The sequence below is a fragment of the Mesorhizobium sp. WSM1293 genome (assembly GCF_000513875.1).
In the GTDB taxonomy this organism is placed as follows: Bacteria; Pseudomonadota; Alphaproteobacteria; order Rhizobiales; family Rhizobiaceae; genus Mesorhizobium; species Mesorhizobium ciceri.
The window spans coordinates 1-55,006 of the sequence record NZ_AZUV01000004.1; the positions used below are offsets into that span (position 1 = coordinate 1).

A 55,006-nucleotide genomic window follows, 5' to 3' on the forward strand; every position below is an offset into this window, starting at 1 on the left:
ACATCGGCCGCGCCGATCTGCCGCTGGTGACCAAGCTGCCCGGCAATGTCGAGGTCAAGCGCGGCTCGACATTGCGGCTGAGCGCCAATGGCGAGGACCTGCATATCTTCGACGCGGATGGACGTTCTTTCGCGTTGCATGAAGTGGAAGCAAAGGCGGCTTAACCGCAATTACCGTGTCAGGCACAAAAAAGNGCGGCGGGCCGGGCCCGCCNCNCTTTGACTTGGAGATCGACTTCGGTTGTTAGTTGTTGCCGAAGAGGTTGCGGTCGGCACCTTGCGGAGCAGACTTCTGGGTGGTGTCACCCGACGAGTTCAGCAGCTTGTAAACCGGCGAACCGGTGTTGCGTACCGAAGAGGTGCGCGTGCTGTCGACCGAAGTCGTGGCGGCAGGCTGATTGGCACCATTGGAGCCAAAGTTGTCGCTGCCGGCGAAGGCATTGCCGGTGATGGCCAGAACGGCGGCGGCAGCAATAAGGATCTTGTTCATTTTAGTCTCCTGAATTCTGGATTTCGCCAGGACGGCAGACACAGCTGCCGTCGGTTGCGAAATTGGTTGTTAGCGACCGAAGAGGTTACGGTCGCTGCCCTGAGCGGGCGTCTGGGCAGCCGGTTCCGAGGTCTTGGTGGAAGCCGTGTACGACTGGTCCACAGCGGCGGCAGGCTGGTTGGGGCCGTTCGAACCGTAGTTGTCGCTGCCCGCGAAAGCGCTGCCGGTGATGGCCAGAACGGCGGCGGCAGCAATGAGGATCTTGTTCATCTTGAATACTCCTGAATGTCTGAATTTCGCCACGGCGGCGGGCAAGCCCGCCGTCGACCGGGAAACTGGGAATCGGCTGTTAGTTGTTGCCGAAGAGGTTGCGGTCAGCACCCTGGGCAGGCGCCTGAGCAGCCGGTTCCGACTTCTTGGTCGAAGCGGTGTACGAGCTGTCGACAGCAGTGGCTGCCGCGGCGTTGGAACCGTAGTGGTCGCTACCAGCGAAGGCGCTGCCGGAAATGGCCAGAAGGGCTGCGGCAGTGAGAATGATCTTTTTCATTTTTGGTACTCCAGTATCGTCTTTTTTCCGTCCGTCTAGCGGCGTGTCTTGGAAATGAAATCGCGTCGTTCGGACAGCCCCGATGTGGGAGGGCAAGGTCGTCTTTTCCAATCACGAAGTTGTTCCGTGTGGACCATGAATCCACACCTTGAAATTGTGCCAACGGAATCTAGGGATGCATTTTTCTTCTTCATATCAGTGTGTTAGGTGTAGACACTTGATTGATCACTGACTGTTTCAGAGGCCCAGCGTTCACACCGTCCTGCACGCACCGTCAACAGAAACGAACCGTTCGGTTCGATTTTAGGGCAAGCTAATAGTCACTTTTCGAAACCGTTAACCTTTTTTGACCCCCGCGAAGGGTCGGATTCGGGAAGATCGCAGCCGGCAAATGGCCGCCCGGGAGGTGGGATCTCGGCCCGCGACGAGCTGCAGTAGCGTTTCGCATGCCGTGTCGCGCCGCATGGATACGATGTCGTTTTCATGCCGACGGCGCGCCCGCGATCGTGGTTAGATCATACCATCTCAGGTGCCGCTTCGTGACGACGAGGCGGAGAATTGGGAAGCCGGTCAGAATCCGGCGCTGCCCCCGCAACGGTGGTGGAGTTCAAGTCGCAACGGGAGACCACTGGGCAACCGCCTGGGAAGGTGTCGCGATGGTCCGCAAGGACAACTCCAGAGCCCGGAAACCAGCCCGAGATTTTTAGACTCGACTGATCGCGGTGGGCGGTCAAGAGGTGGATAGCGCATGTCCGGCACACAGCCGGCCTGTGTTTCAATCCTTCCTCCATCACCACCAGTTCAGTCCTTAGAAACGAGGACAGGACATGGATATCCGCAACGACATGCTGAGGCTCCTGAAGGGGCGCCGGCAAGGCTTTTCGCTGGAGCAGCCCTTCTACACCGATCCAGACTACTTCAAGCTCGACATGGAGCTGATCTGGTATCGCGACTGGCTGTTCATCGGCCATGATTGCGAACTGCCTAAGCCGGGCAGCTACATCACCGTGCAGGTCGGCGACTATCCGGTCGTCCTTGTCCGCGACCAGCACGGCAAGATCAACGCCTTCCACAATTCCTGCCGCCATCGCGGCAGCCGCGTGTGCAACACGGAGAAGGGTACCGCGGCAAAGCTCGTCTGCCCGTATCATCAGTGGACCTACGAGCTGGACGGCCGCCTGCTGTTTGCCCGCCAGATGGCCGACGGTTTCGACAAGAGTGATTTCGGCCTGAAGCCGGTCGCCTGCGAGAGCGTCGGCGGCTACATCTTCATCTGCCTGGCCAAGGAACCGGCAGATTTCGCGCCGATGCGGGCGATGATCGAACCCTATCTTTTGCCGCACCGGCTGCGTGAAGCAAAGATCGCCTTCGAGAGCACGATCGTCGAGAAGGGCAACTGGAAGCTGGTCTGGGAAAACAACCGCGAGTGCTACCACTGCGCCGCCAATCATCCCGAGTTGTGCAAGACCTTCCCCGAGGCTCCAACCGTAACCGGCGTCCATGGCGCCGACAGCGACCCTGAAATGGTCGCACACTGGGCCAGATGCGAGGCATCAGGCTTGCCGAGCAAATTCCGCATCGATCCGGCAGGGCAGTACCGCGCCACCCGCGCGCCGCTGCTGCGCGATGCCGTCAGCTACACCATGACGGGAAAACGGGCGGTCCAGAAGAACCTGTCCGACAGCGTTTCAACCGACCGCATCGGCTCCTTGCTGCTCTATCACTATCCGACGACCTGGAACCATATCCTCGGCGACCACGCCGTTACCTTCCGCGTGCTGCCGATCAGTGCCACGGAAACCGCGGTGACCACGAAATGGCTCGTCCACAAGGATGCGGTCGAAGGCGTCGACTACGACCTCGCTGAGCTCACCCATGTCTGGACCGAGACCAACGACCAGGACCGCCGCATCGTCGAGGAAAACGCCTTCGGCATCCTGTCGCCGGCCTATGAACCAGGCCCCTATTCGGAGCTGCATGAGGGCGGCGTGATCCAGTTCGTCGAGTGGTACGCGTCGTTCATCGGGCCGCGCCTTGCCGAAGGCGGCCGGCCGGCCCTGCGCAGCGTCGCCTAGCCCAGGGGACAAGAGGATGAATGCGATGACGGACCTTGGCCTCTATCGCCATCTCGACCAGATGACGCCCTGGAACGACAGGCTGCAGGTGCTGGAAGTGATCGGCGTCAGCGACGAAGCGCCTGACGTGAAGACCTTCACCTTCCGCTCCGACAACCAGACCTGGTTCCGCTACAAACCGGGGCAGTTCGTGACTCTGGAACTGCCGACATCGGACGGGCCGCTGATGCGCACCTACACGCTGTCGTCCTCGCCGTCGCGGCCGTTCTCGATCGCGGTGACGGTCAAGGCGCAGGCGGGCAGCACCGGTACGCGCTGGATGTTCGACCATCTGACGCCCGGTTCGCACGTCAAGGCCTATGGGCCGACCGGCGACTTCTCGCTGCACAGCCACCCGGCCGCCAAATACCTGTTCATTTCGGCCGGTTCCGGCGTGACGCCGATGATGTCGATGCTGCGCTGGCTGAACGACTGCGCGCCATGGACCGATGTCGGCTTCGTCAACTGCGCGCGCCGCCCGGAAGAGATCATTTTCCGCAAGGAGCTCGAACTGCTCGGCAGCCGCATGCCTGGGCTGTCGCTCGGCTTCATGATCGAGGAGCGGTCGAGCCGCGAGGGCTGGTTCGGCCATATGGGCCGCATCGACGCGATCCGGCTGCCATTGCTGGCGCCCGATTTCCGTGAGCGCGAGATTTTCTGCTGCGGCCCCGATCCTTTCATGCGCGCCGTGCGCGGCATGCTGGACGCCGCCGGCTTCGACATGGCGAAATACCATCAGGAAAGCTTTGCCGCGCCTGCCGTGGAGGAGATCCCGGCGCCGTTCTCGCCGCCGGCGGAAGACGGCGCCGCTGCCACCGTGGAGGCCGTGACACCGATCCGGTTCTCGCATTCCGATGTCGATGCCGAATGCGTCGCCGGCCAGACCGTGCTGCAGACGGCACGCGCCTCGGGGGTGCGGATTCCCGCCGCCTGCGAGTTCGGCCTGTGCGGCACCTGCAAGGTGAGGAAGGTCGCGGGCGACGTGGAGATGAGCCACAATGGCGGCATCCTCGATCACGAAATCGAGGACGGCTTTATCCTCGCCTGTTGCTCGAAGCCGCTTTCGGCGCTTGAAATCGAGGCGTGACCGGCAGGCACGGTCAGAGACTGTCCATGCCCGCGCGGCCTGCAGCTGCGCTCGCCCGGGCCTACGCCATCTTGCCAAAAACCCTGCAAATGGTTAGACGCCTGCAACGGTGGGGTTGACCGTAGGGCCCGAAGATCATCTCCGCGGCCTGCTTCGGCGGGGAGCAAACATGCGACAATCCGGCGTATATGCCATTGCCAGCAAGGATATCGTCTTTGAATCCTTCGATGGCGAAGCCGTCGTTCTCGACCTGACCACCGGTAAATATTTCGGCTTCTCTGATTCAGGCAGCAGGCTTTGGGATGCACTGTCGTCCGGCGTGCCTGCCTCCGAACTGGTCGGCGCCGCGACCGGAATTGGCGCCCTCGATGCCGCCGCGATTGACGGCTTTGTTTCACAATTGCTCGAATTCGGTTTGCTGGCGGCCGCAACCGATGGCGTGGCAAGACCGGTTCCCAGCGAATTGCTGGCTCAGCTCGCCGCTGCCGGCGAGCCCCTCAAGGTCGACATCCATGACGACCTTGCCGACCTCATTGTCGTCGATCCCATCCACGAGGTCGAGGAGCCCCTCGGCTGGCCCGCAGTGAAGCAGGCCAACTGAGGCGCCCGCCAGGCTCTCGTTGCCGGACAGCTCCGGAACAGGCAGACCATGCCGAACGTCACTCTCGAAAACCTGACTGACTACGCACGTCATGTTCTGGCGCAAGCGCAGAGCAGCGCCGCGCATTATCCACTGACCTGCAAGGTGGGCTTGCCGCATCTGGAGTTGACCGCTCATGTGAGTGCCGGCGCGTTGGCGGATGCCTTCGCTCATGGCTTTGTCACGGCTCCGGACAACCGAGCGCCTGCCGACATCTGCCGCATCTTCGTCGCACATCCCGGCATTGACGGCATCGCGGCACCGGCCAGATGGGGCCAAGGACCCTTCACGCAGCATGGCTTCGCCACCAGGCTGGCGGAAGCCGGATTGCGCGGCAACCATTTCCATGACCTGGATTTCTGGCAGTTCTATGATCCGCAACGTCGCGTTGGCGTGCAATTGATGGCCTCGGCCGATGCCTTTCCACCGTGGGAGCCGGGAGCGCCGCTGCGCCCCTTCCTCCATTGGGAATATGCGGCACGTGGCATGCGGCTGGCCCATGCGGGGACGCTCGGCACCAAAGGCAGGGGCGTACTGCTGGCCGGCGCGGGCGGCGCCGGGAAATCCGGGACCGTCGCCGCCGGCCTCCTCCACGGGCTGGACAGCGTCGGCGACGATTATGTGCTGGTCGACCTCTCCAACGGCGTGACTGCCCGCCCGTTGTTTTCAACACTCAAGCAGGATCCCCAGGGATTCGCGCGACTTGGGCTGAAGCACCGGCTGAAGGCGCACGGTCCGCTCAACTGGCAAGGCAAGCATGCTTTTCACATTGACGACATTGCGCCACGGCCGGTGCCCGAAACTCTGGACATCGTTGCGCTGCTGGTGCCACATATCGGCGGAGGCGAGGCAAGTTCGATCGTGCCGGTGTCGCGCAGGGATGCCATGATTGCCTTGGCGCCGTCCGGCATAGCGCAGATGCCGGGCGAGCGGGAGAGCGGCTTTCGCTTCTTCAGCGACCTGACCCGCCTGCTGCCGTGCTATCGTCTGTCGCTGGGGACGCAGCGACAGGAGATAGCCGGCACGATTGCGGACTTTCTTGTGCGGGGCGCTTCGTGAAACTGAGCGTGATAATGCCCGTCTACAACCGTGAGCGCTATGTCGTTTCGGCATTGCGCTCGCTGGTGCGGCAGCGGGACGCCGCCGATCTCGACATCATCGTCATCGACGACGGTTCGACCGACGGCTCTGCTGAGGCCGTACGCTCGATGATGCGCGAAAACCCCTGCATCCGACTCTTCCAGCAATCGAACATGGGCGTGGCCAGGGCGCGCAACGCCGGGCTGCGGCAACTGCCGCCGGATGCGGAGTTCGTGTCATTCCTGGATTCTGACGACATCTCGCTGGCCGGACGGTTCAAGGCCGATCTCGCCCGCTTCGAGGCTACCTCCGGGCTTGAGCTAACCTATTCGCTGATGACGCTGGTCGACCGGATCGACGACGAGAAGCTCGAGCCGGAGGCGGACTGCTGTACCATGACGCTTCGCGGAATTTCGCTGAGCACCGCTCTCTTCAGTCGAACGCTTGTCGATCGCATCGGCCATTTCGACGAGGACTTTGAGCAGTCCGAGGACACGGATTATCTGTTGCGAGTCTTCGAAACCGGTCCGCGCTACGAATTGCCGAACACCGTCGCGATCTACTACCGACGCCACGCCGGAAATGTCACCAAGGAACATAGCGGCAGGGTCCGCAACCACTTGCGTGCAATCCACAAGTCTATGCGGCGGCGCAAGGCCGATCCGTCACGGCGAGAGGTCCAGGGCATCTTCGAATTGAAGAGTCCCGCCGATTGGCGGATGCCATGATGCTCGAGACAATCGGCTCGGATCAGCCAAGCCCGCAACGCTGCTGGAGACGCCGATGAGGCTGAGCGTCATCATGCCGGTCTACAATCGCGAACAATTCGTTGGCCTGGCGCTGCGCTCGTTGCTCAGGCAGCGCGAAGACATCGATCTCGACATCATCGTCATCGACGACGGGTCGACCGATGGCTCGGCAGCCGTCGTACGGTCGTTGATCGACGAGGCCCCATGCATTCGTCTTTTCCAGCAGATCAATGGCGGGGTCACCAAGGCGCGCAATGCCGGGCTGAAGCAGTTGCTGCCGCAGACGCGTCTGGTGTCGTTTCTCGATTCGGACGACATCTCCCCGATAGGCCGCTTCAAGGCGGATCTCGCCTGCTTCGAAGAGGATCCTGGCCTCGAGCTGACCTATTCGCGCATGACGCTGGTCGACAAGATAAATGGCGAGACACTGGAACCGGCCGCCGACAGCCACTCCATCACCGTGCGGGGGATCCACCTGTCCGCCGGGATCTTCGCGCGAGACCTCATCGAGCGCACCGGTGGTTTCGACGAGGATTTCAAACAGGCCGAGGACACCGACTATCTGTTGCGTATCTTTGAGAGCCAGGCAAAATACGTTATGCCCGATACGGTGGCTCTCTATTACAGGCGTCATCCCGGCAACATGACCAAGGAAGCCGATGTGCCCTTTCGCGAGTTCATGCGCGCCATTCACAAGTCGATGAAGCGTCGCAAGGCCGATCCCAGCTTGCGCCGGGTGGAGGGGATCTTCGACTTCAAGGATCTCGCGCAGTGGCGGTTCCTTTGATGGCAGGCTATGGCGTCGTCATTCCGGCTTTCAACGCGGCCGCCACCATAGGCGCGGCCCTGAACTCCGTTCTGGCCCAGACGGCAAAGGCGGAGGCCATCGTTGTGGTCGACGACGGTTCGACCGATGATACGGCCGCGGTGATCGATGCGATGAACTTGCCGGTGACGGTGCTGCGACAGGACAATACCGGACCCGGCAGCGCAACGACCCGTGGCATTGCGGCACTCTCGACGCCGCTCATCGCGACGCTCGATGCCGACGATTTGTGGTTGGCGGACAAGATCGAAAAGCAGCTGGCCTATCTCGACCGTCATCCCGGGACAGCGGGCGTCTTTACGCATTGGCGGACGTTTCGCGGCGACAGCCCCGATTTGCCCGATGCGGCCAGTGGAGCGGGCTGGTCGCGCACGACGATGATGATCCGCCAGGAGGTGGTGCAGAGCGTCGGTCCCATCATCGACCCACCAGGCGGTCGCGGCGAGATGATCGACTGGATCGCCCGGGTTCGTGAGGCAGGCTTTGTACTTGCCATGCTCGACGACGTGCTTGCATTGCGCCGCATCCGTCCGGGCAGCCTTTCCTACGGCCGCGATCCGGCACGCGACCGGGGCTATATCCAGGTCGCAAGGCTCGCCATGCAGCGGCGGGCCCAGAACAAGGCGGGCTCCAGTTGAACGCCAGGCCTGTTCGCCGCATCAGCCGCCGCTTCCCGGACTATGGCTGGTCGTGGCCCACCGGCCAGTTGGACCTGTTGCTGAAGGCGGCGCTGCTCTCCGATGAGGACGCAGCCGCTGCCTGCGCCGCGCGCTGGCTCGACGAGAACGACATCGACCTCGTCTCGTTTCGAGAACATCGTCTGCTCGCCGCCATCTCCGACAGGTTCGGCAGAAAACTGGCCGGGCATACCGCGCACCCGCGCCTCGTCGGCCTGCAGAAGATGCTGTGGACGAAGTCGCGTATGGCGATGCGCGAGGCCGAGCCGGCGCTGAAGGCGATGGCCGACGGCGGCGCCGACATCATGCTGATCAAGGGCGCCAGCCGCATTGCCTTGAACGCGTCGGCGCAGCGTGGTCGGGTGGCGCATGACATCGACATACTGGTGCGCCCGCGCGACATGGCTGCCGTCTTCGACATCTTGCGCGACCGCGACTGGCAGATCGCCTCGGGCGTCAGCGCGCAATATCTGCGAACCCGGTTGGCGTCGCTGCGGTCGATGAACTTCTTCAAGGGCCGTTTCGGCGACATCGACCTGCACCAGCTCGGCTATGATGGGTCGCAGACGAGCGCGGAAGACGACCTGGCGATCTGGCAACGGGCGGTCCCGGCACAATTCAGCGGCGTCGCGGTCTTCGTGCCATCGCCGGCCGATCGCATGGCACTGGCCATCGCCCATGGCGGCCTCGACGCCCACACCCACAGCGACTGGCTTGTCGACTGCGCGGTCGCCATCCATGCCGAAGACGTCGATTGGGGGATGTTCCTCGACATCGTCGGAAGACGCGGCCTGGCGGTTCCAGCGGCGGTGGCGTTATCCTATCTGGCGTTCGAGATCGGCATTCCGGTGCCGGAACGGACAATGGCCAGAATCTTCGAGATGGCCGACCGGGCTGGCCTGTCGCGTTGGTCGTCGGTTCTGCAAGCCAAGCCGCGCACGGATTTCGGCGGCCTGGTCTGGCTGTCGCGCGGCCTTGCCAAGCAGTTGCGCCTGAAGCGGAAGAAGGGCCGGTTGCAGCAGGAGCCGCCCGCCAAACCCTGGCGCGGGAGACCGGCCGCGGGCAAGCCGCAAGCCGCATCGGCGCCTCTGGTGTTTTCGCAGGCCATCGCCTGTCCGCAAACGACCGGCGACATGATGCTCGACATCACCGTCAGGATCGGCGTTCCGCCGGTCCGGCGCCGCATCGAAATGGAGATCAATGACGGTGGCGAGCATATCGCTCGCCTGCGTGCCGTGGCTATCAGCCGATCCGGCAGGGAACGCGTGCTGCATTTTCGCGGCAAGGTGACGCTCGACGGCGCGCGAGTTGCCTTGACGCTCGAGGCGCGACCATCGCGACAGTTTCGCGAGTGGAACGACGCGGCCACGGTGGCCGCCTATGGCGCCTTGCCTTTCCAGTTGCTGTCGGCGGGTTTCTTGCCGATCGGCTGAAGGCGAATCCGACGAACCTTTCTCGCAAGGCGGCGTCCGCTCAAACTCCGTAGCGTTCGGTGCGGATAATTTCGGCTGCAACGCCGGCATCGATCAGCGCCTGGGCTGCCGCGGAAACGAAGGCATTGGAGCCGCAGACGAAGGCGAGACCGGGCGGCTCGGGCAGCCGCGCCATGGCTTGCGCCATCATCGCGACGTCCACCCGCCGCGCATAGTCGGCCGGGCGGCGTGCGGCTTCGCGGGTCAGTGTCAGCACCAGCTCGAAGCCGTCCTGACGCTCGTCGAGGGCGATCAGCTCGTCACGAAAGATCACTTCGTCCCAGACCCGGACCGAAAAGACCAGGACGACGGGCACCGCTGAATTCCGTACGGCGCGGTGGCGGATCATCGACATCAAGGGCACGACGCCCGAACCGCCGCCGACCATCACAAGCGGCCCACTCTCATCCTTCGGCCAGACGAAATGCCCGCCAAGCGGCCCGCGCAGTTCGATTTCGTCGCCAATTGCCGCGACTTCGTGGAAGAAGGGCGAAACCTCGCCATCGTCGAGTTTTTCGATCGCCAGTTCGATTGCGCCATTCGTTTCGGGCGCGGAGGCGATGGAATAGGAGCGGCGCGCCTGATAGCCATCCGGCGCCGTAAGCCTGACGTCGACATGCTGCCCGGCGCGATAGGCGAAGGGCCGAGACGGCTGAAAAAAGAAGCTGGTGACACGCGGCGTGCGCTTTTCTATGCGGACGATGCCGGCTGTTTGCCAGGGCGACTGCACTGCCGCCGTATCGCTCATGGATCGTCCGTGTAGCGTTGCTCGCGCCATGGGTCGCCATAGATATGGTAGCCGCGCAATTCCCAGAAACCGGGCTCGTCGCGCGTGGTGAATTGCAGGCCGTTCAGCCATTTGGCCGACTTCCAGAAATAGAGATGCGGCACCAGCAGCCTTGCCGGGCCGCCATGATCCGGCGTGATCGGCTTGCCTTCGTAGAGCAGCGCGACCATGGCCTTGCCGGCGGTGAGATCCTTGACCGGCACATTGGTGGTGTAACCGTCGAACGCGTGCGCCAGCGTGAAGCCGGTCGGCGGCTCCACACCCGCGTCGGCAAGGATATCGTCGACCAGCACGCCCTGCCACGGCGTGTCGAACTTGGTCCATGCGGTCACGCAATGGATATCGCGCGTCATCTTGGTCAACGGCAGCGCGTTGAACTCGGCCCAGTTCCATTTCTTGATCGGCCGTGGCCCATGTTTCAGCGTGAAAAACCAATCCTCGGTGCGCACGCGCGGCGTCGGACCGGCCGACAGCACCGGAAAACCCTGTTCCAGATATTGGCCGGGCGGGATGCGGGCATCGTCATCGGTTGGCGGGCGCCGTCCTGAAGAGAAACCTCGGGTGACCATCGCGGCAATCTCCTGCATCGGGCCGACATCAGCCTGATGCAATGTTCTCGAAGATGTCGTGGCGGGCAACCAAAATCTTGACGGGCGGAGGCCGGAGGGGATCGTCGCCGACGAACCCTGCCGGTCCCGTTCACGTCAAGGCCATTACTCAGCCATTGGCAAAAGGCACCGCGATGTAGATCTGAGCGTCGCCACGCTCGACCAGCAACAGCACCGACTTGCGGCCAGACTTGCCGGCTTGCGCGATTGCCTGGGTTACCTGCCTGGCGTTCTTAACCGGCACCTGATTGACGGCAACGATGATGTCGCCGGCCTGTATTCCGGAAGCGGCGGCGGCTTTGTCGGGATTGACGCTGGCAACCACCGCGCCGTGCTGCTTGCCGGCTAGGTTCATCTGCTGGCGAATGTCGGGCGTTATATCCATCAAGCCGAGCCCTATCGCCGGAGCGCGCCCGGCACTGGGCGTGTCGGACCCGTCATCCAGCGACGCGGTCTTCGCATCGGCGCTGTTCTGGCCGACATCGACGGAAATCCGCATCGGCTTGCCTTTGCGCCAGACATCGACCGTTTCCGTGGCGCCCGGCGCGACATCGGCGACCGCCCGCGACAGGTCCTTGGGGTCCTTTACCTCCTGCCCGGCAAAGCTGGTGATGACGTCACCCGTCTCGATGCCGGCCTTGGCCGCCGGCGAGCCGTCATTGACCTCTGAAACCAGCGCGCCGCCGGGATGGTCGAGCCCGATGGCGCTCGCGACATCCGGTGTCACCTCCTGGATCTGAACGCCGAGATAGCCGTACTGGATGGAGCCGCCCTTCATCAGCTTGGCCACCACCTTCTGGGCCTGGTCCGACGGAATGGCAAAGCCGACGCCGACGCTGCCGCCATTGGGCGAATAGATCGCCGTGTTGATGCCGACGACATTGCCCGCGACATCCACCAGCGGGCCGCCGGAATTGCCGTGGTTGATCGGCGCGTCGATCTGGATGAAATCGTCGAACGGCCCGCTATGCAGGTCACGGCCGCGCGCCGAGACGATACCTGCCGTGACGGTGGTGCCGATGCCGAACGGGTTGCCGAAGGCCAGCACCTGGTCGCCTGGCATAAGCTTGTCGGAATCGCCCCATTTGACGGTCGGCAGGGGTTTGTCCGACTTGATCCTCAGCACGGCGAGATCGTTCTTGGCATCGCGGCCGATGAGCTTGGCCGGAAGTTCGGTGCCGTCGTCGAGCGTCACCTTGATCGAAGAGGCCCCATCGATGACGTGATTGTTGGTGACGATGGTGCCGTCGGAGGCGACGATGAAGCCGGAACCCAGCGCCTCGGCGCGCTGCGGTTGCTGTTGCGGCGGCGTCTTGGGCGTCGGCATGCCCTGGTCACCGAAGAACTGGCGGAAATAGTCGTCGAAAGGCGAGCCGCCGTCGAAAGGAGAGGCATCGCTCATCGTTTCAGGCTGTGCCTTCATGACGGTGGTGACCGTCACCACCGCCGGCTTGTCGGCGGCCACGATGGGTGCGAACGAGCCATTGGGCGCTGTGATGCCGGCGACAGGTGTCTGGGTCGTCGGAACGGTGTTGCCCGCGCTTTGGGCGAAAGACATGACGAAGGGGGATATGATCAGCGCAGCGCCCAGCAAGGCCGCGACGCGATGCCTACGAAGGATATCTGACATGGTCGTTTGTCCGGGCGAGAGTTGATCCAGCGCCGTGGCCTCCCATGCGGGAAATCGGTCATCGGCGTGTCGAGGTTGCAATTGCCCGTCTCGCCTACATGGCAGCCAACCGGATCGACGGCCTTGCATCTAGGGCGCGGATTGGCCCGATTTAGGGTTTTCGGGCGACCTTACGAAGATTTAATATCCGCACGGCGGCAGGGTCACAAAGTCGTCGGGTCACGCCTTGCTGCCTCGCTGGAGCCTCAGCCACCGGCGGTTCGTCCGAGATAGGCCGTAGCAATCTCGCGCATGCGCTTGCCGTCGAAGCTCGGTCCGTGTCCTCCATGACCGATACGGATCGGCAGGTCGAGCAGGCGCCGCATCGTACTGATATAGGCGGCCCGGTCGGAATCCGGCAGGTCGTCTATCAGCATGGCGTCGTAGATGGCATCGCCGCTGAAGAACAGTCCGTCGGCCTCGTCGAACAGCGCGATCGAATCCGGTGAATGGCCCGGCAAATGCAGCACGCGAAATTGCCGGTCGCCAAGATCGACGACATCGCCCTCGTCCAGGGTTCGCGTCAACGGCGCGGGCGGGATCCTGTAGTGGGCCGACTCCCATCCGGGCGCCGGCAGTTTCGAGACGGCACCCTCGAGGTCGTGGAACATGTAGGCGTAAGTCGCGGCCTCATCCATGGTCTCGAACCGAGCCGCGCTCATTCTTGGCCCGGCCCGCAACGGGAATTCATGCAGCGAGCCGACGTGGTCGAGATGGATGTGGGTGGCAACGACCAGCAACGGCTTGCCCTGCGGCGTCTCGATCTGCGGCGCCAGCGGACAGATGCCCATACCGGTGTCGACGAGCAGGTCGGCATCGCGACCGCGCAGATGCCAGATATTGGCCCGAACATAGGCATGCACGAAGGGCTCGGTCAGCATCGTCGTCTTGCCGTCGACCACGCTCCTGCTGAACCAGCTCGGCATCAAGTGTGAGTCCGGCATACGAAGTGAGCCGGGCATCAGGTGTGAGCCCGGCATCAGACGAAGGGCTTCCCGACCTTGTACTTTTCCGGCACCAGCCGCTTGAGATAGGCCATGCCGGCATCCGACAGCTGATTGACGTCGGGCTTCATGAAATGGTCAGGCATGTGGCGGGTCTTGCCGGCGACGTTCTTGAGCGGCACTTTCTTCAGCACCGTTCTGGTGCCGTCATATTGCAGCGCCACCGAGCCGCCGCCCTGTTCGGCGACGGTGACGGCGAAAGCGCCAGCATCGAAAGCCTCCTGCGCGTCGACCGCGCTGATGGCGCCGATATAGCCGCGCGGCATGTAGCCGAGCGCGTCGACGCGGGCACGCTTGCCGGGCAGGCCTTCCGCCAACGCGCGCTCGAGTGCGGCCGGCAGATCGCTGCCCGACAGCTTGACGTTGCCATGCGCGTCGCGCTCAAGCTTGTCCGGCGGCACCAGGCTTTCGACCAATGCCTTGCCGTCGGCGGTGCTGACGCCTTCCGAAACGGCGACGATGCAGCGCTTGTGGCGATCGAGCGTGGCACGCACGTCGTCGATGAAGCCAGCGGCCGAGAACGGCCGCTCGGGCACGTAGACGAGATGAGGGCCGCTGTCGGGGTCGAGCTGCCAGGCAGCGGCAGCCGCGGTCAGGAAGCCCGCATGCCGGCCCATGACGATGCCGACATAGATGCCGGGCAGCGCGCGAAAATCGAGATCGACGGACAGGAAGGCGCCGGCGACGAACTCGGCCGCCGAAATGAAGCCCGGCGTGTGGTCGTTTTCCTCGAGATCATTGTCGATGGTTTTTGGCGCATGAACAAAGGCAATTGAGCCGCCGGCGGCGTCGGTCAGGATCTGCTGGGTACCCGACGTGTCGTTGCCGCCGATATAGATGAAGGCGTCGGCGCCGGCCTTCTTCAGGCCGTTGAGGATGACATCGCAATAGGTGGCGTCGGGCTTGTCGCGCGTCGAGCCGAGGGCGGCGCTCGGCGTGCCGGCAATCAGCCGCAGGCGGTCTTCCGGAATGGCGGAAAGGTCGACATAATTGCCGTCACGGATGCCGCGCACGCCATGGATCGAGCCCAGCACCTTGGCACCGGGATGCCGCTTGCGGATCTCCAGCGTCGCCCCGACAACCGTCTGGTTGATGACGGCGGTTGGGCCGCCGCCCTGCGCGATGACAAACGTTCCAGCCATGCTTGATTTCTCCCGGCGCGATGGTTTTCAAGGCACCTTGGCCTGTCTTGCCGCATCGCGCAACGGGAGTTTCGAGCGGCGCCAACACGCCGCATAAGCGTCAGACGACGACGACCGGATTTTTCTTGGAGACGCGGCTGTAGAGGTCGATGATGTCCTGGTTGATCAGGCGCACGCAGCCCGACGACATCGCTTGCCCGATGCTCCACCATTCGGGCGAGCCGTGGATGCGATAGCCGGTGTCCTTGCCGTCCTGGTAGATGTAGAGGGCACGCGCGCCGAGCGGATTGGTGAGGCCGCCGGGCTGTCCGGCCTGCCATTTCACCAGTTCAGGCTTGCGGGCGATCATCTCCGGCGGCGGCGTCCAGGTCGGCCATTCCCTGCCGTACTGGATGTTGGCGCGGCCGGACCAGCGGAAACCGTCCTTGCCGATGCCGACGCCGTAGCGAATGGCATCGCCACCCGGCTGGACCAGATAGAGCATGCGCTCCTTGAGATGGACGACGATGGTGCCGGGCGCCTCGCCTGTCGTGTCGACGACGATCTGGCGGCGGAATTCCGGCTTGACCTTCAGATATGGCACTTCCGGCACGTTGAAGCCGCCGTCGGTCAGCCCGGCATACATGACCCCGGGGCTGGTGACGTTCTTGTCGACGCTGATGCTTGGCCGGATCGGCCGCACGGAACCCGTGGTGACGTCGTCGAGCTCGAGCGCCGGCAGGCCGCCGCCCGAGGTCGAGCAACCGGCGGCGCTCAGCAGCGCAAGCGCCCCTGCCCCGGACAGGATGGCGCGGCGGGAAAGATGATGATCGGTTTCGATTGCGTCGCCATTTCGCGGCGGCGTCAGACCTTGCGGCAACTCACGCATATACCCAGACCCTACGCTGTCGGCGGGAAGCACGGTCCGGCCGGATAGCGGGCATTTTCCTCATTCATGGTTGATAAAGCGTGAAGACCTTGCACAGCCTGCATTTGCGCATGGCCTTGACGATGTTCGACCTTCTTGCCTGAACTTGAGCGCAGGCTGCTGCACAAAAAGACCTCGGTCGAGTCATATTCCCGGCGCCGGCGTCTCCTACTCCTCGAACCATCAGCGAGGGGCCTCCATGTGCAAGACCTTAAAAACCGACATCAAGCTTTTTGCCGCTGCCATTGTCGCGGCGGCTACCGTTCTCGGTGCCAATGTCAGCCTGGCCGATATCGTGAGCACGCTGAGCGGCGCGAACTGACACCGATCTGCCGCAGGCGCAGTTAGGGAAATCGCCTCTTTACATTCTCCCGGGCCTAAGGATTTATCCTCTTCTTTAAGCTCAAAGGAGACGAGCATGTCCTTCGAAAACTGGGCCGCCTTCGCTGCCGCATCGACGATCCTTCTCATCATTCCGGGACCGACCATCCTTCTCGTCGTGTCCTATGCGCTGGGCCAGGGCTGGCGTACCGCTCTGCCGATGGCCGTCGGCGTGGCGTTGGGGGATTTCACTGCGATGACGTTGTCGATGCTGGGTATCGGCGCGCTGCTGGCGGCTTCGGCGACCGTCTTCACCATCCTGAAGCTGATCGGCGCCGGTTATCTGATCTATCTTGGCGTGAAACTGTTTCGCGCCGGCGGCGCGTTGAAGGCCGAACCGCGCACCGACGCGGTCTCCTCGGCCAAGATGATGGCGCACGCCTGGCTCGTCACCGCGCTCAACCCGAAAAGCATCACGTTCTTCGTTGCCTTCCTGCCGCAGTTCCTCGACCGGCACGCCGATTTCTGGACGCAGATGCTGATCTTCGAGACGACCTTCCTGGCGCTCGCCTTCGCCAATGCCTTCGGCTATGCGCTGATCGCGGCACGCGCACGCAACGTGGTGCGCAATCCCAAGGCGATCCGCATCTTCAACCGCACCGGCGGTACGCTGCTGGTCGGCGCCGGCATCGCCACGGTGGCGATGCGTTCCAGCAATTAAGCTGTCTTTTTGATCATGATCCCGAAACTGGTTTTCGGGATCATGACCGGCCTTACCATTTGACGCTGAAGCCCAGATTGCCTTCGAGGATCCGACGCTTGTCGCCACCGAGATTGGTGGTGTAGTCGCCGGTGGCGAAGATGCTGACCTTGTCCGTCACCTTGGCAATCACGCCGCCGCCGAACTCGAACGAGGTCGATCTGCCCTCGGTCGAGATGTCGGTGGTGTCGAAATTGACATGGCTGGTGCCGCCGAAATCGTGCCAGATGTTGGCCTTGAGATACGGCTGCAGCGCCATGCCATTGATCGCTGTTTCGCCTTGCAGCCGTGCGCCGAGCCGGCCGGTCACGCTGCCGTCCGTATCGAAGGAAACCGAAGCAAAGCGGTCCGACGCATCGTCGAGCGACAATTGCTGCCAGACCAGTTGCGCCTGCGGTTCAAGCGTCCAGCCTTGCGCCAGCGCGATGGGATAGCCGCCTTCCAGCGAAGCGGTGACGCCGGTCCCGCCGACGTCGATGCCAATGTCGCGCGACGATGTTGCGTTGCCGCCGAAGAAGGTGGCCATGAGGACGCCGTCCAGGTACCAGCCACCCTGACCGATCCGGGTCCAGTAGCCGCCGACACTGGTGCCGTTGATATCCATGCTGCCGACGGACAGATTGTCCCTGCCCAGCGCCTGGCCGCGCACGTCGCCATTCATGCTGGCATAGGCGACGAACAGGCCGGCGCGATCGGTCTGGCCCGACGCGGTTTCGCGGCCGAACAGATCGAAGCCCGCCTGGAGGCCGAACAGGGTGCCGTCAAAGGACGGCGATACCGTTCCTGAATAGGCCATCTTGCTGTCCTGACCGAAGATGCGGCCCCAGACCGGCGACAGCTCGGTGTTCGACAACAGGCTCTGCTCGCCGCGCCGTTCGTGGAAGGTGCCGAGCGTCGTCATCGCCAGATGTTCGGCGACCGGCGGCAAGGCCGAATAGACCGGAACCTCGATGCGATAGAGCAGGATTTCCTCGCCCGCCGCCGGTGTCGGCAGGTCGGGCACCTCAGTTGGCACCACCGGCGGTGGCGGGGGCGGATCCGCCACTGGTGCCGGTGGTGGTGCCGGTGGTGTCGCGGGCGGCGGATCGGTCGGCACGACCGGCGGCGCCGTATCAACCGGATCGGGATCGCCGGGGGTGGATTCCGGCGGAGGCGGTGGCGCAGGGTCGATGGGCGGCGGCGGCGGCGGTTCGGCCGCCGGCGGCTCAGGTGCCGGCGGCGGAGCAGGTTCCAGCGCCGGCGGGGCTGCGGCCGGCGGGGCCGGCGTGTTCAGCGTCGAGCGCAGGTACCAGTTCTCCTCGCTGCCGGCGCTGACGCCGCCCTTGAACAGATAATATTCAAAGGCACCGGCAGCGACCGGGGCGTCGAGCGCGAATGTCGTGGCGCCCGAGGTGGCGCCGTTGATTGCCTGGATGACCATGATGCCGTCCTGCGTGGTCGCAGCCCCCGCGCCGCCGAGATTGACCACGGAGATGCCGGTCGAACCGGAAGCCGTTCCGCTCGACAGGACCAACTTGTCGGATGCGGAGGAATCGTCACCGAGCTCGGTCTGGATAAGCAGCAGGCCACCCAGGCCGACATAATTGCCCGAAATCGTCAGGCTGTCGGTGGCGCCGGTGCTGCCATTGGTCAGGTCGATGCGGCCGGCATTGGTGACCTGCGCCAGCTGGCCTGCCGTAAACGCCTGGATCGCCGCATTGAAGCCGCCGCCATAGAGCGTGCTTGCGGCATCGACACTGAGCGAACCGGTGCCGGTGCCGCTGTCGCCGAGCACCAGATTGCTGTCCATCGTCAGCTGGGTGTCATTGGTGGCGTCGATGCTTTCCCAGTTCTGGAGCCGGCTGCTGCCATCCAGTTTGACGTTGTCCAGGGTCAGCGCATCGGTGCCGGCACCACCTGATATGGCATCCGTGGCACCGAGATTGGCGTTGGTGAGGTTGCTGAGCCTGGCGGTGTCGTTATCGCCGCCGAGATCGACGGAACCATAGATGATGCCGCCACCGTTCCAGACGAAATTGTCGGCGCCAAAGCTCATCAGTATATCGCCACCGACCGTGCCGCCGGTGACCGTGACGCTGTCATTGCCGCCGCTGACGCTGATGTTGCCGCCGATGGTGCCGCCCGACAGGATGATCGTGTCCTTGTCGAAGCCGGTGACGAGGTTGCGGTCGATGGTGCCGCCTGACATGTTGAAATAGTTCTGATCGAGCTTCATGTTGACCCGGCCGATGCGGCCACCGGTCATCACGGCGTGGTCGCCATCGTCGAAGAAATCGACGATGCGTCCGCCGGTCATGGTGAAGGTGTCGAGGCCGTCGCCCTGGTTGAGCGAGCCGATCTGGCCGCCGCTCATGTTGAAGTCGTCGATGCCGGCGCCCTGCTGGACATTGCCGGCGACGGTGCCCGCGCCAATGGTGAAGAAATCCGTGCCGCCACCCTGATCGACGGCGCCGGTGATGGTTCCGGACTGCATGTCGATGCGGTCCGTGCCGACGCCAAAGGTCACATTGCCTGATATCTGCCCGGTGCCGCCGGCGGGAAAATTCAGCGTGTTGTCGCCGTCGAGATCGGTGAGGCTGCCGGCTGAGTCGCCGCTGTCACAGGTGTAGACGGTGTTTCCGGCGGATGGAGCCAGCACGCATGCGGCAAACGCGGCGGAGTTGGGCAGCAACGCAAAAGCTGTAGTTGAGAGGATGCTAATAAGCCACGGATGTAACGGATGCGGCTTTCGCCGTTGCGAAGCAATTGTCACCTGCGCATCCGCCGAACGACTGTTCGGAAGCGAGTTCTTCACATGCCGCATCGCGTCCCCTCTCGATTCGCGATTTCCAGCCCCCGCCAGCCGCCGCAATGAAGACACAATTCATTCAATTTTACAAAGCCTAATCTGCCCCGCATGGTTGCTAAACTGCAAAGACTACTGAAAGGTCTGGCGTAGCGCACGGTTGGCGTGTCCGTGGCCTATGCTTTAGGATCGCTTTGGGCCGAAGGATCAAGGGCCTGTCACGGGTCGATAAAGGACATCGCATGGCAATCAGGGACGCATTCGGCCTGGCACTTTCGGGCGCGACGGAGGCGGGATTCACGCCTTACAACCAGGCAGTGCGTGAACTGCAGTGCTTCATCGGCGATCCCGTAGCCTCCGTCGACCGGGCCATCGCGGAAGATCCCGGCTTCGTCATGGCCCATGTCTTCAAGGGATATCTCTTCGGCCTCGCCACCGAGCGGGAGGCGACGGCCGTGGCCAAGGCTTGCCATGAGGCCGCACTGCCGCTTGCCGCGACCACGCGCGAGCGGGCGCATGTCTCGGCCCTTGGCCATCTCGCCAGCGGGCGCTGGCATGAGGCCAGCCGCGTTCTCGAGGACATCACCATCGAGACCCCGCGCGACGGGCTGGCGCTGCAGGTCGGCCACCAGATCGATTTCTTCACCGGCAATGCCCGCATGCTGCGCGACCGCATCGCTCGTGCCCTGCCTTCGTGGCAAAGCGGCATGCCCGGCTACCACGCCATGCTCGGCATGCAGGCTTTCGGGCTGGAGGAAATGGGTGACTATGTCAGGGCCGAGCAGCTTGGCCGCGAGGCAGTCGACATCGAGCCGCGCGACGGCTGGGCGCAGCACGCCGTCGCCCATGTCATGGAGATGCAAAGCCGGCAAAGGGATGGCATTGCCTGGATGCGCGCCAATCCGGAAGCGTGGACACGGGAGAGCTTCCTGCAGGTCCACAATTGGTGGCACCTGGCGCTGTTCCACTATGATCTCGGCGAGACCGACGCGGTGCGGGCCCTCTATGACGGCCCTATCTACAGCGTGCAATCGACGATGGCGCTCAACATGGTCGATGCCTCGGCAATCCTGTGGCGGCTCCACCTCGGCGGCGTCGATGTCGGCGACCGCTGGGCGGCGCTCGCCGCCAACTGGGGCAAGGCGGGAGCGGGCCTTTATGCCTTCAACGACGCCCACGCGATGATGGCCTTCGTGGGTGCCGGGTTAGATGCGCCGGCCCTCGCCTTGCTCGAAGCTCAGCGCGAGGCCATGCGTGGCAGCGACGACAATGCGGCTTTCACGCGGGATGTCGGCCATCCGCTGACGCTCGCCATCAAGGCATTCGGTGAGGGCAGCTACGCCGAGACCGCGCGCCTGATCCGGCCGATCCGGGCGATCGCACATCGTTTCGGTGGCAGCCACGCCCAGCGCGACGTCATCGACCTGACGCTGATCGAGGCGGCCTTGCGCGCCGGTGAGGGTGCGCTGGCCAAGGCGCTCACGGCGGAGCGTTCGATGGCGCGGCCCGACAGTCCGCTGTCAGCGCTGTTTGTGCGACGCGCCGCCGATTTGTCGGAGAATTGACCCGAAGCGGATCTTGTTTTAAAAACTGGCCAAGCCAGATTTTTTCGAGACCCGAAAAAATTAACTGGCGTGGGAGGAAGACATGTATCTGGGCCTCGATCTCGGGACGTCGGGCGTCAAGGCGCTGCTGATCGATGCCGGGCAAACCGTCATCGGTTCCGGCCATGGTTCGCTTGATGTTTCACGGCCGCACCCCGGCTGGTCGGAACAGAATCCCGAGCACTGGATCCGGGCCTGCGAAGACGCAATCGCCGAGCTCAAATCCTCCCATCCGCATGAACTCGCGGCAGTCAAGGGCATTGGCCTGTCCGGCCAGATGCATGGCGCCACGCTGCTTGACGCCGCCGACAAGGTGCTGCGCCCCTGCATCCTGTGGAACGACACGCGCAGCCATGCCGAGGCCGCCGTCCTCGATGCCGATCCGCGTTTCCGCGCCCTGACCGGCAACATCGTCTTTCCCGGGTTCACCGCGCCGAAACTGGCCTGGGTGAAGAACAACGAGCCCGCTGTCTTCGCCAAGGTCGCAAAAGTGCTGCTGCCCAAGGATTTCCTGCGGCTCTGGCTTTCGGGCGAGCACATTTCGGAAATGTCGGATTCTGCCGGCACGTCCTGGCTCGATGTCGGCAAGCGGCGCTGGAGTGCGGATTTGCTCGCGGCGACATCGCTCGATGAAAAGCAGATGCCGTCGCTGGTCGAGGGTACGCAGAAGGCAGGCGCATTGCGCAGCGAATTGGCATCGAAGTGGGGCGTCCAGGCCGGCATTCCGATCGCCGGTGGCGCCGGCGACAACGCGGCCTCGGCCTGCGGCATGGGCACGGTTGGCGCCGGCCACGCTTTTGTTTCGCTCGGCACGTCGGGTGTGCTGTTTGCCGCCAACGCTTCCTACCTGCCCAACCCGGCTAGCGCGGTTCACACCTTCTGCCACGCGCTTCCGAACACGTGGCACCAGATGGGGGTCATCCTGTCGGCAACCGATTCGCTCAACTGGCTGTCGGAAATCACCGGGAAGAGCGCCGGCGAGTTGACCACTGAGCTCGGCGACACATTGAAGGCGCCGAGCGGCGTGTCCTTCCTGCCATACCTCTCGGGTGAGCGCACGCCCTACAATGATTCCGCCATTCGCGGCGCGTTCACCGGGCTGGCGCATCAATCGAGCCGTGCCGTGCTGACCCAGGCCGTGCTGGAGGGTGTAGCCTTTGCCTTCCGCGACAGCCTCGAAGCGCTGGCCACGGCCGGCACAGCCTTGACGCGGGTGACGGCGATCGGCGGCGGTTCGCGCTCACGCTACTGGTTGAAGGCGATTGCCACCGCGCTTCAACTGCCTGTCGACATTCCTGCCGACGGCGACTTCGGCGCCGCCTTTGGTGCCGCGCGGCTCGGCCTGATCGCGGCGACGGGCGCCGATCCGCTCGAAATCTGTACGGCCCCGAGGACGGACGCAACTATCGAACCGGATGCGGCGCTCGGCGGCGCCTATGCCGATGCCTATCAGCGCTACCGGGCGCTGTACCCGGCAATCAGGGTCGCCACGGCGTGAGCGGTCTTTCGCCCACGCCGCGGCTGTCCGGCTCACTGCGCCGGCACCTTGTCGAGAAAACCGGTGACGCTCTTGAGGCGGCCGTTCTCGATGATTCCGATGTCGGTACCTTCGATCACCGAAGGCGTCCCCTCAGGTCCGAGATTCCACGAGAAGCGGATCTTGTCGGCAAAACCGTCCGGCGTACCCTTCAGCGAGAACCGGAAACCGGCAAAGCGCTGCTGCACGCCGTCGATCAGAGCCGCGACGCCTTCATGGCCATCACCCTGCATGAGCGGATCGCGGTAGCTGACGTCTTCCGTGAAGGTCGCCTTGAGCAATTCGGCCCGGCGGCCGGCATCGCTTTCGTTCCAGGCGGTGATGTAGTTTTTAGCGATCTTGGTGAGGTCGGTCATGGTCTGTCTCCTTCGTTTGGTGGCTTTGACATGACCCTTTTCAACCAGCGCCGGCGTGAAACCAATTACGCCTGAGGTAATGGCGTCAGAACTTTGTGAGAGGACAGAAATCATGAGCAGTGGATTTTTCGGCGACATCCAGAAGATCAAATATGAAGGGCCGGATTCGACCAATCCGCTGGCCTATAGGTTCTACAATCCCGATGAGGTCGTCGCCGGCAAGCGGCTGGAAGATCATCTGCGCTTCGCCGTTGCCTACTGGCACTCCTTTGCCTGGCCGGGTGGCGATCCGTTCGGCGGCCAGACTTTCGACCGGCCGTGGTTTCCCAAGGCCGGCGGCGTCGACACGATGGAGCTGGCAAAACTGAAAGCAGACGTCGCCTTCGAGATGTTCTCGTTGCTCGGCGCGCCCTACTTCTGCTTCCACGACGCCGATGTACGGCCGGAAGGCAAGGATTTTTCCGAGAGTGCGGCGCGCCTCGATGAGATCGCCGACTACTTCGCGGGCAAGATGAAGCAGACCGGCGTCAAGCTGCTTTGGGGCACCGCCAATCTGTTCTCCAACCGCCGCTTCATGTCGGGCGCGGCCACCAATCCCGATCCGGATGTCTTTGCCTACGCGGCGGCGACGGTAAAAAGCTGTATCGACGTCACCAAGCGGCTGAAGGGCGAAAACTACGTGCTGTGGGGCGGGCGCGAAGGCTATGAGACCCTGCTCAACACCGACCTTGCGCGCGAGCAGGAACAGGCCGGCCGGTTCCTCAGCATGGTCGTCGACTACAAGCACAAGATCGGCTTCAAGGGCACGATCCTGATCGAGCCGAAGCCGCAGGAGCCAACCAAGCATCAGTACGATTACGATGTCGCCACGGTCTACGGCTTCCTCAAGCGCTTCGGGCTGGAGAAGGAGGTCAAGGTCAATATCGAGCAGGGCCACGCCATCCTGGCCGGCCATTCCTTCGAGCACGAACTGGCTCTGGCCAATGCGCTCGGCATTTTCGGTTCGATCGATATGAATCGCAACGACTACCAGTCGGGCTGGGACACCGACCAGTTCCCCAACAACGTGCCGGAAATGGCACTGGCCTACTACCAAGTCCTGCAGGCTGGCGGCTTCAAGACCGGCGGCACCAATTTCGACGCCAAGCTGCGCCGCCAGTCGCTCGATCCGCAGGACCTGCTGATCGGCCATATCGGCGGCATGGACTCTTGCGCTCGCGGCCTGAAAGCTGCGGCGCGCATGGTCGAGGACAAGGCACTGTCGGCGCCGCTGGCCGAACGCTATGCCGGCTGGAACACGGCCGAGGGCAAGGCGATGCTTGCCGGCAAGCGCACGCTTGAGGATATCGCCGAGCGTGTCGTCAAGAAGAAGATCGAGCCGCAGCCGAGGTCCGGCCGCCAGGAACTGCTGGAAAACATCGTCAACCGCTACGTGTAGGGCGAGCGCCGCTTCATCTTTGGACCGACATCCGGCGCCACTGGCTGAAAGCCGCCGCCATCGCCATCTGCTAGTCAGCCCACTTCGCGACAAGCTGCCGAGGATCGCACAGATCTTCGGCAGCCTGCGTGAGACCAGGACGCTACACGTGTCACCGAAAGAGGACCCGTGCGGCGGCATGTCGTCGTCCCAAATCGCTGTGCACTTTGGGCGACATGCATTGGCAGGAGACGGAAATGGCAGAGGATCGAATCATTGTGCGCCCGGCGCAGGCGAGCGATATTCCGGCGCTGAAGCAGGTGCTGCAGGAAACCTTCGAAGGCACCTGGCTGCCGAACATCACCGAAGCAGCCGCGCAACGCTATGTCGAGACGGATATTGGCGGGCGCTATGTCGACCAGAGCTGGCCTGAATTCGCCGTTGCCGAGATCGATGGCGAGGTCGCCGGCTTGATCCATTGGCGCGCGGATTTCATCGAGGCCCTGCACGTGATGGCATCCCGTCAAGGCCAAGGTGTCGGCCGCAAGCTGCTTTCCCATGCCGAACAGGCGGTCAGTGCGGCCGGATTGGCGCAGGCGCGGCTGGAGACCGACACGTTCAACCTGCCCGCACAAGCACTCTACAAAGCGGTCGGCTATATCGAGAAAAGCCGCTATCCCGATGACGAATGGGACAGTGGCTTCACCACGGTGCTGTTCGAAAAGCGGCTTTGAGCAATTCCAGGAAAAGTGGGTAACGGTTTCCCCGGGAAAAGCGTACAGCGCTTTGCCTTGGGAATTGCGCAATCCAACAATAGATTTCTCGTTGACCTGACCTGCCTGGGCGCAGGAACAGCTTTGCGCATGGCCCGGTCCAGCGACATGGTTTTGCCCTTCGACGCCCTTCAATGACCTCGCTCTTGCCTTCAAACTGCCGTCACGAATCTCGTATAAGAGTGGCTCGTGGCGGGAGAGGAAGAAGGAGGCGAACCGATATGCAGAACGAACGTGAAATCGACGCCCTGCTCTCACCTGGCGAGGCTGGATCGATCATCGACCGGCTGATGGCAATGCCGCATCCGAAGGACGGCACGCGCCGCTCGAACGAATGGGATCGCGCTGTGGCCAGCCGTTTCGAGACCCATCTTGCCAAGCAAATGCGCTCGCAGATCGACGGCGGCAGCGACCGTCAGAACGCTGCCTGATTCTATCATAGTCAGCCCCGGCGCAGCCTGACCGGCGCTTCGCCGAAAGCCCTTGAAAACGCTCTTGAAAACGCCGCGGCGGATGAGAATCCGGTCCGCCCGGCAATATCGGCCATGGCGATCCTTGTATCGACCACCAGCCGGCGCGCGGCGCCCAGGCGCAGCCTGAGATAATAGGCGCCCGGTGTCTCGCCGATCGATTTGCGAAAGATGCTCTCCAGCGTCCGTGCCGTCACGCCGGTGCGCTTGGCCACCGCTTCAATGGTCAGCGGCTGGTCTACATGCGCTTCCATCAGCCGGATCGCTTGCGCCAGCCGCGGATCGTAGCCATCGAGCCGGCCGAGCGAGACCAGCGGCTGTGCGTCGGTGGCGGCGCGCGCCTGGTCGTAGATGAAGACGCTGGCGACATCGAGCGCGACGGCCATGCCGAGCCTCGTGCGGATGAGATGCAGCATCAGGTCGAAGGTCGGCGACGCGCCGCCCGAGGTGAACACCGGCCCGTCGATGACATAACGGTCCGGACGCACGTCGACGCCGGGAAAGGCCGAGGAAAAATCCTCCATGTCTTCCCAGTGGGTGGTGGCGCTGCGTCCTTCCAGCAGGCCGGCGCGCGCCACCAGCCAGGTGCCGGCTTCGACACCGCCGCACGCGCGCGCCGTGCGTGCGGCCCGGCGCAGGCCGGACAACAGAGCCGATGTCGCATAGTTCTGGGTGCCGAAGCCGGCGACGACGACAAGAACGTCGGTCGACTCGCCCGCATCGAAGCGGCCGCCGACCGCCACCGGCAGGCCGCAAGTGGTGACTGGAGCCTCGCCGGTCACCGAAACCAGCTTGAAATCGAACAGGGTCTCGCCGGAGATGCGGTTGGCCGCGCGCAGTGGATCGACGGCGGATGCGACGCACATGATCGACGAACCGGAAAATACCAGCAGCGTCACCCTAAGCGGCGAGCGCTCGGCGCGAAAGATCGTTGGTTTTTCGCTTTTCGTCATGGAAGCTTCGTAAAACGCAAAACAGTTTCCGGCAAGTCGGGCATTGTTGAGGTCTATTTCTTTCGGAGGAGAGTTCCATGCCGCTTGCGATGAACCGTGAGGTCTTCATTACCTGTGCCGTGACCGGGTCCGGCGGGTCGCAGGACCGCAGCCCGCATGTGCCGCGCTCGCCCAAGCAGATCGCGGATTCCGCCATCGATGCGGCCAAGGCGGGCGCCGCCATCGTGCATTGCCATGTGCGCGATCCCGAGACCGGCAGGCCGAGGCGCGACGTGCATCTCTACCGCGAAGTGACCGAGCGCATCCGCGCGGCAGAAGTCGACGTCATCCTGAACCTGACCGCCGGCATGGGCGGCGACATGGTGTTCGGATCGCCGGAAGCGCCGCTGCCGCTCAACGAAAAAGGCACCGACATGGGCGGTGCCACCAACCGCATGGAACATGTGCGCCAATGCCTGCCGGAAATCTGCACGCTCGACTGCGGCACCATGAATTTCGCCGAGGCCGACTATGTCATGACCAACACGCCCGGCATGCTGCGCGCCATGGGCGGCATGATGACGGCGCTCGGCGTCAAGCCGGAGATCGAGGCTTTCGACACCGGCCATCTGTGGTTCGCCAAGCAGTTGGTCGAGGAAAAGGTGCTCAACCCGGATGCGCTGGTGCAGCTTTGCATGGGCGTGCCGTGGGGTGCGCCTGATGATCTCAACACCTTCATGGCCATGGTCAACAATGTGCCGTCGACCTGGAACTGGTCGGCCTTCGCCATCGGCCGCAACCAGATGGCCTATGCCGCGGCGGCGGTGCTGGCCGGCGGCAATGTCCGCGTCGGGCTGGAGGACAATCTGTGGCTCGACAAGGGCGTGCTGGCCACCAACGCACAGCTGGTCGAGCGCGCCGCCAGCATCGTCACCAATCTCGGCGCCAGAATCCTTGGACCGGAAGAGGTACGGCAGAAGCTCAACCTCACCAAGCGGGCGCCGATCGCGGCATAGATTATTCGTCGGGAGGGTCGGCATGACTACCGTAAAATTCACCGCGATGAAGGATGGCGACCGGGACGACTACGAGTTCCTGACCGCGCATGAAATCGACTATGCGGCCAGGACCGGCGAGCGGCTGGTCGACGCGCTGGTGCAGCTCGACGCGGGTCTTTCCGGCTACAAGATCACCCGGCTCGGCCATTCGCTGCAGGCAGCGACACGTGCCTGGCGCGACGGCGCAGACACCGACTGGATCGCTTGCGCGCTGCTGCACGACATCGGCGACATCTATGCGCCTTACAATCACGACGAATATGCCGCTTCGATCCTGAAACCTTTCGTGCGCGAGCAATGCACTTGGGTGGTGGAAAAGCATGGCGACTTCCAGCGGCTCTATTATGCCCATCATCTCGGCGGCAACCGCCACGCCCGCGACCGCTTTGCCGGCCATGCTTATTTCGACGATTGCGACCAGTTTTGCGAACGCTGGGACCAGTCCAGCTTCGACCCCGACTATGACACGCTGTCGATGGAATTCTTCCGGCCCTTCGTGCTCGAAGTCTTTGCCCGCAAGGCCTACGATCCCTCGGTGATCCGAGCCGGCGAGCGCGTACCCCTCATCGATCCCGCAACCGCCGCGACAAGAACCGGAGCTTCAGCATGAGCATCATCAACAAGGCAGCTGCCATCGGTGGCGGTGTGATCGGCGCCGGCTGGGTGGCGCGCCTGCTGCTCAACGGCATCGACGTGTCGATCTTCGATCCCGATCCCGAGGCGTCGCGCAAGGTCGGCGAAGTGATGAAGGGCGCGCGCCGCGCCTACAAGCAGATGGTGCCCGGCGGCCTGCCGAAAGAGGGCAAGCTGACCTTCGCCAAGACCATCGCCGAAGCGGTCGCCGATGCCGATTTCATCCAGGAGAGCGTGCCGGAGCGGCTCGACCTGAAACACCGCGTGCTGGCCGAGATCGACGCTCACGCGCCGGCCAACGCGATTGTCGGCTCCTCGACTTCCGGTATCAAGCCGACCGACATGCAGGTGGCGATGAAGAAGCATCCGGAGCGGCTGGTCGTCGGCCATCCGTTCAACCCGGTCTATCTCCTGCCGCTGGTGGAGATCGTCGGTGGCGAGCAGACCTTCCCCGAGGCGATCGAGGTCGCCAAGGAGATGTATGCCTCGATCGGCATGAAGCCTGTCGTCATCCGCAAGGAGATCGAGGCCTTCGTCGGCGACCGCCTGCTCGAAGCGGCATGGCGCGAGGCACTTTGGCTGATCAAGGACGGCATCTGCACGGTCGAGGAACTCGACGACATCATGCGCTATGGCTTCGGCCTGCGCTGGGCGCAGATGGGCATGTTCCAGGTCTATCGCGTCGCCGGCGGCGAGGCCGGCATGCGCCACTTCATGGCGCAGTTCGGGCCGTGCCTGAAATGGCCATGGACCAAGCTGATGGACGTGCCTGAGTTCAACGACGAACTGGTCGACCTGATCGCCACGCAGTCGGACGAACAGGCGCATGGGCTGTCGATCCGCGAGCTGGAAAAGATCCGCGACGACAATCTGGTCGCCATCATGGATGCGCTGTCGAAACAGAACAAAGGCAAGGGCTGGGGCGCCGGCGCGCTGCATAAGGACTATACCAGGCAGCTGGCCAAGCTGGCGGCGAAGAAGCCCATGGCCTCCAAGGCGGCCGAGAAGGCCAAAGCCTTGAAACCGGTCAAGAAAGCCGAAAAGCCGAAGAAAAAGACCGGCAAGAAGAAAGGCTGAGAGCATGGATTTCGGGCTGTCGGAGGAACAGAAGCTCATCGTCGAGACGACGCGCGCGTTCGTCGAGAACGAGCTTTACCCGCATGAGCGCGAGGTCGAGCGCACCGGCGTGCTGCGCCGCGACCTGATCGAGGAGATCAAGGTAAAGGCGATCGAGGCAGGGCTCTATGCCGCCAACATGCCGGCCGATGTCGGCGGAGCGGGCCTCGATACGGTGACCTGGCTGCTCTACGAGAAGGAACTCGGCCGCGCCAATTACGCGCTGCACTGGACCTGCGTGGCGCGCCCCTCCAACATCCTCCTGGCCGGCACGTCCGAGCAGCGCGAGAAATATCTGTTCCCCTGCATCCGTGGTGAGAAATGGGACTGCCTGGCCATGACCGAGCCGGGCGCCGGCTCCGATTTGCGTGGCATGAAGGCAACCGCCGTGCAGGACGGTGACGACTGGGTGCTGAACGGCACCAAGCATTTTATCTCCCACGCCGACCTCGCCGACTTTGCCATCGTTTTCATGGCCTCAGGCGAAGAGGATTCGCCGCGCGGCAAACGCAAGAAGATCACCGCCTTCTTCGTCGATAAGGGCACCAAAGGCTTCACCGTCCGTGACGGCTACCGCAACGTCTCGCATCGCGGCTACACCAACGCCATCCTCGAATTCGACGATTGCCGGCTTCCCGCCGCCCAGGTGTTGGGCGAAGTCCATAAGGGGTTCGACGTCGCCAATTCCTGGCTCGGCGCCACCCGGCTGCAGGTCGGCGCCACCTGCCTCGGTCGCGCCGAGCGTGCGCTTGGCCATGCCGTCGAATACGCCGCGCAACGCCAGCAGTTCGGCCAGCAGATCGGCAAGTTCCAGGGCGTATCGTTCAAGCTTGCCGACATGGCGACCGAATTGAAGGCCGCCGACCTGATGGTGTTCGAAGCCGGCTGGAAGTACGATCAGGGCACCGTCACCGACCAGGACATGGCCATGGCCAAGCTGAAAGCCACCGAAATGCTCGCATACGTCGCCGATGAAGCGATCCAGATCCATGGCGGCATGGGGCTGATGGACGATCTGCCGCTGGAGCGCATCTGGCGCGACGCGCGCGTCGAGCGCATCTGGGAAGGCACATCCGAGATCCAGCGCCACATCATTTCAAGGGCGCTGCTGCGCCCGTTCGGGGCATAACATATGCATAAACTGGAGCGTCTCCTGCGGCCTAAATCGATCGCCGTCTTCGGCGGCGCGCAGGCCGCAGCCGTCGTCGCGCAATCGATCAAGATGGGTTTTGCCGGCGAGATCTGGCCGGTGCATCCGACCAAGGACGAGGTTGCCGGTCGCAAGGCCTATCGTTCGGTGGCTGACCTGCCCGGCGCGCCGGATGCTGCCTTTGTCGGCGTCAACCGGCATTTGACCATCGAGGTGATCAAGGCGCTGGCCGAACGCAGCGCCGGCGGCGCCGTCTGCTTTGCCGCCGGCTTTCTCGAAACCGAGGCCTATGACGATGATGGCGAGCGGCTGCAGGCCGAGCTGGTCGCGGCGGCCGGCCAGATGCCGATCATCGGGCCGAATTGCTACGGCCTGATCAATTATGCCGACGGCGCGCTGCTGTGGCCCGACCAGCATGGCGGCATAAGACTGGCCGAGGGCGGCAAGGGCGTCGCCATCATCACCCAGTCCTCCAACATCGCCATCAACATGACCATGCAGAAGCGCGGCCTGCCGATCGCCTTCCTGATGACCGCCGGCAACCAGGCGCAGACCGGCCTATCCGAAATGGCGCTCGGCCTGATCGAGGATGAGCGCGTCACGTCGCTCGGCCTGCACATCGAGGCCTTCGATTCGGTAGCCGGCTTCGAACGGCTGGCGGCACGAGCCCGCGAGCTGAAGAAGCCGATCATCGCCATGAAGGTCGGCCGTTCCGAACAGGCCAGGCAAGCGACTGTCTCGCATACCGCGTCGCTCGCCGGCTCGGACGCGGCCTCGGGTGCGTTCCTGCGGCGGCTCGGCATTGCGCGTGTCGATTCGATCCCCGCCTTCATCGAGGCGCTGAAGCTGCTGCACATCACCGGACCTTTGCCCGGCTATAGGCTGTCGTCGATGAGCTGCTCCGGCGGCGAGGCCTCCGTCATGGCCGACAGCGCCGAAGGCCGCTGGGTCAATTTCCCTGTGCTGACCGACAGCCATCGCGCCCATGTCAAATCGACGCTCGGGCCGCTGGTCGCGGTCGCCAATCCCTTGGACTATCACACCTTCATCTGGAACAACGAGCCGGCGATGACCGCCACCTTCACCGCCATGGTGTCGGGCGGTTTCGACCTCAACATGCTGGTGCTCGATTTTCCGCGACCCGACCGCTGCTCGGTCACCGACTGGTGGGCGACGTTGCGCGCTTTCGAATCGGCGCTCAAGACCAACAAGGCGCATGGTGCGATCGTCTCCTCGCTGCCGGAGAACCTGCCGGAGGAATACACCGCCGAACTGATGGCGCGCGGCATGGTGCCGTTGTTCGGCATTTCGGAAGCGATGGATGCAGCCGGCGCAGCAGCCTTCATCGGCTGGGCTTGGGCTGAACCGCAGGCGCAGCCGATCGACACGTCGGCCTCCGGCGCCTCTGGCGGGGACCACGTCACGCCCGACGAAGCCGAGGCGAAGTCACGGCTGATCAAAGCCGGCCTGCCGGTGCCGAAGGGCGAGCGCGCCGCCAATGCCGTCGAAGCGGTGATTTCGTCGATGGCGCTCGGCTTTCCCGTCGCGTTGAAGGCGCTCGGCGTCACCCACAAATCCGAAGTTGGCGCTGTCAGGCTCAATCTCAGGGATGCCGAATCCGTCAGCACCGCAGCGCATGACCTGTTGCCGCTCGGCACCGGGCTCTATGTCGAGCGCATGGTGCGCGACGGTGTTGCCGAACTCATCGTCGGCTTCACCCGCGATCCGATGTTCGGCGCGGTGATGACGCTCGGCACTGGTGGCGTGCTGGTCGAGCTGTTGCGCGACAGCGTCACGCTGATGCTGCCGGCGACCCGCGACGATATCGAGGCGGCGCTGCGCGGCCTGAAACTGTTCCCGCTGCTCGAAGGCTATCGCGGCCGGCCGAAGGCCGATGTCGCGGCTGCCATCGATGCTATCTCTGGCATTGCCGCCTTCGTGCAGCAGAATGCCGGTGAGATCGAGGAACTGGACATCAACCCGCTGATCGTCTGTGCAGAGGGCAAGGGCGCCTGGATCGCCGACGCGCTGCTGGTGCTGGGAGAGAACAAGAATGTCTGACGTCATTTCGACCCGCCGCGAGGGCACCATCCTCGAAGTCACCCTCGACCGGCCCAAGGCCAACGCCATCGACCTGAAGACCTCGCGGCTGATGGGCGAGACCTTCAAGGCGTTCCGAGACGATCCGGAATTGCGCGTCGCCATCGTCAAGACCGCTGGCGACAAGTTCTTCTGCGCGGGCTGGGACCTCAAAGCAGCTGCCGGCGGCGATGCGGTCGACGGCGACTATGGCGTCGGCGGCTTTGCCGGCCTGCAGGAGCTGCGCGACCTCAACAAGCCGATCATCGCGTGCGTCAACGGCATGGCGGTCGGCGGCGGCTTCGAGCTGGCGCTGTCCTGCGACCTCATCTACGCCTCCGATCATTCCTCCTTCGCGCTGCCCGAGATCCGAGCCGGCACGCTGGCCGACGCGGCGACGATCAAGCTGCCGAAGCGCATCCCCTACCATGTCGCCATGGACCTTCTGCTCACCGGCCGCTGGATGGATGTCGCTGAAGCGCATCGCTGGGGCTTGGTCAACGAAGTGCTGCCCAAGGAAAAGCTGGAAGATCGCGTCTGGGAGATCGCCCGGCTGCTCGCAGGCGGCCCACCGCTGGTGTTTGCCGCGATCAAGGAGACGGCGCGCGTGGCCGAGGCGCTGACCTTCCAGGACGCCATGAACAAGGTGACCCGCCGGCAATTGCCGACGGTCGATGCGCTCTATGGCTCCGAGGACAATATGGAGGGTTTTCGGGCTTTTGCGGAGAAGCGTGAGCCGGTGTGGAAGGGGAAGTAAGGATTGTTGCCGAAATGACGGCGCTCACCCCCCTCTGTCCTGCCGGACATCTCCCCCTCAAGGGAGGAGATTGGCAGCTTCGATCTCTGCACTCTTCTTGCGACGCAGAAGGTTGGCGAAAGCCTTCGCAACATCCGATCTCCCCCCTTGAGGGGGAGATGTCCGGCAGGACAGAGGGGGGCGCCCAGGCTCAGCCTTGGCCGCCTCTCCAGCACCCATGACCGACTACATCAAGCTCATCGATGCCGAGACCTGGGCCTTCATCGAGCGGACCAATTCCTATTACCCGCCCGATACGATCGACTACACGATCGCGCAGCAGCGCGAGATTTACGACCGCATGTGCCGGGAATTCTTTGCCGGCTACCCCGAGGGCGTCGCTGTCGAAACCTCCGCCATTGCAACGCCGACGCATGACATCCCGATCCGCATCTACCGAAGCACACTTCAGGAAGCCGTGACGGTGCTCTATGTCCATGGCGGTGGCTTCATCCTTGGTGGGCTGGACAGCCACGACGATGTTTGCGCGGAGCTGTGCTCGCGCACAGGCTATGAGGTGGTCTCCGTAGATTACCGGCTGGCGCCGGAACATTTGCATCCAGCCGCCTTTGACGATGCCATGAGCGCCTTCGAATGGGCCGCCGCCAATCGCGATCATCCTATCGTGCTCTGCGGCGACAGCGCCGGCGGCAATCTCTGCGCCGCCGTCAGTCACGCCACGCGCGGCCATTCGAAAAGGCCGGTCGGCCAGGTGCTGATCTATCCCGGCCTCGGCGGAGACCGCTCGAAAGGCTCCTATGTCAAGCACGCCGAAGCGCCGATGCTGACCGTGCGCGATCTCGAATTCTACAAGCACATTCGCACTGGAGGGCAAGACCGTAGCGGCGATGCGACGCTGGCCCCGCTTGCCGACACCGATTTCTCCAACTTGCCGCCGACAGTGCTGATCACCGCCGAATGCGACCCGCTGTCATCGGATGGCGAGACCTATCGCGACCTGATCATCACGGCAGGTGGCCACGCGACGTGGTTCGAGGAGCCGGGATTGGTTCACGGCTATCTCAGAGCCCGGCACACGGTTGGCCGCGCCCGCACCAGCTTCACCCGGATCGTCGATGCGGTGACCGCGCTTGGACGGGGCGGCTGGCGCTGGTGATCGCGGCAAAACTCTGAGGACCAAGTGGCGCCCCTTCACGCCACCGAGGCAGCCGCTGCCCGGCCGGCGCTGCGGCCGGAAAAGATGCAGCCGCCGAGGAAGGTGCCTTCGAGCGCCGCATAGCCATGCACGCCGCCGCCGCCGAAACCGGCGGCTTCGCCGACGGCATAGAGCCCGGCGACCGGCTGCCCATCTGCCCCCAGCACGCGGCTGTCGAGATCGGTCTGCAGGCCGCCCAGCGTCTTGCGGGTCAGGATGTTAAGCCGCACCGCGATCAGCGGGCCATTTGCCGGATCGAGCATCTTGTGCGGCTTGGCCGTGCGGATCAGCCGGTCGCCGAGATAGGCGCGCGCGCCGCGCAGAGCGGTGATCTGCATATCCTTGGAGAACGGGTTGTCGAGCTGCCTATCGCGGGCGCGGATCTCGCGCTCGACTTGAGCCACCTCAAGCAGCGCCTCGCCGCCGGCCAGCGCGTTCATGCGCGCGACCAGCGCCGGCAAATCGGCCTCGACGATGAAGTCCTCGCCCTTTTCCATGAACGCCTTGACGGGGCCCGGAATGCCCGATGTGGCGCGGCCGAGCACCTGGCGCCAGCTCTTGCCGGTCAGATCGGGGTTCTGCTCGGAGCCCGACAGCGCGAACTCCTTCTGGATGATCTTCTTGGTCAGGATGAACCAGGAATAGTCGAAGCCGGTGCTCATGATGTGGGAGAGCGTGCCCAGAGTGTCGAAGCCGGGATAGAGCGGCACCGGCAGGCGCTTGCCGCGCGCATCCAGCCACAGCGATGATGGGCCGGGCAGGATGCGTATCGCATGGTCGGTCCAGATCGGCGCCCAGTTCTTGATGCCCTCGACATAGTGCCACATGCGGTCGCGGTTGATGATCGAACCGCCGGCCTGTTCCGTGATCGCCAGCATGCGGCCGTCGACATGGTCGGGCACGCCGGTGATCATGCGCTTGGGCGCCGCGCCCAGCCGCTGCGGCCAGTTTTCCCGTACAAGCTGATGGTTGGCGCCGATGCCGCCGGAAGCGACGATCACGGCTTGCGCGCGAAGCTCGAAATCTCCTGATATTTCGCGCGAACTCTTGTGGCCGCGCTCGGCGGTGCTCGGTTGCAGGATGTCGCCGCGCACCCCGTCGACAGTCGCACCCGTGCGGGTCAATTCATCGACCCGGTGGCGGAATTTGAAACTGATCAGTCCGCGCTTCTGCGCCTCGCGCACGCGCTGTACGAAAGGTTCGAGAACGCCGGGGCCCGTGCCCCAGGTGATGTGGAAGCGCGGCACCGAATTGCCGTGGCCGATGGCATTGCCGCCGCCACGCTCGGCCCAGCCGACCACGGGAAAGAATTTCAGGCCGCGCTGTATCAGCCAGGAGCGTTTTTCGCCGGCGGCAAAGCCGACATAGGCTTCCGCCCATTTGCGCGGCCAGAAATCCTCGGGCCGATCGAAAGCCGCGGTGCCCAGCCAGTCTTCCAGCGCCAGGTCATGCGAATCGCGGATGCGCATGCGCCGCTGCTCGGGCGAATCGACGAGGAAAAGGCCGCCGAACGACCAGAATGCCTGGCCGCCGAGCGACTGCTCCGGCTCCTGGTCGACGATGATGATTTTTTTGCCGGCCTCGGCGAGCTCGGCGGCGGCAACCAGCCCTGCAAGGCCGGCGCCGACAATGATCACGTCCGCATCGTCAGCCATTTTTCCTCCCAGAATTAGCCGGCTATTTCAATGCAACGAATTCAGACGGTCTCCCAGCCTTCTTTGCCGCCGGCGCGGAAGATGGCGTCGATGACTTTCTGATTGAGCACCGATTCCTCCAGCGTGAAGACGCGCTCCTTGCCGCCCTGTGCCGCACGCGCGAAGGTCTCGACCTCCAGCCGGTACTGCTGCGTGCCGGGAAAGCGGAAAACCTGCGCCTCGGTGTGGTTCTGGTTGTGCAGTTCGACGCGGTGGTGGTCGTAGAGCCCGGCATTGAAAGGCGAGAACAACTCGATGAAACCCTTCTCGCCGTGGAACACCATCACCTGGCGCGCCGCCATCTGCGTCGACAGATAGAACGACAGCTCGAAGTCACCGAAATCGGCACGGATCGAGGAGTAGATGTCGGTGCCGAATGTCTTGTCGCGCTCGATCCTCGCCTGCACGCGCAGCGGCTCCTTGCCGGTGGAAAAGCGCGTCGACACGGTCGGGTAAACGCCGATGTCGGGCAGCGCGCCGCCGCCGAGGTCGAGCTGGTTGCGCATGTTGCTGGGGTCGACGTTGTAGTAGGAGAACGCGCCCTGCACATGGCGCAGCCGGCCGATGGCGCCGCTGGCGATGAGCTCGCGCACCTTGATCCATTGCGGGTGGTAGATGACCATGAAGGCTTCGCAGACCAGCACCTTTTTCTGGTCGCGCAGCTTGATCAGCGGCAGGATGTCCTTGGCGTCGAGCGCCAGCGGCTTTTCGACCAGCACATGCTTGCCGGCTTCGATGGCCTTGGCCGCCCACTCGACATGCTGCGAGGTCGGCAGCGGGATGTAGACGCCGTCGACCTCGTTGGAGGCAAGCAGTTCCTCATAGGAGCCGAAGGCATGCCGCGCACCGAAGCGATCGGCCAGCGCCTTGGCCTTGGACAGGTCGCGGCTGGCGATCGCCGACAGCACGCTATTCTCCGCCTCGACCATCGCCGGCAACAAATGCTCGCGGCCGATCTTGGCCGTCGACAACACACCCCATCGGAACATCAGGCTTCTCCATCACGATTACAGGCGACGAGGTTTGCCCGAAATCGCCGGAAAAGCCAATGACGAGGTCAGCCCCTTTTGCCGGTCAGCGTCATGTCGAAGTCGACGATGTTGGAATAGATCGGCGTGCCGACATCCATGCCGTAGCGCGACCTCAGCACCTTGCCGGTGACATGGAATTTGATCATGCCGGCCTTGAGACCGCCGAGCTCGGCCGTGAATTTTTCCGGGAACGTCTTGCCGCGCGCCGTCAGCCGGCCGCTGACCAGAGCCGTGGTGTCGCTGGTTCGGGTCACGCTGGTAGAGCGGAACTGGATTTCCGGGCTGTTGGCGGCATCAAACACCGCGTCGGAGCGCAGGAAGGCATCGATACGGCCCTGGCCGGTGCCGACGCTTTCGGGAAAAATGGTGAAATTGACAGCTGAGCGCCCGACATCGCTGTTGTCGATGCGGATCGAGCCCTTGAAGCGGGCGAAGGTGCCATTGAGGCCGCCGCCGCCGACCTTGCCGATGGAGAAGCGGATGCTGGAGCTGGCCGGGCTGATCGAATAGCTGCCGGCGGCGTCACCCAGCGCGACGGCCGCAGAAACAGGCATGGCAAGGCAAGCGGCGACCGCCGCAAATCCGAGGATGCGCGTGTACATGGGGATGTTCCTTGTTGGAGGCAGCGCATTTCTTGCGCCCTCACTCCATGAACGAATGAACCGCTCGCTCTATTCCGAATCTGACGAAGGCGTGACCATGCGCGTGAGCACGCCATCCCTGAGCTGGAAATGATGCCGCAGCGCCGCCGCGACGTGGAGAGCCACAAGCGTCATGCCGGCATAGGCGAGATACCAATGTGCCGCCGCCCAGAAGCTCTCGGCACCATCCGATTCGGCCAGCGGCAGGTTCGGCATGACGAACAGGTTGAACGGCAGGCTGGGGATCTCCAGCATCGAGACCGACACCAGCGCCCAGCCGGACAAGGGCAAGGCAAGCTGAAACGCGTAGAGCGCAAGATGGGCCAACGGTGCTGCCCGACGCTCCAGGGTTCCGACCGAGCGCGGCAGCGCCGGCGTTGCATTGCCAAGACGCCAAGCGATGCGCAGCAACACAAGCCCGAGCAGCAGGAAGCCGAAAGATTTGTGCAGTTGGATCAGCTCGAAGGCGGTGCGCTGGCTGGTCAACCGCACCATGACGAAGCCGAGCCCGAACTGGCCGATGAAAATGAGCGCAATCAGCCAGTGGAGAAGGATCGCGCCCCAGCCATAGCGGGTGGCGCTGTTGGTGATCGATGTTTGCATGGGGAGTGAACGAATGTTGGTTCGGCTTTCTTCCAGCGCGCTTCACCCTCCCCCTTGTGGGGAGGGTCGCGCAGCAAATGCCGCGAAGCGGCTTCTGCGAAGCGGGGTGGGGGTCTCGTAGGGCGCTACCCACCCCGTCCCTCAGCCGACCTACCGGGGCGAGCCGCCGATCTCGCCCGTCCTTCGGACTCCCATCAGGGCCCTCCGGAGGGAGACGAAAGGCGCGAGTTCGCCGAGCCTGACTCCCTTCCTCTCCCTCCGGAGGGGGGAGAGGAAGGCGCGAGCTTATCACAGCCGGTGCCCTTCCTCTCCCTCCGGAGGGCCACAAGGGGAGGGGCGAGCCCGCTCTATCCACTCACCTTGAAGAAATCGACAAACGCCCGGAGCGCCGGGCGCATTTGCCGGCGGCTCGGATAATAGACGAAGAAGCCGTCGAAGGAGGGGCACCAGTCCTCCAGCACACGGATCAGCCTGCCGTCGGCGAGCGGCGCGCGGACATAATCCTCAAAGACGAAGGCGAGCCCAGCGCCGTCGACCGCCGCCTGGGCGATCAAGTGGTCCTCGTCGAGGATCAGCGGTCCCTCCACCGCCATCTCGATCGCCTCGCGGCCTTTCTCGAACTCCCAGCGGTAGAGGATGCCGCTGGAGAAGCGGAAGCGGATGCAGCGGTGGTCAGCCAGGTCGCGCGGGTGACGCGGCTTGGGGTTGACCTCGAAATAGACCGGGGCGCCGACCACCGCGCCGCGAAGGTCCGGCCCGATGCGCACCGCGATCATGTCGCGCTGCAGGCTCTCGCCTAACCTGACGCCAGCATCGAAGCCCCCTTCCACCACGTCAGTGAAACGGTCCTCGATGACGATCTCCAGCACGATATCGGGATAGGTCGACGCAAAGGCGCCCAACCGTGGCGTCAGCGCCAAATGGGCTGCGGTGCGCGGCACGGTCAGGCGCAGATTGCCGGCCGGCCGGTCGCGCGTCTCGATTGCCGTCTCCAGCGCCAGATCGATCTCCGACAGCGCCGGTCGCAGCCGTTCCAGCAACTGCGCACCTTCTTCGGTCGGCGCGACGCTGCGTGTGCTGCGCGACAGCAGCCGAACGCCAAGCCGCGCCTCTAGGCTGGACACCGCATGGCTGACCGCCGAAGGCGCGATGGCCAATTCCCTGGCCGCGCCGCGAAAGCTGCCGCATTGGGCAACGGTTGCCAGCACGGCCAGTTGGGAAAGATGCGCGCGATTCATTGATCTATCTTTTAGAACAGCCCGTGCAAATGAGAGCCGATTATCGAACACAAGGCAAGGCGCTATTTCTGCCGCATCGCAACAAGGAGACGCGTTATGCAAACCCGCAAGCTAGGAACTGAATTGAACGTCTATCCCGTCGGCCTCGGCTGCATGGGCATGAGCTTCGCCTATGGCGGCCAGGCGGAAGCCGACGCAATCGCCACGCTGCACCGCGCCATCGATATCGGCGTCAATTTCTTCGACACGGCGGAGGTCTATGGCCCGTTCGAGAACGAGATCCTGCTCGGCAAAGCGCTGAAGTCCGCGCGTGACAAGGTGACGATCGCGACAAAATTCGGCTTCAGGATTTTGGAGGAAGGTACAGGCCTCGACCGCATGGCCGGCGTCGACAGCCGCCCCGAGCACGTCAAGGCGGTCGCCGAGGCGTCGCTGAAGCGGCTCGGCACGGATGTGATCGACCTCTACTACCAGCACCGTGTCGACCCCAACGTGCCGATCGAGGACACGGTCGGTGCCATGGCCGAGTTGGTGCGCGAGGGCAAGGTGCGCGCGCTCGGCCTGTCGGAGGCGAGTGCGGCGACCATCCGCCGGGCCCATGCCGTGCATCCAATTGCTGCCGTGCAGAGCGAATATTCGCTGTGGAGCCGCGACCCGGAAGACGAGGTGTTCGCCGTCTGCCGCGAACTCGGCATCGGTTTTGTTCCCTACAGCCCGCTCGGCCGTGGCCTGCTGACCGGCACGATCGCCAAGCCCGAGGCGCTGAGCGACGACGACTGGCGCCGGACCTTGCCGCGCTTCCAGGCCGAGGCGATGGAAGCCAACGCCGCTGTCATCGCGACGCTGGAAAAGCTGGCAGCTGAAAAGGGGGTAACTTCGGCCCAACTGGCGCTGGCCTGGGTGCTGCACCAGGGCGATTTCATCGTGCCGATCCCCGGCGCGAGAAGGATACGCCATCTGGAGCAGAATGCGGCGGCTGCCGGGATCGCGCTGAGCGCGGTCGAGGTGCAGGCGATTGGTGACGCGCTGTCGCCCGACAAGGTGGTCGGTAGGCGCTATGCGGAGAAGGAGCTGACGCTGGTCAATGGTTGAAAACTGGTGAGTAATCGGAAGGGGCGCCGCGCGCCCCTTTTTCGTACGCAGCGCGGTGCAGAAGGTGGGGACGCTGACGTGAAGCGCCCCCCCTCTGCCCTGCCGACATTTTTACCAAGGCTCGACACTAATCTCCGGCCAATTCTCCCTTGCACGCTTACCCTTCGCCTCATGCGTGCGCTGATTGTCCATCACCCGGTTCGGCGTGATGCGAAACGAGAAAATGTCGTCAAGACCAAACGGTGCCACGATCTCGAGCTGCCCGTCAGCGTCGTATCGAACCCCGACGGCGTGCGTCTTCGAGGCAAAATGGCTGACGGATTCGCTGGCGCTCGAATAGCGCGGGCACGGCCGTCCGAACTTCTGCGGATACCACAGATGCACCCGCGCCTGGTTGCGCACCTCGACCGGCAACGCCAGCCCCTCGAAATGCTTCTCCGCCCGGCGGATCACCGCGTCCTCGGCCTCATAGGACAGGTCGCTGTCATCGAAGTAGAAAAGATCAACATCCTTGATGCCGTAGCCCGACGGTTTGCCGGTCAGGTGGTTCCAGATGCTGTTGTAGAGAGCGCCGGATACCACCAGCCAGTCCGGCAGGTCGAGCGTGCGAGCCCGCGCCACCGCGTCGCATAACAGCGGGTCGGCAGACACGATGGCGAGAAACGCCGCGCGCTGTTCTTCAAGGGGAAGGCCGGAATACCGCAGATGGTCCATCGCCCTTTGGAGGGCGATTCGCCATCTGCTCGCAAGTTTTTTAGCCCCGCAGAACGCCCCCGGTCTGCTTGCCGACATTCTCGATGATGCGCTTGGCCAGTGCCTCGAAATCCTCGTCGGTGAGCGTCTTTTCGACCGGCTGGATCGACACTTCGATGGCAATCGATTTTTTGCCCTCGCCCAGCGAAGCGCCTTCGAAAATATCGAAGACCGAGACGGCGGTGATGAGCTTCTTGTCGGCGGCGAGCGCTGCGCGCACCAGCGTGCCGGCCTCGACCGACTTGTCGACGACGAAAGCGAAATCGCGCTTGACCGCCTGGAAGGGCGACAGTTCCAGTTTCGGCTTGGTTTTCGTCGGCTTGGCCTTCGGTTCAGGCACGCCATCGACGAAGACCTCGAAGCCGCACAGCGGGCCGGAAACATCGAGGCCCTCCAGCGTCTTCGGATGGAATTCACCGAAAGTGCCGAGTACGGTTTTCGGGCCGAGCTTGATCGTGCCGGAACGGCCGGGATGATACCAGGCCGGGCCGCCGGCCTCGATCTGCAGCCGGTCGACAGGCGCACCGCAGGCTTCAAGTGCGGCGATCGCATCGGCCTTGGCGTCGAACACGCCGACTGGACCGGAATTGCCGGCCCAGTTGCGGCCGGAACCGTCGAGCTTGGCGGTGCCGCGGCGCACGCCGGCGGCGACGCGCCGCTGCTGGTCGGCGCCGTCGCCCTCATAAGTGCCCGACACTTCGAACAGCGCCACGTCGCCAATACCCTTGTCGGCGTTGCGCTGGGCAGCCGCGATCAGCCCCGGCAGCAGCGAGGGCCGCATGTCGGACATATCGGCGGCGATCGGGTTGGCAAGCTTCAGCGCGGTCTGGCCGCCGCCGAACAGCTCGGCATGCTTGGCCGGAATGAACGACCAGGTAACGGCTTCCATCATGCCGCGCACGGCAAGCGCGCGCTTGGCCGTGCGGGTACGGACCTGCAGCGTGGTGAGGATCTTTGCATTGACCGCGTCATGCGCACCGAGCGGCTGCGGCGCGATGTTGTCGACACCGTGGATGCGCATGACCTCCTCGACCAGGTCTGCCTTGCCATCGACGTCGGGGCGCCAGGACGGCACGGCGACATCGACGACATCGCCCGAGCCCTCCGGCTTGAAGCCGAGGCGCGACAGGATGTCGAGGCTTTCCGCGCTGGGAACCTCGATGCCGGTCAGCCGCTTCACTTCCGAAAGCGGGAAGGAAACGATCTTCGGCCTGTGACCGGCATAACCGACGACCTCCATTTCGGTCGGCGTGCCGCCGCAGAAATCGAGCACCAGTTTCGTCGCCAGTTCGACGCCCGGAACCATGAATTCGGGGTCGACGCCGCGCTCGAAACGGTAGCGCGCGTCGGTAATGATGCCGAGCGTGCGGCCGGTGCGCGCCGTGGTGATCGGATCCCAAAGCGCGGATTCGATCAGCACATCTGAGGTGTTCTCGTCGCAGCCCGAATGCTCGCCGCCCATGACGCCGGCGATCGACTCGACGCCGTTGTCATCTGCGATGACGCACATTTCCGGCGTCAGCGTGTATTCGCGGCCGTCGAGCGCCTGCACCTTTTCACCATCGCGCGCGCGGCGCACGACGAGATTGCCGGCAACCTTGCTGGCGTCGAACACATGCAGCGGGCGGCCGCGGTCGAAGGTGACGTAGTTGGTGATGTCGACCAGTGCGCTGATGGGTCTCAGCCCAATGGCGATCAGCCGCTGCTGCAGCCATTTTGGCGAGGGTCCATTCTTGACGCCCTTGACCAAGTTGAGCGCGAAGCCGGGGCAAAGCTCCGGCGCTTCGATCGTCACCTTGACCGGACACATGCCATTGCCGACATGCGGCATGATGGCGCCGCCGACGAGGCGGCCAAGCCCGCTCGCCGCCAGATCCCTGGCGATGCCGTAGACGCTGGTGGCATCCGGCCGGTTCGGCGTCAAGTTGATCTCGATGACCGGATCGTCGATGTGCGCATAGGCGGCGAAGCTGGTGCCGACCGGCGCATCCTCAGGCAGGTCGATGATGCCATTGTGTTCGTCGGACAGCTCCAGCTCGCGCTCGGAACACATCATGCCGTGGCTTTCGACGCCCCTGATCTTGCCGACCGTCAGCGTTACGTCGATGCCGGGCACATAGGTGCCGGGCGCGGCAAAGGCGCCGATCAGGCCCGCGCGAGCGTTTGGCGCGCCGCAAACGACCTGCACCGGTGGCTTGCCGTCGCCGGTGTCGACGGTCAGCACGCGCAGCCGGTCGGCATCGGGATGCTGAACCGCCGTCAGCACCCTGGCGATGACGAATGGTTTCAGGCTCGACTTGTCGTCGACATGCTCGACTTCGAGACCGATCGAGGTCAGCCGCTCGACGATCTCGTCGAGCGTGGCGTCGGTCTCGAGGTGGTCCTTGAGCCAGGAGAGGGTGAATTTCATGGGACTGTTCCGTCTGGTCTTTTGACGCTTGATTTCAGATGTCTCGGCAGGTCGTCGGACATATGCAGGAAGGCAAGCTGCTCGCCGATATAGGCATGCAGCGTCGGCTGGAAATCGGCCGGCATGTCCATGGCGCCGAGCATGAAGTAGATGTCTTCTTCCAGCCGCTCGTCGACATAGGCGATGGGTGAGCCGCAGGTGCCGCAGAAAGAGCGCGTCACCGGGCCGTTCTCATACATCTTCAGCGCCTTGCCGGTGAACGCGACCTGATCGACCAGGAAGCCGACAAAGGCCGACACCGGCGCGCCGCTGGCCCGCCGGCAATCGCCGCAATGGCAGTAGCTGACGTGATGCGGTTCGGCAGAGGCCTCGAACCGCACGGCGCCGCAGCGGCAGCCGCCGGCATAGGGCGCTGTCATGCGCTCAGGCCTCCGAACAAAGTCGGCATGTCGAGCGGCCGGAAGCCGTAATGCGACAGCCAGCGCACGTCTGCATCGAAGAAGGCGCGCAGGTCCGGCATGCCGTATTTCAGCATGGCGATGCGGTCGATGCCCATGCCCCAGGCAAAACCCTGATATTCGTCCGGATCGAGACCGCCATGGCGCAGCACGTTGGGATGCACCATGCCACAGCCGAGGATCTCCATCCAATCGGAGCCTTCGCCGAAGCGCACTTCGCCGGGCCGCGAGCGATCGCACTGGATGTCAACCTCGAGGCTTGGCTCGGTGAACGGGAAGAAGGACGGCCGGAAGCGCATCTTGACCTGCGGCACCTCGAAGAAGGCCTTGCAGAACTCCTCCAGCACCCACTTCATGTTGGCGACGTTGGCTGTCTTGTCGATCACCAGCCCCTCGACCTGATGGAACATCGGCGAGTGGGTGGCGTCCGAATCCTGCCGGTACGTCTTGCCAGGAATGACGATGCGGATCGGCGGCTTCTTCGTTTCCATGGTGCGGATCTGCACCGGCGAAGTGTGCGTGCGCAAAAGCTTGCGCTCGCCCTTCTCGTCCGGTTGGAAGAAGAAGGTGTCGTGCATCTCGCGCGCCGGATGGCCTTCGGGGAAATTCAGCGCGGTGAAATTGTAATAGTCGGTCTCGATGTCGGGACCTTCCGCGATGGAAAACCCGAGGTCGCCGAAGATCGCGGCAATCTCGTCGATGACCTGGCTGATCGGATGGATACGGCCGCGCTCGGCCGGCGACTGCCGCACCGGCAACGTCACGTCGACCTTTTCGGCGGCGAGGCGGGCGGTGATCGCCACATCCTTGAGCTCAGCCTTGCGGGCAGTCAGCGCGTCGGTGACGCGGTTCTTGAGGCCGTTGATGGCTGGGCCTTTGATCTGGCGCTCCTCGGCGGTCATGGCGCCAAGTGTCTTCAGCATCTCGGACACGCTGCCCTTCTTACCGAAAGCAGCGATGCGCACGGCCTCGATGGCCGGCTCATCGGCGGCCGAGGCGATCTCGGCCAGAAGTGAGTTTTCAAGCGTATCCAGGCCAGTGGTTGCGTCGTTCACGGTCAAACTCGCTGCGTTGGGAGGTCGGCCTCAAAGTGAAAGTCACTCCTAAAGTGAAATCACTCCAAGGATCAGGCAAAAGAAAAACCCGCGCCAGCCGTACCAGCGCGGGTTCCCCAAATCAGAATTGCGAATGCTTGGGAAGCGCTGGTCTTAGGCGACAGCGCTTTCAAAAGCGTTCGGCGTGGTGTTCTTCAGATATTCGAGCGCCACCTTGGCCTTGGCGACCAGGGCCGCGAAAGCCTGCGGCTCGTGGATGGCCATGTCCGACAGGATCTTGCGATCGATCTCGATGCCCGACTTGTTGAGGCCGTCGATGAAGCGGCCATAGGTCAGGCCATGCTCGTGGGTCGCGGCGTTGATACGCTGGATCCACAGCGCGCGGAAGGAGCGCTTGCGGTTCTTGCGGTCGCGGTAAGCGTATTGCAGCGACTTTTCCACCGCCTGCTTGGCGATGCGGATGGTGTTCTTGCGGCGGCCGTAGAAGCCTTTCGCGGCTTTCAGGACCTTCTTGTGCTTGGCGTGCGAAGTGACGCCTCTTTTTACGCGTGCCATGTCATGATCTCCTTAAAAGCAATTCCAGGAAAAGTGCCTTGCGGTTTTCCGTTCGGAATTGCGTAAAACAAATGCGTGTCCGGACCGAATGCCTTAGAGGCCATTCGGCAGAAAATTCTTGATGACCTTCTTGCCATCCGGTTCAGCCAGAACCATCGTGCCGCGGGCATTTCGAATGAACTTGTTGGAACGCTTGATCATGCCGTGACGCTTGCCGGCCGCAGCCGACAGGACTTTACCCGTACCTGTGATCTTGAACCGCTTCTTGGCGGCCGATTTGGTCTTCATCTTGGGCATTTTGCTACTCCGTATTGTTGGCGCACTATCGCGCTTCTTGTTCGCTTCAGGCCGACCAAAGCCCGAAAAGCAAATGAAACCGCCACGGCATGCCCTGCCGGGCGGTTTTCTTGAACGGCGGTGCTATACGTCAAAGACGGCCCGCGCGCAACACCTGTGGAGATGCGGCGCTGTGTCCTCGTCAGGGCAGCGTGAACCAGACCGGCAACATGCCTGACAGCTGGGCGCCGTCGATCAATTCGAAGGCCGGCAGCGCGATCAGAAACACCAGGCCGTCGAGCAGCGTGGTCAACAGCAGGCGCGGCTTGAAGTTTCCGGTATCGCCCTCCTGGTAGAGCGACAGTTTCGGGAAGAAGCGCGGCACCCGCGCCAGATAGGCCTGATACGGCGCGCCGAGCGCTTCCTTGAGGAACTTCTCCTCGCGCAGGATGACGATATGGAACGCCCCCGCGCACAAAAGCCCGAAGAGGATGATACCGGAGAACGAACCGATCTGCGCGCCGACACCGGCTGCGGCTACGGTCGAGAACACATAGAGCGGGTTGCGGGTGATCGAGTAAGGCCCGCCAGTCACCACCTCGGACGATTTGCGCCCGCCTATGTAGAGTGTCGCCCAAAGGCGGCCCACGATGCCGAGGAAAATCAGCAGCACGCCGAACATTTCGATCGTCTCGTGCACGGCTGTGTCGGGCGGAAACGTCGATTGGCCAAATAGCAATGCTGCAAACAGCACGACCACGAGAACGGCAAGCACTATCCGGCGCATATGCTGGTAATTGCCCAGCCCGTGTTTGAAGTCCACGTCCGAAACCTTGACTTCATCGACCATAGTGAATCCGATCGTCAGGAATTTTGCCGGCGATCGCAGCGTCTGAACAAGAAGAAGGCGTCCCGCCGATCGCCGGGACGCCTTGCGATGTGATTCAGGCGGATTTAAGCGCGATGGCCAAGCCTGACGTCATCGTGATCCTAGATACGCGCCGATGCAGATCTTAGCGCGGCGACAGCACCATCATCATCTGGCGGCCTTCGAGCTTCGGTTCCGCTTCGACCTTGGCAATCGTCGCCACTTCCTCGCGGACCTTGTTCAGAAGCTGCATGCCGAGTTCCATATGCGCCATCTCGCGGCCACGGAAGCGCAGCGTCAGCTTGACCTTGTCGCCTTCCTCGAAGAAGCGGCGAACCGCCTTCATCTTGGTCTCGTAGTCATGGCTGTCGATGTTCGGGCGCATCTTGATCTCCTTGATCTCGATGACCTTCTGGTTCTTGCGCGCCTCGGCCGCCTTCTTCTGGTTGGCGTATTTCAACTTGCCGAGATCAAGGATCTTGACGACGGGGGGCACCGCGTTGGGCGATATCTCGACGAGATCGAGCCCGGCCTCTTCGGCCAGCAGCAATGCGTCGTTGATGGAAACATCGCCGCGGTTCTGGCCTTCGGCGTCGATAAGCTGGACCCGGGGAACCCGGATGTCACGGTTGGAGCGCGGGCCATCCTTGGTCGGCGCCGCTGCTTTGAAAGGTCTGCGAATGGTCGTGGTCTCCTTGGCCGTTTCGTTCAGGATTTGTCAGTGTTGATGCATGGACGCGCCAATGTGGTGAGCGCGCGGGCGGAGTCAATAGCACAGCATTGACAGAAAATCACCCTGATCGCTGTCCTGCACCAAACAAAGAACATAGTGAGCACTTTTCGCCACGCCACCGACCGTGCCACAAGAATCCCGCGCCAGAAGAGGGCCTGAGGAAAAAGCCATGACCGCAACGCCCCCCGTCTTTATGGATGTCGATGGATCGCGCATCGCGGTGCGCCATACTGCTGGCTCTGCGCCCGGCATCGTCTGGCTCGGCGGCTACAAGTCGGACATGCTGGGCGCGAAGGCGCAGACGCTGTCGGACTGGGCGGCAAAAGAAGGCCGCGCCTTTCTGCGCCACGATTATTCCGGCCATGGCGAATCCGGCGGCGCCTTTGCCGACGGCACGATTTCGACATGGCTTGCACAAAGCCTTGCCGTGTTCCGGCATTTCACCAAGGGCAAACAGATCCTGGTCGGCTCCTCGATGGGCGCCTGGATCGCGCTGCGCATGGTGCAGGAATTGCGCAAGGCTGATGACAGCAACGTCGCCGGCCTGGTGCTGCTGGCGCCGGCACCGGATTTTACCGCTGAACTGATCGAACCGGTGCTGACCAAGGCGCAGAAGCGCGATCTCGCCAAAAAAGGTTTCTTCGAAGAGCCGTCGGACTATTCCACGGAACCCTACATCTACACCCGCGCCCTGATCGAGGACGGGCGCGACAACCTGACAATGACAGGCCCGATCGACACCCATTGCCCGGTGCATATCCTGCAGGGCCTGGCCGATGCGGATGTGCCGGCAAGCCATGCACTGAAGCTGGTCAGCCTGCTGCCCGCCGACGACGTGACCCTGTCGCTGATCCCTGACGGCGACCATCGCCTGTCGCGACCGCAGGATCTCGACATGCTGGTGCGGGCCGTCGATGCGATGGCGCAGAGGGGAAACTGATGCGCCTTTCCATTCCGATATCCGCCTTCGTCGCGGCGATCGTCGGCTTCGGCGGCACGCTGGCCATCGTCATCGCCGCCGCCAACGCAGTCGGCGCGACGCAGATCGAGACGGCAAGCTGGGTGACGACGATCTGCCTGGCCATGGCGATCGAGAGCCTGTGGCTGTCATGGCGCACGAAAATGCCAGTCATCACCGCCTGGTCGACGCCGGGCCTGGCGCTGATCGCGGCATCGAGCGGCTTTTCGATGGGTGAGGCCGTCGCCGCCTTCATCGTCACCGGCGTCCTTCTGATCGCCACCGGGCTGTTTCGGCCCCTGACGAAGCTGATCTCGAGAATACCGCCTTCCGTCGCCTCGGGCATGCTGGCCGGTATCGTCGTCACCTTCGCGCTCAATGCGGTGAAGACCATTCCCATCGACCCGTGGCTGATCCTGCCGCTGATTGCAGCCTTCTTCATCATCCGGCTGTTCAACCCGGCGCTGTCGGTGCTGGCGGTGCTGATCGGCGGTGGCCTCGCCGCTTTCCTCACCGGCCGTGTCGGCGGCCTGCCGACACCGGAACTGTCGACGCTGACGCTGATTGCGCCTGATTTCACCGCCAAGGCGGTGATCGGGCTGGCACTGCCGCTCTATCTCGTCACCATGGCTTCGCAGAACCTGTCCGGCCTCGCCGTGCTGCGCGCCGCCGGCTACCATCCGGAGCCCGGCCCGCTGATCGGCGTCACCGGCCTGTTTTCGCTGCTGTCGGCGCCGTTCGGCGGCTCGACCACCAATCTGGCGGCGATCTCGGCGGCGATCTGCACCGGGCCGGACGTCCACCCCGACCCCGCCGAGCGCTGGAAGACCGGGCCGTTCTATGCGCTCGCCTATCTCATCTTTGCGATTTTCGGCGCTTCGCTGGTGGCGATCTTCGCGGTGCTGCCACAGAGCCTGATCGTACTGGTGGCGGGCCTGGCGCTGATGGCGTCGCTCGCCAACGCGCTTTCTATCGCGCTGAAGGAAGAGGCGGATCGCATGGCCGCCACCGTCACCTTTGTCGTCACCGCGTCGGGTCTGACGCTGTTCGGCGTTGGCGCCGCATTCTGGGGCCTGATTGCCGGGCTGGTCGTGCTTTTCCTCGATATGATCAAAAAGCGATAAACATTTCAGATGCTTGTCCGGATTTGGCGGACATTGTCTTGAATCGCCGTTTTTCTCTTCCCATTTCGATTCCACGCAGCCGGGTTTGGCTGTCTCCAACCGAAGGAATGGGAGAAAATGAACACATCCGCATTGATCCGTCCGGCCTGGACGCCGGCAACCATCGCGTTGATGGTTGTGGGTTTCATGGTGTTCTGGCCACTCGGCTTCGCCATGCTCGCCTACATCATCTGGGGCGACCGCCTCGATGGCTTCAAGCGTGACGTCAACCGCGCGACCGACGGCATCTTCGCCGGTTGCCGCCGCGGTTCCGACAAGGCCGCGCGCTGGGGCAATGGTTCCGCCCGCACCGGCAACGTCGCTTTCGACGACTGGCGCGAAAAGGAACTTGAGCGGCTGAACGAAGAGCGCCGCAAGCTCGACGAGATGCTGACCCAGTTCGACGAATACGCCCGCGAATTGCGCCGCGCCAAGGACCAGGACGAGTTCGACCGCTTCATGGCCAACCGCAACAAGTCGAAGGCGCCGACGAAGACCGATCCGGGCACCGGAACGACGACCACCAAGCGTGGCAAGGGTTCGAACCTGCTTGACGACTGAGATCCGGCGACTGGTCACATCGTAAAAAAAACGGCGTCGCGCGAGCGGCGCCGTTTCTTTTTTGTTCTAGTCGTTTTTCTCGAATCGCGTATCGTCCCGCCATGACTCTCGGCTTCTTTCGCAATCTGACAAAGCCCAAGCCCACGCCTGTCGTGGAGCGCGAATATTGCGTCGCCGGTCGCACGCTGCCGCTCAAGATCGTCGAGAGCGCCAGGGCGCGCCGAATGACGCTGCGTATCGATTCAGGCGGCCAGGGTCTGCGCATCACCGTGCCGCCAGGCCTGCGCCGCGGCGAAGTGGACAGGTTCCTCGAGCGGCATCAGGACTGGCTGGAGCAGCGACTGGCCAAGGTGCCGACGCGGCCGCAGGTGCGGCCCGGCATCAGGATCCCGGTGCGCGGCGTGCCGCACCGCATCGTCCATGAACCGTCAAAGCGCGGCACCGTCACCGTGTCGCGCGACGAACGTGGTCCGCTCTTGATCGTGCATGGCGACCGCATACATCTGCCGCGCCGCCTCGCCGATTTCCTCAAGCGCGAGGCCAAGAAGGAAATCGAGAAGCTGGTGGCCAAGCACACCGAGGCGCTTGGCAAGCGCGCCAAGGCGATCCGCTTCAAGGACACGTCAAGCCGCTGGGGGTCATGCACCTCCGAAGGCAATCTGTCCTTTTCCTGGCGCATCATGATGGCGCCGTCGCCGGTCATCAACTATCTCGTCGCGCATGAAGTGGCGCATCTCAAGGAGATGAACCACGGCCCGAAATTCTGGAAACTGTGCGAAAAGCTCTGCCCCGACACCGATCGCTGCAAGGACTGGCTGAAGCGCAATGGCGGTGCGCTGCAGGCGATCATGTTCGAGTAGATCGCTCAATCGTCGTTGGCGGCGTTCAAGTCTTCGGGCCGCAACCCCTCATCGCCATGATGCGGCCACGGCAGGAAATTGCCGTCGAACTCATCGCCGCCGAAATAGTCGAGCGCGCGGTGCGCCTCGGCGCCATTGAAGGCGGCCTTGTCGATCAGGTGCGCGATGACCTCGCGCGCCTGCGCAATCTTCTGCCTGAGTTCGGCTACGGTTCTGTCGGCCATGATCGTGCTCCCGCCTTGCGTCCTGTCCATCCATAGGTAGCGCCTTTGGCCGTGCCGGCAAACAGCATGCTTTTTCTCGACTCTTATCGCTTTTCATGCCAATTCCCGCGCCATGGCACTCGACATCAAAATCTGCGGCTTGAAGACCGACGCGGCAATGGCCGCGGCGCTGGCCGGCGGCGCCAGCCATGTCGGGTTTATCTTCTTCGCCAAAAGCCCGCGCTATGTCGAACCTGCCGAGGCTGGCCGTCTGCGCGAGGCCGCGCGCGGCAAGGCGATGGCGGTTGCCGTCACCGTCGATGCCGGCGACGCCTTCCTGGATGAAATCGTTGCCAAAATGCAGCCCGACATGCTGCAGCTGCACGGCGCGGAAACGCCCGAGCGCGTCGCCGAGGTCAAAGCCCGCTATGGCCTGCCCGTGATGAAGGCGCTGCCGCTCAGCGAGGCCGCCGATCTCGAACGAATGAAGCCATTCATCGGCATAGCCGACCGGTTCCTGTTCGACGCCAAGCCGCCGAAAGGCTCCGAACTGCCGGGCGGCAATGGTGTTGCCTTCGACTGGCGCATTCTCGCCGGCCTTGACGGCGGCGTCGATTACATGCTTTCCGGTGGGCTCAACGCCGCCAATATCGGCGATGCCCTTCGGCTTGCCAACCCGCCTGGGATCGACATTTCTTCAGGCGTGGAAAGCGCGCCGGGCGTCAAGGATCCGGCGCTGATCGAACAGTTTTTCCGGGCCGTCAGGGCCGCGCGGAACACCCGCGCAGCCTAGTGGTGCCTCAAACCAGAGCATGTCCCGGAAAAGTGGGAACCGGTTTTCCGACAAGGACATGCCTCATAGTCAAGATGCCAGGAGATCGGCGATGAACAAGCCGGCGACACCCAATTCCTTCCGCACCGGGCCCGACGAACAGGGCATGTTCGGCATTTTCGGCGGTCGTTTCGTTGCCGAAACGCTGATGCCGCTGATCCTCGATCTGGAGCGGCACTGGAACGAGGTCAAGAACGATGCGGATTTCAGGGCTGAGCTGACTGACCTGTCGACCCACTATGCCGGACGGCCGTCGAAGCTTTATTTCGCCGAAGGCCTCACGAAGCATCTTCGTGAGGTTTCCTCGGCCAGGGGCCTCGCGGGCGGCGCGAAGGTCTACTTCAAGCGGGAGGATTTGAACCACACCGGTTCGCACAAGATCAACAACTGCCTCGGCCAGATCCTGCTGGCCAAGCGCATGGGCAAGAAGCGCATCATCGCCGAGACCGGCGCCGGCCAGCACGGCGTGGCCTCGGCCACGGTTGCGGCCCGCTTCGGCTTTCCCTGCGTCGTCTACATGGGCGCCACAGACGTTGCCCGGCAAAGCCCGAACGTCTTCCGCATGAAGCTGCTCGGCGCCGAAGTGCGCCCGGTGACCGCCGGCCACGGCACGCTGAAGGACGCCATGAACGAGGCGTTGCGCGACTGGGTGACCAATGTCGAGGACACCTATTACCTGATCGGCACCGCCGCCGGCCCGCACCCCTATCCGGAGCTGGTGCGCGACTTCCAGTCGGTGATCGGCATCGAGGCGCGGGCACAGATCCTCGAGCAGGAAGGCCGGCTGCCCGACACCATCATCGCCGCTGTCGGCGGTGGCTCGAACGCCATCGGCCTGTTCCATCCCTTCCTAGACGACAAGGAGGTCCGCATCATCGGCATCGAAGCCGGCGGTCGCGGTCTCGACGGCATCGAGCATTGCGCCTCGATGAATGCCGGCGCGCCCGGCGTGCTGCATGGCAACCGCACCTATCTCCTGCAGAACGCCGACGGCCAGATCATGGACGGCCATTCGATCTCGGCCGGCCTCGACTATCCCGGCGTCGGGCCGGAGCATTCCTGGCTGCGCGATTCAGGCCGGGTCGAATATGTACCCATTCTCGATGACGAGGCGCTGGAGGCTTTCAAGCTGACGACGCGCGTCGAAGGCATCATCCCGGCGCTGGAATCGGCGCACGCCATCGCGCATGCGGTGAAGATCGTGCCTGCCATGGACAAGGATCAGATCGTCATCGTCAACCTGTCCGGCCGTGGCGACAAGGACGTGCACACGGTGGCCAGCATGCTGGGCATGGAGATCTGATCATGGCCACCCGCATCGACCGCCGCATGGCGAAGCTCAGGACCGAAGGCCGCCCGGCGCTCGTCACCTATTTCATGGGCGGCGACCCCGACTACGATACCTCTTTGTCGATCATGAAGGCGTTGCCGGGCGCAGGTTCCGATATCATCGAGCTCGGCATGCCGTTCTCCGATCCGATGGCCGACGGCCCGGCGATCCAGGCGGCGGGCTTGCGGGCGCTGAAAGGCGGCCAGACGCTGGCCAAGACGCTGAAGATGGCGGCCGACTTCCGCGCTGGCGACAATGAAACGCCGATCGTGCTGATGGGCTACTACAATCCGATCTACATCTATGGCGTCGACCGCTTCCTCAAGGACGCGATCGCCAGCGGCATCGACGGGCTGATCGTCGTCGACCTGCCCCCGGAGATGGACGAGGAACTGTGCATTCCGGCATTGAAAGCCGGCATCAACTTCATCCGGCTGGCGACGCCGACGACCGACGACAAACGCCTGCCCAAGGTGCTGCAGAACACGTCGGGCTTCGTCTATTACGTGTCGATGACCGGCATCACCGGCTCGGCGCTGGCCGACACCGGCAAGGTGGCGGCGGCGGTCAAGCGCATCAAGGGCCACACCGACCTGCCGGTCTGCGTCGGCTTCGGCGTCAAGACCGCCGAGCAGGCCCGGGTGATCGGCGCTAATGCCGACGGCGTCGTCGTCGGCACCGCGATCGTCAATGCGGTGGCCAATGTGCTGGGGCCGAAGGGCGAGAAGACCGCCGATCCGGCCGAGGCCGTCGCCACGCTGGTCAGCGGCCTAGCGCAAGGCGTGCGCTCGGCCCGCCTTGCTGCTGCCGAATAGTTTCCCTACGTCAGGTCTTGTGCATGTCGTTATCCCAGAACCGGTTCACACTTTTGGGCGACATGCATTAGCAACTCTTCGTCAGGACAGGAGCCGAAGCGATGAACTGGATCACCAATTACGTTCGCCCGAAGAT

General features: G+C 63.5%; 57 protein-coding genes, 1 pseudogene and 1 riboswitch (1 of these 59 cut by a window edge). Of the genes and pseudogenes, 32 read left to right on the forward strand and 26 right to left on the reverse strand.

Translation table 11 applies throughout. The features are described from left to right. Positions 1-164, forward strand: a pseudogene (locus M729_RS1000000139835) (ABC transporter ATP-binding protein); the annotation flags it as partial. 79 nt (positions 165-243) lie between these two features. Here the strand turns inward: M729_RS1000000139835 and M729_RS0105450 are convergent. The 3 genes from M729_RS0105450 to M729_RS0105460 all read right to left on the reverse strand — a co-directional run bounded on the left by M729_RS0105450 (position 244) and on the right by M729_RS0105460 (position 1,036). After that, a complete protein-coding gene (locus M729_RS0105450; protein WP_027160993.1) occupies positions 244-489 on the reverse strand; it encodes a DUF680 domain-containing protein in 246 nt (81 codons plus the stop codon). A 69-nt stretch (positions 490-558) separates the two neighbouring features. Beyond that, positions 559-759, reverse strand: coding sequence for a DUF680 domain-containing protein (locus M729_RS0105455; RefSeq protein ID WP_013528267.1), 201 nt, complete (start codon positions 757-759; stop codon positions 559-561). 79 nt (positions 760-838) lie between these two features. Then, complete coding sequence (locus tag M729_RS0105460; RefSeq protein ID WP_013528268.1) at positions 839-1,036, reverse strand: DUF680 domain-containing protein; 198 nt, start codon at positions 1,034-1,036, stop codon at positions 839-841. 510 nt (positions 1,037-1,546) lie between these two features. After that, a riboswitch (cobalamin riboswitch) is annotated at positions 1,547-1,749 on the forward strand. 114 nt (positions 1,750-1,863) lie between these two features. On the opposite strand from M729_RS0105460, the gene M729_RS0105465 reads away from it, so the two are divergent. From M729_RS0105465 to M729_RS0105500, 8 genes are all read left to right on the forward strand, one after another. Beyond that, positions 1,864-3,111 (forward strand): aromatic ring-hydroxylating dioxygenase subunit alpha, encoded by a 1,248-nt coding sequence (locus M729_RS0105465; protein WP_013528269.1) that lies wholly within the window; start codon positions 1,864-1,866, stop codon positions 3,109-3,111. A 25-nt stretch (positions 3,112-3,136) separates the two neighbouring features. Beyond that, positions 3,137-4,237, forward strand: a complete 1,101-nt coding sequence (locus tag M729_RS0105470) for a hybrid-cluster NAD(P)-dependent oxidoreductase (protein ID WP_013528270.1) — start codon at positions 3,137-3,139, stop codon at positions 4,235-4,237. Between the two features lie 169 nt (positions 4,238-4,406). Beyond that, a complete protein-coding gene (locus M729_RS0105475; RefSeq protein WP_013528271.1) occupies positions 4,407-4,838 on the forward strand; it encodes a PqqD family protein in 432 nt (143 codons plus the stop codon). A 48-nt stretch (positions 4,839-4,886) separates the two neighbouring features. Further along, positions 4,887-5,936, forward strand: coding sequence for a hypothetical protein (locus tag M729_RS0105480; RefSeq protein WP_027160994.1), 1,050 nt, complete (start codon positions 4,887-4,889; stop codon positions 5,934-5,936). Beyond that, a complete protein-coding gene (locus M729_RS0105485; protein WP_027160995.1) occupies positions 5,933-6,685 on the forward strand; it encodes a glycosyltransferase family A protein in 753 nt (250 codons plus the stop codon). Before M729_RS0105480 ends, M729_RS0105485 begins: the two co-directional genes overlap by 4 nt. 55 nt (positions 6,686-6,740) lie before the next feature. Next, the gene (locus M729_RS0105490; RefSeq protein ID WP_027160996.1) at positions 6,741-7,493 is read left to right on the forward strand and encodes a glycosyltransferase family A protein; all 753 of its coding nucleotides are present in this window, start codon (positions 6,741-6,743) and stop codon (positions 7,491-7,493) included. After that, entirely contained in the window at positions 7,493-8,170 is a 678-nt protein-coding gene (locus M729_RS0105495; RefSeq protein ID WP_013528275.1) for a glycosyltransferase family A protein, read from the forward strand. Before M729_RS0105490 ends, M729_RS0105495 begins: the two co-directional genes overlap by 1 nt. Further along, positions 8,167-9,642 carry a nucleotidyltransferase family protein gene (locus tag M729_RS0105500; RefSeq protein WP_027160997.1) on the forward strand — a complete coding sequence of 492 codons (1,476 nt, stop codon included), beginning with the start codon at positions 8,167-8,169 and terminating at the stop codon, positions 9,640-9,642. The genes M729_RS0105495 and M729_RS0105500 overlap by 4 nt, the downstream gene beginning before the upstream one ends. Before the next feature lie 40 nt (positions 9,643-9,682). Here the strand turns inward: M729_RS0105500 and M729_RS0105505 are convergent, their stop codons facing one another. The 6 genes from M729_RS0105505 to M729_RS0105530 all read right to left on the reverse strand — a co-directional run bounded on the left by M729_RS0105505 (position 9,683) and on the right by M729_RS0105530 (position 15,759). Next, on the reverse strand, positions 9,683-10,429 hold the full coding sequence (locus M729_RS0105505) for an FAD-binding oxidoreductase (RefSeq protein ID WP_027160998.1): 747 nt from the start codon (positions 10,427-10,429) through the stop codon (positions 9,683-9,685). Further along, entirely contained in the window at positions 10,426-11,037 is a 612-nt protein-coding gene (locus tag M729_RS0105510) for a molybdopterin-dependent oxidoreductase (RefSeq protein WP_027160999.1), read from the reverse strand. Before M729_RS0105510 ends, M729_RS0105505 begins: the two co-directional genes overlap by 4 nt. A gap of 148 nt (positions 11,038-11,185) precedes the next feature. Beyond that, entirely contained in the window at positions 11,186-12,706 is a 1,521-nt protein-coding gene (locus M729_RS0105515) for a DegQ family serine endoprotease (RefSeq protein WP_027161000.1), read from the reverse strand. A 245-nt stretch (positions 12,707-12,951) separates the two neighbouring features. Then, a complete protein-coding gene (locus tag M729_RS0105520; protein WP_027161001.1) occupies positions 12,952-13,671 on the reverse strand; it encodes an MBL fold metallo-hydrolase in 720 nt (239 codons plus the stop codon). A 53-nt stretch (positions 13,672-13,724) separates the two neighbouring features. Further along, positions 13,725-14,891 (reverse strand): diphosphate--fructose-6-phosphate 1-phosphotransferase, encoded by a 1,167-nt coding sequence (locus M729_RS0105525; protein WP_027161002.1) that lies wholly within the window; start codon positions 14,889-14,891, stop codon positions 13,725-13,727. 100 nt (positions 14,892-14,991) lie between these two features. Then, complete coding sequence (locus tag M729_RS0105530; protein WP_024501964.1) at positions 14,992-15,759, reverse strand: L,D-transpeptidase; 768 nt, start codon at positions 15,757-15,759, stop codon at positions 14,992-14,994. Between the two features lie 238 nt (positions 15,760-15,997). On the opposite strand from M729_RS0105530, the gene M729_RS1000000139660 reads away from it, so the two are divergent. Continuing rightward, positions 15,998-16,120 (forward strand): hypothetical protein, encoded by a 123-nt coding sequence (locus tag M729_RS1000000139660; protein WP_013528283.1) that lies wholly within the window; start codon positions 15,998-16,000, stop codon positions 16,118-16,120. Between the two features lie 96 nt (positions 16,121-16,216). Continuing rightward, on the forward strand, positions 16,217-16,840 hold the full coding sequence (locus M729_RS0105540; RefSeq protein ID WP_023761181.1) for a LysE family translocator: 624 nt from the start codon (positions 16,217-16,219) through the stop codon (positions 16,838-16,840). Between the two features lie 52 nt (positions 16,841-16,892). On the opposite strand, the gene M729_RS0105545 is transcribed toward M729_RS0105540, so the two are convergent. Next, complete coding sequence (locus M729_RS0105545) at positions 16,893-19,682, reverse strand: autotransporter outer membrane beta-barrel domain-containing protein (RefSeq protein WP_027161003.1); 2,790 nt, start codon at positions 19,680-19,682, stop codon at positions 16,893-16,895. 224 nt (positions 19,683-19,906) lie between these two features. Between M729_RS0105545 and M729_RS0105550 the strand changes: the two genes are divergently transcribed. Further along, complete coding sequence (locus tag M729_RS0105550; protein ID WP_027161004.1) at positions 19,907-21,229, forward strand: tetratricopeptide repeat protein; 1,323 nt, start codon at positions 19,907-19,909, stop codon at positions 21,227-21,229. A gap of 82 nt (positions 21,230-21,311) precedes the next feature. Further along, entirely contained in the window at positions 21,312-22,766 is a 1,455-nt protein-coding gene (gene xylB / locus M729_RS0105555) for a xylulokinase (protein ID WP_027161005.1), read from the forward strand. 32 nt (positions 22,767-22,798) lie between these two features. Here xylB and M729_RS0105560 read toward each other — a convergent pair whose 3' ends face one another. Beyond that, positions 22,799-23,161 (reverse strand): nuclear transport factor 2 family protein, encoded by a 363-nt coding sequence (locus tag M729_RS0105560; RefSeq protein ID WP_013528288.1) that lies wholly within the window; start codon positions 23,159-23,161, stop codon positions 22,799-22,801. Between the two features lie 112 nt (positions 23,162-23,273). Here M729_RS0105560 and xylA point away from each other — a divergent pair, with 112 nt between their 5' ends. The 3 genes from xylA (at position 23,274) to M729_RS0105575 (ending at position 25,782) form a co-directional block, all read left to right on the forward strand. Then, positions 23,274-24,599, forward strand: coding sequence for a xylose isomerase (gene xylA, locus M729_RS0105565; RefSeq protein ID WP_027161006.1), 1,326 nt, complete (start codon positions 23,274-23,276; stop codon positions 24,597-24,599). A 236-nt stretch (positions 24,600-24,835) separates the two neighbouring features. Beyond that, positions 24,836-25,312, forward strand: coding sequence for an N-acetyltransferase (locus tag M729_RS0105570; RefSeq protein WP_013528290.1), 477 nt, complete (start codon positions 24,836-24,838; stop codon positions 25,310-25,312). 260 nt (positions 25,313-25,572) lie between these two features. Then, complete coding sequence (locus tag M729_RS0105575; protein ID WP_013528291.1) at positions 25,573-25,782, forward strand: hypothetical protein; 210 nt, start codon at positions 25,573-25,575, stop codon at positions 25,780-25,782. A gap of 11 nt (positions 25,783-25,793) precedes the next feature. On the opposite strand, the gene M729_RS0105580 is transcribed toward M729_RS0105575, so the two are convergent. Then, the gene (locus M729_RS0105580) at positions 25,794-26,774 is read right to left on the reverse strand and encodes a GlxA family transcriptional regulator (protein ID WP_027161007.1); all 981 of its coding nucleotides are present in this window, start codon (positions 26,772-26,774) and stop codon (positions 25,794-25,796) included. A gap of 77 nt (positions 26,775-26,851) precedes the next feature. On the opposite strand from M729_RS0105580, the gene M729_RS0105585 reads away from it, so the two are divergent. The 7 genes from M729_RS0105585 (at position 26,852) to M729_RS0105615 (ending at position 34,702) form a co-directional block, all read left to right on the forward strand. Then, positions 26,852-27,769, forward strand: coding sequence for a 3-keto-5-aminohexanoate cleavage protein (locus tag M729_RS0105585; RefSeq protein ID WP_013528293.1), 918 nt, complete (start codon positions 26,852-26,854; stop codon positions 27,767-27,769). 22 nt (positions 27,770-27,791) lie between these two features. Continuing rightward, positions 27,792-28,421 carry an HD domain-containing protein gene (locus tag M729_RS0105590; protein WP_027161008.1) on the forward strand — a complete coding sequence of 210 codons (630 nt, stop codon included), beginning with the start codon at positions 27,792-27,794 and terminating at the stop codon, positions 28,419-28,421. Continuing rightward, positions 28,418-29,521, forward strand: coding sequence for a carnitine 3-dehydrogenase (locus M729_RS0105595; RefSeq protein ID WP_024501970.1), 1,104 nt, complete (start codon positions 28,418-28,420; stop codon positions 29,519-29,521). Before M729_RS0105590 ends, M729_RS0105595 begins: the two co-directional genes overlap by 4 nt. Positions 29,522-29,525: 4 nt before the next feature. Beyond that, positions 29,526-30,689 carry an acyl-CoA dehydrogenase gene (locus M729_RS0105600; RefSeq protein ID WP_027161009.1) on the forward strand — a complete coding sequence of 388 codons (1,164 nt, stop codon included), beginning with the start codon at positions 29,526-29,528 and terminating at the stop codon, positions 30,687-30,689. A 3-nt stretch (positions 30,690-30,692) separates the two neighbouring features. Beyond that, on the forward strand, positions 30,693-32,771 hold the full coding sequence (locus M729_RS0105605; RefSeq protein ID WP_027161010.1) for an acetate--CoA ligase family protein: 2,079 nt from the start codon (positions 30,693-30,695) through the stop codon (positions 32,769-32,771). Then, entirely contained in the window at positions 32,764-33,546 is a 783-nt protein-coding gene (locus tag M729_RS0105610; RefSeq protein WP_013528298.1) for a carnitinyl-CoA dehydratase, read from the forward strand. The genes M729_RS0105605 and M729_RS0105610 overlap by 8 nt, the downstream gene beginning before the upstream one ends. Positions 33,547-33,763: 217 nt before the next feature. Continuing rightward, complete coding sequence (locus M729_RS0105615; protein ID WP_027161011.1) at positions 33,764-34,702, forward strand: alpha/beta hydrolase; 939 nt, start codon at positions 33,764-33,766, stop codon at positions 34,700-34,702. Positions 34,703-34,737: 35 nt separating this feature from the next. Here the strand turns inward: M729_RS0105615 and M729_RS0105620 are convergent, their stop codons facing one another. The 5 genes from M729_RS0105620 to M729_RS0105640 all read right to left on the reverse strand — a co-directional run bounded on the left by M729_RS0105620 (position 34,738) and on the right by M729_RS0105640 (position 39,948). Beyond that, complete coding sequence (locus tag M729_RS0105620) at positions 34,738-36,396, reverse strand: FAD-binding dehydrogenase (protein WP_027161012.1); 1,659 nt, start codon at positions 36,394-36,396, stop codon at positions 34,738-34,740. Between the two features lie 41 nt (positions 36,397-36,437). Then, entirely contained in the window at positions 36,438-37,424 is a 987-nt protein-coding gene (locus tag M729_RS0105625; RefSeq protein WP_027161013.1) for a Gfo/Idh/MocA family oxidoreductase, read from the reverse strand. 68 nt (positions 37,425-37,492) lie between these two features. After that, positions 37,493-38,068 (reverse strand): YceI family protein, encoded by a 576-nt coding sequence (locus M729_RS0105630; protein ID WP_013528302.1) that lies wholly within the window; start codon positions 38,066-38,068, stop codon positions 37,493-37,495. A gap of 69 nt (positions 38,069-38,137) precedes the next feature. Beyond that, positions 38,138-38,710: a cytochrome b gene (locus M729_RS0105635; protein WP_013528303.1), complete on the reverse strand. Its 573-nt coding sequence runs from the start codon at positions 38,708-38,710 to the stop codon at positions 38,138-38,140. Between the two features lie 347 nt (positions 38,711-39,057). Continuing rightward, the gene (locus tag M729_RS0105640; RefSeq protein ID WP_027161014.1) at positions 39,058-39,948 is read right to left on the reverse strand and encodes a LysR family transcriptional regulator; all 891 of its coding nucleotides are present in this window, start codon (positions 39,946-39,948) and stop codon (positions 39,058-39,060) included. Positions 39,949-40,044: 96 nt separating this feature from the next. On the opposite strand from M729_RS0105640, the gene M729_RS0105645 reads away from it, so the two are divergent. Continuing rightward, a complete protein-coding gene (locus M729_RS0105645) occupies positions 40,045-41,040 on the forward strand; it encodes an aldo/keto reductase (RefSeq protein WP_027161015.1) in 996 nt (331 codons plus the stop codon). A 111-nt stretch (positions 41,041-41,151) separates the two neighbouring features. Here M729_RS0105645 and M729_RS0105650 read toward each other — a convergent pair whose 3' ends face one another. From M729_RS0105650 to infC, 8 genes are all read right to left on the reverse strand, one after another. Further along, positions 41,152-41,754, reverse strand: a complete 603-nt coding sequence (locus tag M729_RS0105650; RefSeq protein WP_027161016.1) for a nucleotidyltransferase family protein — start codon at positions 41,752-41,754, stop codon at positions 41,152-41,154. 40 nt (positions 41,755-41,794) lie between these two features. Continuing rightward, on the reverse strand, positions 41,795-44,203 hold the full coding sequence (gene pheT / locus M729_RS0105655; protein ID WP_027161017.1) for a phenylalanine--tRNA ligase subunit beta: 2,409 nt from the start codon (positions 44,201-44,203) through the stop codon (positions 41,795-41,797). Further along, positions 44,200-44,622, reverse strand: coding sequence for a GFA family protein (locus tag M729_RS0105660; protein ID WP_013528308.1), 423 nt, complete (start codon positions 44,620-44,622; stop codon positions 44,200-44,202). Before M729_RS0105660 ends, pheT begins: the two co-directional genes overlap by 4 nt. Further along, positions 44,619-45,716 carry a phenylalanine--tRNA ligase subunit alpha gene (pheS, locus tag M729_RS0105665; RefSeq protein WP_013528309.1) on the reverse strand — a complete coding sequence of 366 codons (1,098 nt, stop codon included), beginning with the start codon at positions 45,714-45,716 and terminating at the stop codon, positions 44,619-44,621. The genes M729_RS0105660 and pheS overlap by 4 nt, the downstream gene beginning before the upstream one ends. A gap of 153 nt (positions 45,717-45,869) precedes the next feature. Then, the gene (gene rplT, locus M729_RS0105670; protein ID WP_013528310.1) at positions 45,870-46,271 is read right to left on the reverse strand and encodes a 50S ribosomal protein L20; all 402 of its coding nucleotides are present in this window, start codon (positions 46,269-46,271) and stop codon (positions 45,870-45,872) included. Between the two features lie 93 nt (positions 46,272-46,364). Then, the gene (rpmI, locus tag M729_RS0105675) at positions 46,365-46,568 is read right to left on the reverse strand and encodes a 50S ribosomal protein L35 (RefSeq protein ID WP_006201248.1); all 204 of its coding nucleotides are present in this window, start codon (positions 46,566-46,568) and stop codon (positions 46,365-46,367) included. Positions 46,569-46,749: 181 nt separating this feature from the next. Continuing rightward, on the reverse strand, positions 46,750-47,397 hold the full coding sequence (locus M729_RS0105680) for an isoprenylcysteine carboxylmethyltransferase family protein (protein ID WP_013528311.1): 648 nt from the start codon (positions 47,395-47,397) through the stop codon (positions 46,750-46,752). Positions 47,398-47,560: 163 nt separating this feature from the next. Next, positions 47,561-48,097 (reverse strand): translation initiation factor IF-3, encoded by a 537-nt coding sequence (gene infC / locus M729_RS0105685; RefSeq protein ID WP_013528312.1) that lies wholly within the window; start codon positions 48,095-48,097, stop codon positions 47,561-47,563. A 220-nt stretch (positions 48,098-48,317) separates the two neighbouring features. On the opposite strand from infC, the gene M729_RS0105690 reads away from it, so the two are divergent. The 4 genes from M729_RS0105690 (at position 48,318) to M729_RS0105705 (ending at position 51,690) form a co-directional block, all read left to right on the forward strand. Next, on the forward strand, positions 48,318-49,088 hold the full coding sequence (locus M729_RS0105690; protein ID WP_027161018.1) for an alpha/beta hydrolase: 771 nt from the start codon (positions 48,318-48,320) through the stop codon (positions 49,086-49,088). After that, positions 49,088-50,230, forward strand: coding sequence for a benzoate/H(+) symporter BenE family transporter (locus tag M729_RS0105695; RefSeq protein ID WP_027161019.1), 1,143 nt, complete (start codon positions 49,088-49,090; stop codon positions 50,228-50,230). Before M729_RS0105690 ends, M729_RS0105695 begins: the two co-directional genes overlap by 1 nt. Before the next feature lie 117 nt (positions 50,231-50,347). Beyond that, positions 50,348-50,830 (forward strand): DUF2852 domain-containing protein, encoded by a 483-nt coding sequence (locus tag M729_RS0105700; RefSeq protein ID WP_027161020.1) that lies wholly within the window; start codon positions 50,348-50,350, stop codon positions 50,828-50,830. Between the two features lie 101 nt (positions 50,831-50,931). Next, a complete protein-coding gene (locus tag M729_RS0105705) occupies positions 50,932-51,690 on the forward strand; it encodes a M48 family metallopeptidase (RefSeq protein WP_013528316.1) in 759 nt (252 codons plus the stop codon). Positions 51,691-51,695: 5 nt separating this feature from the next. Here the strand turns inward: M729_RS0105705 and M729_RS0105710 are convergent, their stop codons facing one another. Beyond that, complete coding sequence (locus tag M729_RS0105710; RefSeq protein WP_013528317.1) at positions 51,696-51,914, reverse strand: hypothetical protein; 219 nt, start codon at positions 51,912-51,914, stop codon at positions 51,696-51,698. A gap of 112 nt (positions 51,915-52,026) precedes the next feature. On the opposite strand from M729_RS0105710, the gene M729_RS0105715 reads away from it, so the two are divergent. The 4 genes from M729_RS0105715 to accD form a co-directional block, all read left to right on the forward strand. Continuing rightward, entirely contained in the window at positions 52,027-52,686 is a 660-nt protein-coding gene (locus M729_RS0105715; RefSeq protein WP_024501981.1) for a phosphoribosylanthranilate isomerase, read from the forward strand. Positions 52,687-52,777: 91 nt separating this feature from the next. After that, a complete protein-coding gene (gene trpB / locus M729_RS0105720; RefSeq protein WP_027161021.1) occupies positions 52,778-54,028 on the forward strand; it encodes a tryptophan synthase subunit beta in 1,251 nt (416 codons plus the stop codon). Between the two features lie 2 nt (positions 54,029-54,030). Next, positions 54,031-54,870, forward strand: coding sequence for a tryptophan synthase subunit alpha (trpA, locus tag M729_RS0105725; RefSeq protein ID WP_027161022.1), 840 nt, complete (start codon positions 54,031-54,033; stop codon positions 54,868-54,870). 101 nt (positions 54,871-54,971) lie between these two features. Further along, positions 54,972-55,006: the beginning of an acetyl-CoA carboxylase, carboxyltransferase subunit beta gene (gene accD, locus M729_RS0105730; RefSeq protein ID WP_013528321.1), read on the forward strand. 892 nt of this gene lie beyond the right edge of the window; 35 of the gene's 927 nt are visible here — the first part of the coding sequence; it begins with the start codon at positions 54,972-54,974; its stop codon lies beyond the right edge, outside the window.

What these genes read in the sequence shown, in the direction of transcription:
- M729_RS0105505 (WP_027160998.1), bottom strand. Translation starts at nt 10,429, where the DNA reads ATGAGCGATACGGCGGCAGTGCAGTCGCCCTGGCAAACAGCCGGCATC.
- M729_RS0105545 (WP_027161003.1), bottom strand. Translation starts at nt 19,682, where the DNA reads ATGCGGCATGTGAAGAACTCGCTTCCGAACAGTCGTTCGGCGGATGCG.
- xylB (WP_027161005.1), top strand. Translation starts at nt 21,312, where the DNA reads ATGTATCTGGGCCTCGATCTCGGGACGTCGGGCGTCAAGGCGCTGCTG.
- M729_RS0105635 (WP_013528303.1), bottom strand. Translation starts at nt 38,710, where the DNA reads ATGCAAACATCGATCACCAACAGCGCCACCCGCTATGGCTGGGGCGCG.
- M729_RS0105570 (WP_013528290.1), top strand. Translation starts at nt 24,836, where the DNA reads ATGGCAGAGGATCGAATCATTGTGCGCCCGGCGCAGGCGAGCGATATT.
- M729_RS0105455 (WP_013528267.1), bottom strand. Translation starts at nt 759, where the DNA reads ATGAACAAGATCCTCATTGCTGCCGCCGCCGTTCTGGCCATCACCGGC.
- M729_RS0105525 (WP_027161002.1), bottom strand. Translation starts at nt 14,891, where the DNA reads ATGGCTGGAACGTTTGTCATCGCGCAGGGCGGCGGCCCAACCGCCGTC.
- trpA (WP_027161022.1), top strand. Translation starts at nt 54,031, where the DNA reads ATGGCCACCCGCATCGACCGCCGCATGGCGAAGCTCAGGACCGAAGGC.
- M729_RS0105575 (WP_013528291.1), top strand. Translation starts at nt 25,573, where the DNA reads ATGCAGAACGAACGTGAAATCGACGCCCTGCTCTCACCTGGCGAGGCT.
- M729_RS0105645 (WP_027161015.1), top strand. Translation starts at nt 40,045, where the DNA reads ATGCAAACCCGCAAGCTAGGAACTGAATTGAACGTCTATCCCGTCGGC.
- M729_RS0105660 (WP_013528308.1), bottom strand. Translation starts at nt 44,622, where the DNA reads ATGACAGCGCCCTATGCCGGCGGCTGCCGCTGCGGCGCCGTGCGGTTC.
- rplT (WP_013528310.1), bottom strand. Translation starts at nt 46,271, where the DNA reads ATGGCACGCGTAAAAAGAGGCGTCACTTCGCACGCCAAGCACAAGAAG.
- M729_RS0105650 (WP_027161016.1), bottom strand. Translation starts at nt 41,754, where the DNA reads ATGGACCATCTGCGGTATTCCGGCCTTCCCCTTGAAGAACAGCGCGCG.
- M729_RS0105580 (WP_027161007.1), bottom strand. Translation starts at nt 26,774, where the DNA reads ATGACGAAAAGCGAAAAACCAACGATCTTTCGCGCCGAGCGCTCGCCG.
- M729_RS0105680 (WP_013528311.1), bottom strand. Translation starts at nt 47,397, where the DNA reads ATGGTCGATGAAGTCAAGGTTTCGGACGTGGACTTCAAACACGGGCTG.
- M729_RS0105465 (WP_013528269.1), top strand. Translation starts at nt 1,864, where the DNA reads ATGGATATCCGCAACGACATGCTGAGGCTCCTGAAGGGGCGCCGGCAA.
- M729_RS0105710 (WP_013528317.1), bottom strand. Translation starts at nt 51,914, where the DNA reads ATGGCCGACAGAACCGTAGCCGAACTCAGGCAGAAGATTGCGCAGGCG.
- M729_RS0105510 (WP_027160999.1), bottom strand. Translation starts at nt 11,037, where the DNA reads ATGGTCACCCGAGGTTTCTCTTCAGGACGGCGCCCGCCAACCGATGAC.
- M729_RS0105605 (WP_027161010.1), top strand. Translation starts at nt 30,693, where the DNA reads ATGCATAAACTGGAGCGTCTCCTGCGGCCTAAATCGATCGCCGTCTTC.
- M729_RS0105540 (WP_023761181.1), top strand. Translation starts at nt 16,217, where the DNA reads ATGTCCTTCGAAAACTGGGCCGCCTTCGCTGCCGCATCGACGATCCTT.
- M729_RS0105550 (WP_027161004.1), top strand. Translation starts at nt 19,907, where the DNA reads ATGGCAATCAGGGACGCATTCGGCCTGGCACTTTCGGGCGCGACGGAG.
- M729_RS0105630 (WP_013528302.1), bottom strand. Translation starts at nt 38,068, where the DNA reads ATGTACACGCGCATCCTCGGATTTGCGGCGGTCGCCGCTTGCCTTGCC.
- M729_RS0105620 (WP_027161012.1), bottom strand. Translation starts at nt 36,396, where the DNA reads ATGGCTGACGATGCGGACGTGATCATTGTCGGCGCCGGCCTTGCAGGG.
- M729_RS0105560 (WP_013528288.1), bottom strand. Translation starts at nt 23,161, where the DNA reads ATGACCGACCTCACCAAGATCGCTAAAAACTACATCACCGCCTGGAAC.
- pheT (WP_027161017.1), bottom strand. Translation starts at nt 44,203, where the DNA reads ATGAAATTCACCCTCTCCTGGCTCAAGGACCACCTCGAGACCGACGCC.
- rpmI (WP_006201248.1), bottom strand. Translation starts at nt 46,568, where the DNA reads ATGCCCAAGATGAAGACCAAATCGGCCGCCAAGAAGCGGTTCAAGATC.
- M729_RS0105460 (WP_013528268.1), bottom strand. Translation starts at nt 1,036, where the DNA reads ATGAAAAAGATCATTCTCACTGCCGCAGCCCTTCTGGCCATTTCCGGC.
- M729_RS0105625 (WP_027161013.1), bottom strand. Translation starts at nt 37,424, where the DNA reads ATGTTCCGATGGGGTGTGTTGTCGACGGCCAAGATCGGCCGCGAGCAT.
- M729_RS0105640 (WP_027161014.1), bottom strand. Translation starts at nt 39,948, where the DNA reads ATGAATCGCGCGCATCTTTCCCAACTGGCCGTGCTGGCAACCGTTGCC.
- M729_RS0105600 (WP_027161009.1), top strand. Translation starts at nt 29,526, where the DNA reads ATGGATTTCGGGCTGTCGGAGGAACAGAAGCTCATCGTCGAGACGACG.
- M729_RS0105475 (WP_013528271.1), top strand. Translation starts at nt 4,407, where the DNA reads ATGCGACAATCCGGCGTATATGCCATTGCCAGCAAGGATATCGTCTTT.
- xylA (WP_027161006.1), top strand. Translation starts at nt 23,274, where the DNA reads ATGAGCAGTGGATTTTTCGGCGACATCCAGAAGATCAAATATGAAGGG.
- M729_RS0105520 (WP_027161001.1), bottom strand. Translation starts at nt 13,671, where the DNA reads ATGCCGAGCTGGTTCAGCAGGAGCGTGGTCGACGGCAAGACGACGATG.
- M729_RS0105450 (WP_027160993.1), bottom strand. Translation starts at nt 489, where the DNA reads ATGAACAAGATCCTTATTGCTGCCGCCGCCGTTCTGGCCATCACCGGC.
- M729_RS0105585 (WP_013528293.1), top strand. Translation starts at nt 26,852, where the DNA reads ATGCCGCTTGCGATGAACCGTGAGGTCTTCATTACCTGTGCCGTGACC.
- M729_RS0105590 (WP_027161008.1), top strand. Translation starts at nt 27,792, where the DNA reads ATGACTACCGTAAAATTCACCGCGATGAAGGATGGCGACCGGGACGAC.
- M729_RS0105470 (WP_013528270.1), top strand. Translation starts at nt 3,137, where the DNA reads ATGACGGACCTTGGCCTCTATCGCCATCTCGACCAGATGACGCCCTGG.
- M729_RS0105515 (WP_027161000.1), bottom strand. Translation starts at nt 12,706, where the DNA reads ATGTCAGATATCCTTCGTAGGCATCGCGTCGCGGCCTTGCTGGGCGCT.
- M729_RS0105715 (WP_024501981.1), top strand. Translation starts at nt 52,027, where the DNA reads ATGGCACTCGACATCAAAATCTGCGGCTTGAAGACCGACGCGGCAATG.
- M729_RS0105690 (WP_027161018.1), top strand. Translation starts at nt 48,318, where the DNA reads ATGACCGCAACGCCCCCCGTCTTTATGGATGTCGATGGATCGCGCATC.
- M729_RS0105610 (WP_013528298.1), top strand. Translation starts at nt 32,764, where the DNA reads ATGTCTGACGTCATTTCGACCCGCCGCGAGGGCACCATCCTCGAAGTC.
- trpB (WP_027161021.1), top strand. Translation starts at nt 52,778, where the DNA reads ATGAACAAGCCGGCGACACCCAATTCCTTCCGCACCGGGCCCGACGAA.
- M729_RS0105695 (WP_027161019.1), top strand. Translation starts at nt 49,088, where the DNA reads ATGCGCCTTTCCATTCCGATATCCGCCTTCGTCGCGGCGATCGTCGGC.
- M729_RS1000000139660 (WP_013528283.1), top strand. Translation starts at nt 15,998, where the DNA reads ATGTGCAAGACCTTAAAAACCGACATCAAGCTTTTTGCCGCTGCCATT.
- M729_RS0105530 (WP_024501964.1), bottom strand. Translation starts at nt 15,759, where the DNA reads ATGCGTGAGTTGCCGCAAGGTCTGACGCCGCCGCGAAATGGCGACGCA.
- M729_RS0105495 (WP_013528275.1), top strand. Translation starts at nt 7,493, where the DNA reads ATGGCAGGCTATGGCGTCGTCATTCCGGCTTTCAACGCGGCCGCCACC.
- M729_RS0105480 (WP_027160994.1), top strand. Translation starts at nt 4,887, where the DNA reads ATGCCGAACGTCACTCTCGAAAACCTGACTGACTACGCACGTCATGTT.
- M729_RS0105595 (WP_024501970.1), top strand. Translation starts at nt 28,418, where the DNA reads ATGAGCATCATCAACAAGGCAGCTGCCATCGGTGGCGGTGTGATCGGC.
- M729_RS0105615 (WP_027161011.1), top strand. Translation starts at nt 33,764, where the DNA reads ATGACCGACTACATCAAGCTCATCGATGCCGAGACCTGGGCCTTCATC.
- M729_RS0105490 (WP_027160996.1), top strand. Translation starts at nt 6,741, where the DNA reads ATGAGGCTGAGCGTCATCATGCCGGTCTACAATCGCGAACAATTCGTT.
- M729_RS0105700 (WP_027161020.1), top strand. Translation starts at nt 50,348, where the DNA reads ATGAACACATCCGCATTGATCCGTCCGGCCTGGACGCCGGCAACCATC.
- M729_RS0105705 (WP_013528316.1), top strand. Translation starts at nt 50,932, where the DNA reads ATGACTCTCGGCTTCTTTCGCAATCTGACAAAGCCCAAGCCCACGCCT.